Source organism: Cyclobacterium sediminis, assembly GCF_054781075.1.
Window position 1 is genome coordinate 57,672 of the sequence record NZ_BAAGVC010000019.1, and the last position, 57,671, is coordinate 115,342.

The 57,671-nt window shown below is 39.2% G+C and carries 40 protein-coding genes (2 of these 40 cut by a window edge); 18 read left to right on the plus strand and 22 right to left on the minus strand.

Features of this window, described 5'->3' with window-relative positions; translation table 11 throughout:
• From ACYVHJ_RS16940 to ACYVHJ_RS16980, 9 genes are all read right to left on the minus strand, one after another.
• Window positions 1-1,062, minus strand: the 5' portion of a protein-coding gene (locus ACYVHJ_RS16940) for a sulfatase family protein (protein WP_460517049.1). Its footprint begins 375 nt before the window's first position; 1,062 of the gene's 1,437 nt are visible here — the first part of the coding sequence; the start codon lies at window positions 1,060-1,062; its stop codon lies off the left edge, out of view.
• Between the two features lie 37 nt (window positions 1,063-1,099).
• Window positions 1,100-2,464 carry a sulfatase family protein gene (locus ACYVHJ_RS16945; RefSeq protein WP_460517052.1) on the minus strand — a complete coding sequence of 455 codons (1,365 nt, stop codon included), beginning with the start codon at window positions 2,462-2,464 and terminating at the stop codon, window positions 1,100-1,102.
• Between the two features lie 23 nt (window positions 2,465-2,487).
• Window positions 2,488-3,879 carry an alkaline phosphatase family protein gene (locus ACYVHJ_RS16950; protein WP_460517055.1) on the minus strand — a complete coding sequence of 464 codons (1,392 nt, stop codon included), beginning with the start codon at window positions 3,877-3,879 and terminating at the stop codon, window positions 2,488-2,490.
• Between the two features lie 33 nt (window positions 3,880-3,912).
• Complete coding sequence (locus ACYVHJ_RS16955) at window positions 3,913-5,241, minus strand: alkaline phosphatase family protein (RefSeq protein ID WP_460517058.1); 1,329 nt, start codon at window positions 5,239-5,241, stop codon at window positions 3,913-3,915.
• Window positions 5,242-5,331: 90 nt separating this feature from the next.
• Window positions 5,332-6,894 carry a RagB/SusD family nutrient uptake outer membrane protein gene (locus ACYVHJ_RS16960; protein WP_460517061.1) on the minus strand — a complete coding sequence of 521 codons (1,563 nt, stop codon included), beginning with the start codon at window positions 6,892-6,894 and terminating at the stop codon, window positions 5,332-5,334.
• Window positions 6,895-6,898: 4 nt separating this feature from the next.
• Window positions 6,899-10,075: a SusC/RagA family TonB-linked outer membrane protein gene (locus ACYVHJ_RS16965; RefSeq protein WP_460517064.1), complete on the minus strand. Its 3,177-nt coding sequence runs from the start codon at window positions 10,073-10,075 to the stop codon at window positions 6,899-6,901.
• A gap of 586 nt (window positions 10,076-10,661) precedes the next feature.
• Window positions 10,662-12,947, minus strand: coding sequence for a PSD1 and planctomycete cytochrome C domain-containing protein (locus tag ACYVHJ_RS16970; RefSeq protein ID WP_460517067.1), 2,286 nt, complete (start codon window positions 12,945-12,947; stop codon window positions 10,662-10,664).
• Window positions 12,948-13,212: 265 nt separating this feature from the next.
• Complete coding sequence (locus ACYVHJ_RS16975; RefSeq protein WP_460517070.1) at window positions 13,213-14,748, minus strand: arylsulfatase; 1,536 nt, start codon at window positions 14,746-14,748, stop codon at window positions 13,213-13,215.
• 66 nt (window positions 14,749-14,814) lie between these two features.
• The gene (locus ACYVHJ_RS16980) at window positions 14,815-17,424 is read right to left on the minus strand and encodes a metallophosphoesterase family protein (protein ID WP_460517073.1); all 2,610 of its coding nucleotides are present in this window, start codon (window positions 17,422-17,424) and stop codon (window positions 14,815-14,817) included.
• Between the two features lie 466 nt (window positions 17,425-17,890).
• On the opposite strand from ACYVHJ_RS16980, the gene ACYVHJ_RS16985 reads away from it, so the two are divergent.
• The 3 genes from ACYVHJ_RS16985 to ACYVHJ_RS16995 all read left to right on the plus strand — a co-directional run bounded on the left by ACYVHJ_RS16985 (window position 17,891) and on the right by ACYVHJ_RS16995 (window position 22,836).
• Window positions 17,891-19,303: a hypothetical protein gene (locus ACYVHJ_RS16985; protein ID WP_460517076.1), complete on the plus strand. Its 1,413-nt coding sequence runs from the start codon at window positions 17,891-17,893 to the stop codon at window positions 19,301-19,303.
• Between the two features lie 1,706 nt (window positions 19,304-21,009).
• Entirely contained in the window at window positions 21,010-21,810 is an 801-nt protein-coding gene (locus ACYVHJ_RS16990) for a ThuA domain-containing protein (protein WP_460517079.1), read from the plus strand.
• A gap of 21 nt (window positions 21,811-21,831) precedes the next feature.
• Window positions 21,832-22,836, plus strand: a complete 1,005-nt coding sequence (locus tag ACYVHJ_RS16995; RefSeq protein ID WP_460517082.1) for a Kelch repeat-containing protein — start codon at window positions 21,832-21,834, stop codon at window positions 22,834-22,836.
• Between the two features lie 268 nt (window positions 22,837-23,104).
• Here the strand turns inward: ACYVHJ_RS16995 and ACYVHJ_RS17000 are convergent, their stop codons facing one another.
• Window positions 23,105-23,317: a hypothetical protein gene (locus ACYVHJ_RS17000; protein WP_460517085.1), complete on the minus strand. Its 213-nt coding sequence runs from the start codon at window positions 23,315-23,317 to the stop codon at window positions 23,105-23,107.
• 500 nt (window positions 23,318-23,817) lie between these two features.
• Between ACYVHJ_RS17000 and ACYVHJ_RS17005 the strand changes: the two genes are divergently transcribed.
• The 15 genes from ACYVHJ_RS17005 (at window position 23,818) to ACYVHJ_RS17075 (ending at window position 35,677) form a co-directional block, all read left to right on the plus strand.
• Window positions 23,818-24,009 carry a hypothetical protein gene (locus ACYVHJ_RS17005; RefSeq protein WP_460517088.1) on the plus strand — a complete coding sequence of 64 codons (192 nt, stop codon included), beginning with the start codon at window positions 23,818-23,820 and terminating at the stop codon, window positions 24,007-24,009.
• A 110-nt stretch (window positions 24,010-24,119) separates the two neighbouring features.
• Window positions 24,120-25,172 (plus strand): 6-bladed beta-propeller, encoded by a 1,053-nt coding sequence (locus ACYVHJ_RS17010; RefSeq protein WP_460517091.1) that lies wholly within the window; start codon window positions 24,120-24,122, stop codon window positions 25,170-25,172.
• 211 nt (window positions 25,173-25,383) lie between these two features.
• Window positions 25,384-25,605 carry a hypothetical protein gene (locus ACYVHJ_RS17015; RefSeq protein ID WP_014021633.1) on the plus strand — a complete coding sequence of 74 codons (222 nt, stop codon included), beginning with the start codon at window positions 25,384-25,386 and terminating at the stop codon, window positions 25,603-25,605.
• Between the two features lie 171 nt (window positions 25,606-25,776).
• Window positions 25,777-26,844 carry a BF3164 family lipoprotein gene (locus ACYVHJ_RS17020; protein ID WP_014021632.1) on the plus strand — a complete coding sequence of 356 codons (1,068 nt, stop codon included), beginning with the start codon at window positions 25,777-25,779 and terminating at the stop codon, window positions 26,842-26,844.
• A gap of 7 nt (window positions 26,845-26,851) precedes the next feature.
• Window positions 26,852-27,649, plus strand: a complete 798-nt coding sequence (locus ACYVHJ_RS17025; protein ID WP_048643104.1) for a DUF3405 domain-containing protein — start codon at window positions 26,852-26,854, stop codon at window positions 27,647-27,649.
• Complete coding sequence (locus ACYVHJ_RS17030) at window positions 27,642-28,706, plus strand: lanthionine synthetase LanC family protein (RefSeq protein ID WP_339902880.1); 1,065 nt, start codon at window positions 27,642-27,644, stop codon at window positions 28,704-28,706. Before ACYVHJ_RS17025 ends, ACYVHJ_RS17030 begins: the two co-directional genes overlap by 8 nt.
• Window positions 28,699-29,481, plus strand: coding sequence for a galactosyltransferase-related protein (locus ACYVHJ_RS17035; RefSeq protein ID WP_339902881.1), 783 nt, complete (start codon window positions 28,699-28,701; stop codon window positions 29,479-29,481). The genes ACYVHJ_RS17030 and ACYVHJ_RS17035 overlap by 8 nt, the downstream gene beginning before the upstream one ends.
• A gap of 172 nt (window positions 29,482-29,653) precedes the next feature.
• Window positions 29,654-30,238 (plus strand): FkbM family methyltransferase, encoded by a 585-nt coding sequence (locus ACYVHJ_RS17040; protein ID WP_460517098.1) that lies wholly within the window; start codon window positions 29,654-29,656, stop codon window positions 30,236-30,238.
• Window positions 30,239-30,241: 3 nt separating this feature from the next.
• Window positions 30,242-30,934, plus strand: coding sequence for a glycosyltransferase family protein (locus ACYVHJ_RS17045; protein ID WP_460517101.1), 693 nt, complete (start codon window positions 30,242-30,244; stop codon window positions 30,932-30,934).
• Window positions 30,935-31,483, plus strand: a complete 549-nt coding sequence (locus ACYVHJ_RS17050) for a glycosyltransferase (protein ID WP_460517199.1) — start codon at window positions 30,935-30,937, stop codon at window positions 31,481-31,483.
• Window positions 31,484-31,700: 217 nt separating this feature from the next.
• Window positions 31,701-32,060, plus strand: coding sequence for a LytTR family transcriptional regulator DNA-binding domain-containing protein (locus ACYVHJ_RS17055; protein WP_460517104.1), 360 nt, complete (start codon window positions 31,701-31,703; stop codon window positions 32,058-32,060).
• The gene (locus tag ACYVHJ_RS17060; protein WP_339902884.1) at window positions 32,038-32,937 is read left to right on the plus strand and encodes a sulfotransferase domain-containing protein; all 900 of its coding nucleotides are present in this window, start codon (window positions 32,038-32,040) and stop codon (window positions 32,935-32,937) included. Before ACYVHJ_RS17055 ends, ACYVHJ_RS17060 begins: the two co-directional genes overlap by 23 nt.
• Window positions 32,938-33,136: 199 nt before the next feature.
• Window positions 33,137-33,370, plus strand: a complete 234-nt coding sequence (locus tag ACYVHJ_RS17065) for a hypothetical protein (protein ID WP_460517109.1) — start codon at window positions 33,137-33,139, stop codon at window positions 33,368-33,370.
• A 49-nt stretch (window positions 33,371-33,419) separates the two neighbouring features.
• Window positions 33,420-34,517: a DUF4221 family protein gene (locus ACYVHJ_RS17070; protein ID WP_460517112.1), complete on the plus strand. Its 1,098-nt coding sequence runs from the start codon at window positions 33,420-33,422 to the stop codon at window positions 34,515-34,517.
• A 131-nt stretch (window positions 34,518-34,648) separates the two neighbouring features.
• Window positions 34,649-35,677: an alpha/beta fold hydrolase gene (locus ACYVHJ_RS17075; RefSeq protein WP_460517115.1), complete on the plus strand. Its 1,029-nt coding sequence runs from the start codon at window positions 34,649-34,651 to the stop codon at window positions 35,675-35,677.
• Between the two features lie 1,019 nt (window positions 35,678-36,696).
• On the opposite strand, the gene ACYVHJ_RS17080 is transcribed toward ACYVHJ_RS17075, so the two are convergent.
• The 12 genes from ACYVHJ_RS17080 to ACYVHJ_RS17135 form a co-directional block, all read right to left on the minus strand.
• Window positions 36,697-38,601, minus strand: a complete 1,905-nt coding sequence (locus tag ACYVHJ_RS17080; RefSeq protein ID WP_460517118.1) for a hypothetical protein — start codon at window positions 38,599-38,601, stop codon at window positions 36,697-36,699.
• A gap of 1,143 nt (window positions 38,602-39,744) precedes the next feature.
• Entirely contained in the window at window positions 39,745-40,821 is a 1,077-nt protein-coding gene (locus tag ACYVHJ_RS17085) for a sialidase family protein (protein WP_460517121.1), read from the minus strand.
• Window positions 40,822-40,946: 125 nt separating this feature from the next.
• Entirely contained in the window at window positions 40,947-43,121 is a 2,175-nt protein-coding gene (locus ACYVHJ_RS17090) for a hypothetical protein (RefSeq protein WP_460517124.1), read from the minus strand.
• Window positions 43,122-43,268: 147 nt separating this feature from the next.
• Window positions 43,269-44,084: an alpha/beta hydrolase family protein gene (locus tag ACYVHJ_RS17095; RefSeq protein WP_460517127.1), complete on the minus strand. Its 816-nt coding sequence runs from the start codon at window positions 44,082-44,084 to the stop codon at window positions 43,269-43,271.
• A 128-nt stretch (window positions 44,085-44,212) separates the two neighbouring features.
• Window positions 44,213-45,520, minus strand: coding sequence for an exo-alpha-sialidase (locus ACYVHJ_RS17100; protein ID WP_460517130.1), 1,308 nt, complete (start codon window positions 45,518-45,520; stop codon window positions 44,213-44,215).
• Window positions 45,521-45,544: 24 nt separating this feature from the next.
• Window positions 45,545-46,327 carry an HpcH/HpaI aldolase family protein gene (locus ACYVHJ_RS17105; protein ID WP_339901504.1) on the minus strand — a complete coding sequence of 261 codons (783 nt, stop codon included), beginning with the start codon at window positions 46,325-46,327 and terminating at the stop codon, window positions 45,545-45,547.
• A 5-nt stretch (window positions 46,328-46,332) separates the two neighbouring features.
• Window positions 46,333-48,744 (minus strand): SLC5/6 family protein, encoded by a 2,412-nt coding sequence (locus tag ACYVHJ_RS17110; protein ID WP_460517134.1) that lies wholly within the window; start codon window positions 48,742-48,744, stop codon window positions 46,333-46,335.
• A 200-nt stretch (window positions 48,745-48,944) separates the two neighbouring features.
• Entirely contained in the window at window positions 48,945-50,426 is a 1,482-nt protein-coding gene (locus tag ACYVHJ_RS17115) for a RagB/SusD family nutrient uptake outer membrane protein (protein WP_460517137.1), read from the minus strand.
• Between the two features lie 12 nt (window positions 50,427-50,438).
• Entirely contained in the window at window positions 50,439-53,828 is a 3,390-nt protein-coding gene (locus ACYVHJ_RS17120; RefSeq protein WP_460517140.1) for a SusC/RagA family TonB-linked outer membrane protein, read from the minus strand.
• Between the two features lie 145 nt (window positions 53,829-53,973).
• Window positions 53,974-54,975: a FecR family protein gene (locus ACYVHJ_RS17125; protein WP_460517143.1), complete on the minus strand. Its 1,002-nt coding sequence runs from the start codon at window positions 54,973-54,975 to the stop codon at window positions 53,974-53,976.
• 126 nt (window positions 54,976-55,101) lie between these two features.
• Window positions 55,102-55,710, minus strand: coding sequence for an RNA polymerase sigma factor (locus tag ACYVHJ_RS17130; RefSeq protein WP_460517146.1), 609 nt, complete (start codon window positions 55,708-55,710; stop codon window positions 55,102-55,104).
• 151 nt (window positions 55,711-55,861) lie between these two features.
• Window positions 55,862-57,671, minus strand: partial view of a family 78 glycoside hydrolase catalytic domain gene (locus ACYVHJ_RS17135; protein ID WP_460517149.1) — the 3' portion only. The gene runs 908 nt beyond the window's last position; the window shows 1,810 of its 2,718 coding nt (coding positions 909-2,718); its start codon lies beyond the right edge, outside the window; the stop codon is at window positions 55,862-55,864.

Here is a 57,671-nt window from a genome sequence, read left to right on the forward strand (position 1 = left end):
AGCAGTACCTGATATGGCACAAAATGTAGGTAACAGATCCATCGTGGTTCCCATATCCATCACTACACCAGGTTTGATTTGAGCAGGCCACCAAAACACGGTTGGTTCTCTCATTCCTCCTTCAAAGGTACCACCTTTGGCTCCCCTTAACAGGCCGGCGGTTCCACCATGGGTTTTGAACACATGCCAAGGCCCATTGTCAGAAGTGAAGACCACCAAGGTGTTTTCTGCAATCCCTTCTTCCTTTAAGGTGGAAAGAATTTGACCCACAGACCAGTCAATCTCCTCAATTACATCTCCGTATATTCCTCCCAAAGACTGATCTTTAAATGCTGCAGACCTGAACAAGGGTATGTGTGGCAGGTTATGGGCCAGATAAATGAAAAACGGTTCGTCTTTAAAGGCTTTAATTTTAGAAACTGCCTCTTCTGTATACCTCTTGGTAAGGGTGCGTTGATCGGTTGGCCTTTCGGCAATTTCAGTGTCCCTCATCAAAGGAACATTATAGGCATCAAACTTTTCATTATCCGTCAAGGTAAAATGATCCGTTTTGTCAATTTTATCCATATCATTGGAGTACGGAATGCCAAAATAGCTATCAAAACCATGATCTGTAGGAAGGTAAGGTGACTTATGCCCCAAGTGCCATTTTCCAATTGCCGCAGTCTGGTAACCATTTCCCTTTAATGCTTTAGCTATTGTTATTTCTGATTGTGGTAGCCCACCATCAGAATCCGGAAAAAGCACCCTTCTTTTGTCACTGCTCATCCCTGATCGGATAGGCAACCTTCCGGTTAGAAGGCCTGCTCTACTAGGTGTACAAACCGGAGCAGCAACATAAAAATTGGTCCATTTCTGGCCCTCAAAGGCCATTTTATCCAAATTCGGGGTTTTAATAGACGGATGACCAAACACACCCAAGTCTCCATAACCCAAGTCATCTGCAAAAATCACAATTATATTGGGCTTTTCTGCTTCTTGCCTTGCCTCTGCAGGGGTAATAAAAAAACCTATACAACTGATTAACAGACTTAAGGCTATTCCGGGGATACTTGATTTCATTTTTCTTGATATTATAATTAATAAAAAACTTTTTGAGCTATTCAGGTTTTTGCCAAGGAACTTTGCCCCCTTCCTGAATATGAGACATTAAATAAGCATTTAATTTTTGAAAAACCTCTTTATTTTCCATTATAATATTATGCTCCTCGTAGGGGTCATCTTTGAGATTATACAGCTCCATAGGTTGGAAAGGGCTGTTTTGTAGTAGTTTCCAATCTCCTAATCGTAGGGCATGGTAGGCTTTTCCACCATACCTTGTCCCCCCTTCCCTTCTTACAAAATACAAAGGCCTGGCTTCTTCCTGCATGGTTTCTCCCAATAGTGTGGGTAAAAAACTTCTTCCATTGATATCATGATCCAAAGGAACACCTGCTATTTCGGTAAGTGTAGGGAAAATATCCATGGATAAGTTCACTTGTTCTGAATTACTTCCTGCCTTGATTTTAGCCGGCCAGGAGATGGCAGTAGGCACACGTAAACCTCCTTCATACATGCTTTGCTTTCCATCTCTCAATAAACCGTTATTTGCCAGATCAGGAAGGTGCCCCCCATTATCACTGGTGAAAATAATTAGGGTGTTTTCATATTGCCCGGTTTCTTTTAGTGCTTTGATTACCTGACCAATACCATCATCCAGATGTTCAATAAATGCAATTAGGTTGGTTCTTTTTTCAGGTAAACCCGGCTCTCTTTTTTTCACTTTATCAACCCATTCCTTTGGAGGTTGCACTGGAAAGTGAGGCGCATTGTAGGCCAAATACAGAAAAAAAGGATCCTCTTTCTTTTCTCTCTCTTGGATATAATTCACTGACCATTCAGTAAAAAGATCGGTGGCATGCCCTTTAGGATCAATAACTTCTTCATTCAACCGCATATAATTTTTTCCATGTCTTCTATGCGTCAAATAATCATCCATCATGTCTTCCAACCAACCATGAAAATAGTCAAATCCATGGTCATTGGGAAGGTTGGGATGCGTCAATCCCAAGTTCCACTTCCCTATATGTGCCGTATGGTAACCACCTTTTTTAAGCATGGCCGGAAGCAATACAGTTTGCGGATTTAAATACCCCCAATTGTTTTTAGGATGGGACCTCACCAAGCCGGGTACGCCTACATGATCCGGATATCGACCCGACATCAAAGAAGCCCTGGTGGGGGCACACACGGGTGAATTGGTATAGAAATAATCGAACTGCATCCCATCATTTCTAATGGCATCAATATGGGGTGTTTGAATATCTTCTGTGCCATAATATGAGACATCATGATACCCCTGATCATCAGTGAAAATAATTAAAATATTGGGTTTCTTGCTGTTCTTTAAGGTTTGAGCATGCACAATTCCTAAACCTAACATAAGACAGGTTAGCCCTAAGTGCTTCCATCCGGTAATTTTCATTTTTTATATTTTATTATTTGAATTTAATTATTGTCCCAAGAGAAACTTCTCCAGTCAATCGCTTCTTCCACAATTTCATCGTGCAACCGGATCATTTCTTTTTTCATGCTCTCGAATACTTCAGGATTGTCTGAGGACACATCTTTATTTTGTTTGGGATCATTTCTAAGGTTATACAGCCTAAAATTAACTAGCTTGGTCTCTTTGATCATCCCAATATACGCTTCTTGAAACATATTCCCTCTGGGAATGTCTATTTCAGGGTCGGCGATCAAATTCCAGGGGCCTTGCCTGATTACGGCAACAGGTCTGGATGGAGGATAAAACCAATACAAAGGCTTGCTTCGTTCAAATTTATCCGCTTGAAATAGAGGAAGCAAGCTGGAACCGTCAATTACAATTTCAGAATCAATTTCTCCTCCGACAATTTCTTTAATCGTGGGAAAAACATCTACCACTCCGGCAGGCTTGTTTTCTATGGTTCCTTCCGTAATTACTCCCGGCCAGCTAAATATCCCCGGCACTCGAATTCCACCTTCCCACAAGGTAGTTTTGCCTTTGGTCAGTTCACCGTTGCTGCCATGGGCCCCTCGGTAACTTCCATTATCTGACATAAAAACGATCAAGGTTTCTTCAGTTAACCCTTGATTGTCCAGCTCCTCCAAAATTCGTCCAATTGCCGCATCCATATTTTCTATGCTGCCATAGTAAGCAGGGAGATTAGTATCCTTGTGTTCGGATAGAAACTTTTCCGGTGCGGCCACTTTTTGATGAGGTTCGTGAAACCATAGATTTATAAAGAAGGGTTGGTCTTTTGGTCGGTTTTCAAGCCAGCCTATCGCTTCATTAGCGAGGATATGAGACGAAAAACCCTCTACCTCGCCCAAAGCCTGCCCATTACGGACAAAATTTACCGGATTTTGGTGAGAAGGAAGGGCATTGTTACCGGTTGCTATCCAATGGTCAAAGCCTTGATCTCCAGGATTTGGCCCGGGCCCCGAAGCTTCTTCCAGATCATACCCTAAATGCCACTTACCGATATGGGCAGTAGCATAGCCGGCCTTCTTCAATAATTCAGCCGTCGTAAATTCCGATTCAGCCAAATGCATTTTATGGGAAGTGTGGATCCAGCTGTAGATACCTGCCCTTACGGAAGATCGCCCGGTCATTAAAGCAGCCCTGGAGGGAGAGCAGACAGCAGATCCTGCATAGAAATCAGTAAATCTAATTCCCTTGGCAGCAAGTTTGTCTAAGTTAGGTGTTTTGACCTGAGTACTACCATAACAACTCAAGTCCCTATACCCCAAGTCATCTGCCAAAAGCAGCACAATATTGGGTGACTTTTCATTTTGTGCCAAGCTCCCTTGATAAGTAGTAAATGCGATTACAAGTAAGACTATTAAATTACGTAACATTGTAAATATTTTTCGATTTATGCAAATGGTATTTTAGATGGTCTTCATCTTTTCTATCGGCCCCATTTCTTTTTCCCAATCTCCCAGTTTGTCCAGAAGTTCCTTTAAAATACCCGGTTTTTCCTTGGCAAGATTATGTTTTTCCAATGGATCCTTTTTCAAATTCACCAATAAGGTATCCTTATCTGAAAGAAGAAGCTTCCATTCCTGATGCCTGGCCACTTTCTGATTTCTATACCTCCAAAACAAGCTCCTTTCCGGAAGGGCTTCTCCCGTGAAAAGGTGTTTGGAAAGATCAACCCCATCAAATTTAGTTTTTTCGGGTAAATTAGCTCCGCTCATTTCCAGTAAGGTTGGTAAAATATCCATGCTCATAATTGTTTCGGCCGATTCTCCAGGTTTAATCCTGCCCTTCCAATAGGCAATACCCGGTACTCTATGGCCTCCTTCCAGGAGGTTGCCTTTATTTCCACTTAACGCTCCATTGTTTCCAAATACTTCCGCCCCATTGTCTGAAATAAACAAAATCAGGGTGTTTTCTTCTAGTCCTGTTTCCCGCAAAGCATCCATGATTTCTCCCACTCCTTCATCCATTACCTCCACCATCTCATTGTATACTGCCAAAGTATCCTTTACCGGGCCATGATAGCTAAACTCCTTACCGGGGAACCTGTAAGCCGGATCATTTCTCCCCTGAAATGGAACATGTGGGGCTTCCTGAGAAACGTACAGAAAAAAGGGAGCTTCTTTATTATCTTTTATAAAATCCACTGCATGCTGCGTGATTAAATCGGTCACATACCCCTCTTCATAAATACTATCCAGGTTATGCCACCAATCATAGATTCCAGCATTGTCATAATGGCTGTGGTAATCGATATTCCCACTTATATACCCAAAAAAGGTATCAAAACCATGATGAACAGGGTTGTATTGCTTTTGGTATCCCAAGTGCCACTTTCCCATTATTCCGGTTTGATACCCTGCCGATTTCAGCAATTTGGCAACAGTCGTCTGAGCTGTATCAAGCCCCACCTTTCTTGTTTCTCCCCTAACATATATTACGCCTTCCATACCTGAGCGCTGCTGATAATTTCCGGTCATAAGGGCAGCTCGGGTAGGTGAACACACGGGGGCATTGGAATGAAAATCAGTGAAACGGATTCCGTTTTTAGCCAAATAATCAATATTAGGCGTCTTTAGCTTAATGTCTCCATAAACCCCAAGACCTCCATATCCTAAATCATCAGCTAAAATAACAATGAAATTTGGAGGAGGATCCAGCTTCGGTTCCTGACGATTGCAGGCACTCAGGTAAAGGGTTAAAACAAGGAGCGGGCAAAGTATTTTTGACACATTCATTTCACACTTATTTTATTCAGTTTCCCCAGGTTAATATTATCCGAGCCCTTCCCTGGTGTTACCAAGGAAGGGCCCGATAATACATGCTTATTACCAGCCCGGGTTTTGGGTCAAGTTTTCATTCAATGATATTTCACTATCAGGGATTGGAAGCAACTGATAAAAATCAAGGTATCCATCCGGAAACTTCGTTTCAATCACATTTCCATTGTGGTCTTTTACCTCGACAGGGTAAATTTCCGAACCAATACCCCACCTTTTGATGTCGGACCAATACAACCCTTCTAAGGCAAACTCTATTCTCCTTTCATGCCTAAGCTTTGCTCGTGCTTCTTCCTGAGAAAGCCCCATAGGCAATGGGCTGATCTTCACATCTTCCCTTTCCGTCCGGATTCTATTAATCAAATTGATGGCTTCATCAATATCCCCATTGGTCTCAATTATCGCTTCGGCTTTAGATAAAATCACATCCGCATACCTTAAGACAATATTATTTAGGCCGGACTGGCCGGAAGGAGGCAAATCTGCTTCAGGCTCTATGCGGTATTTTCTTGCACTTAGGTGCTTTAATCGGTTTCCAGGATGATTGAAAGCTCCTCCCGGGTATTCATAATTAGGAAACCTATAGCCCAATATATAGGCACCCGGTACCACGACAGTAAACTCGAGTCTGGGATCTCTCCCCTCATAAGGATTATTGGGATCAACCTCAGATCCATCAATCATCTCATAAGCATTGACCAAATCATCGGTTGGTACATAGCGACTTCCACGGGTCCAGCTACCGGTACCGGTTCCACAATACTGGTCATGCAAAGACCCTTGGGAGTTTTCTCCGGAAATGTATTGTATATCAAAGATCACTTCCAGGTTATTTTCATTTTCTAACCTGAACAATCCTTCATAGCTTGGGAAAAGACCATATTTATTCAAAGCATCGATTTCATTGATAACTTGCAATACTTCCTCATATTTACCTTGATAAAGTAAAGCCCTCATTTTCATTCCCAATGCAGCCCCTTTGGTTGCCCTACCTAGTTCAGGAGCTTCGGCCTGAAGATTATCAATTGCCATATTGTAATCAGCCATTACCTGATCCCAGGTTTCTTCTCTACTAGCTCTGGAAATATTCCTTGCTTCTTCTGTAGAGATGGCTGTCAAAATAATCGGTACACCTCCAAAGCCTTCTGCAAGAATAGAATATGCCAGTCCACGTAGAAATCTAGCTTCTGCACGGTAGATGGATTTATCCTCTTCGGGTATATCCACTTGATCCAAGGCCTGTAAAAGGTAATTGGCCCTAAAGATTATAGCATAGGACCTCGTCCATCTAAAATTGACAATGCTTCCATCACTAGAATTCAATTGACCGGTTCCTGCCCTTGCGATCGGTGTATTTCCCCAATTGAATGCATTGGGTGTTGCACCGTCTAGGACGCCAAAACCAAATAGTCCTTCATTGTAAATGGATCTTTCCCGCATCAAGGCATAAACACCGTTAAGTAATAGTTTGATGTCCTCTTCATTTTGAGGAAAATTGGCTGAAGTAATTTTATCTTCGGGATAAAACTCTAGAAAGTCGTCATCACAACTTGATAATGGTAATAATAAAACGGTCGTCAATAAGTATATAATGTATTTATTGGTCTTCATGTCCTTAGAAATTTAAATTGATACCAGCTGAAAGAATCCTAGGGGTTGGATACACTCGATAACCCGCATTGAAAGTATTTCTTTCCGGATCATAACCTTCGTACCCATCACTGGCTATAGAAAAAATATTTTGCCCATTGACATAAAGGTAAATTTTCTGTAAGCCCAATTTTTCTACCATTGGTGTAGGAAATGAGTAGCCCAATTGAACATTTTTCAATTTGATAAAATTCACCTCATTCACCCAATAAGATGATTGGTAGCTATCCCATGGATTATTGAATTTCAAGCTTGGGTTTTCAGCATCCGGATTTTCGGGAGACCAGGCATCTCTCCATCGGGTGGAGATCATCCTATTTTCCCAGTCCAGATCTGTAAAGTTATTTTGGGTGTACATGTTAACTCCCAAAATCCCTTGAAACAAAAGGTTAAGGTCAAATCCTTTGTATTTAAAGCTTGGTGAAATGCCAAAAGTATACTTTGGTAAGGTATTTCCCAATGCCATCTTATCTTCATAGTTCAACCTGCCATCATTGTTAAGGTCCTCATATTTTAAATTCCCGGCCTTAGGAGTAAATGGGTTGGCATGCATATGTTCCAAGGCCTCATCGTCTGACTGATAAATGCCGATAGCCTTGTATCCATAAAGAGTTCTAAAGGAGTAACCTTCTCTAAGTAGGTACAATTGGTCAGGAGAGTCTCCCCCTCTAAATTTGGTCACTTCATTCTGGATATAAGTCAGGTTAAATCCCATATTGAAACCCAATTGATCCCTACCAAATTTTAGGTTATTGTAATTCAGGATAAACTCAATGCCATTGTTTTCCATTTGACCCACATTCTCAAAAGGGGATGAAATTCCTCCCATCACCGATGGTATAGGAAGCTGCACAAGAATGTCTTTGGTCGTTTTCCTAAAATAATCCGCTTCCAAGGTAATCCTATCATCCAAAACGCCTACCTCTAAACCAATATCCAAAGATGAAGATGTTTCCCAAGTAATGTTTTCATCTACCAAGGCAGTAACAGCAGCACCAGGAGAAAAGCTTCCATTGTAACTATAACTTAGATTGTTATTTTGACCAATCACAGTCAGGTAAGGCCAATAACCTGAAATATTCTGATTCCCTAATTGCCCCCAAGAAGCCCTCAATTTAAGGTTAGAAATCGCAGAAACATTCTTAATAAAATCTTCTTCAGACAATCTCCAACCGGCAGAAAATCCAGGGAACACTCCCCATCGATTGGCTTTACTAAATCTGGAGGATGCATCTGCCCTTACATTGGCTTCAAATAAATATTTGCTCATCAAGGTATAATTCGCCCTTCCGAAATACGAAAATATGCGGAAGCCATTCATGTTTCCTTCACCTTGAATACCGGAAGTACCTGCATCCACCTGAGTTAATCCTTCTTTCGGTGGTTCAGAACGTCTTGAAAACATGTTCTTTACTTTAAAAGTCTCCACTTGTATGCCTCCTATGGCGGAAACACTATGGATTTCATTGTAATCCTTCTTAAAGTTAAAGGTGGAGAACAAATTGTTTTGCAGACTAGAAACCTGAGACCTATTGATTTCTAAACCTTCTCGGTTATAGTTCCTAGTAGTTGTTTCAATTCCCGTATCAGTATAACCAAACACACTGGTATTGTAGCGATCAACCAAATTCCAGTTGCCATTGGAAGAAACTGTGGTTTTAAAAGAAAGATAATCCGTAAGTTTTACATCTGCGCTTAAGTTTAGCGTCAGGATGTTCTGCTCTGTATTGGTTAAGCCATTGGCGGCATCAATCAAGGCATTCCTATTGTCGAACAGCAAATTCCCATCTTCACTGATGGCCTGAACGGAACCAAACCTTCCATCTCGGGTATATGGGGCGATGTAGGGAGCAGAACCACCCAACATTTCAAATACCCTCCCTAAGGAACCATAGGTTACATCGGCATAAGGTTCATTTGAATCTTTGTGAATATAATTGAAGCGACCACTGACTGTCAGCCAATCCTTTACATTGGAAGTAATATTTGCCCTCAACCCATAGCGCTCCGTATTTGTATTGGGCACCATACCATCCTGATTGAGGTAATTGAATGAGAGAAAGGAGGAGGATTGCTCTGAACCTCCACGGATAGATATATTGTGTTCCTGAATACTGGCTGAATTAAAGATTACCTTAAACCAATCTGTATTGGGATATTTGTAAGGGTCTGTTCCATTTCTAAATTCAGCAATCAGTTCATCTGAAAAAAGTGGCGTAGACCCCTCATTCATTAAAGCAGTATTGGTTAGTTCCATGTGCTCAGCACTGTTATTGATCACATCATACCTTCTGCCCAAAGATTGCACGCCAAAATAGGAGTTTACATTTATCTGCATTGCCTCATTCTTTTTACCCATTCTGGTGGTCACCAAGACCACTCCATTGGCAGCTTTGGAACCATAAATGGCAGCACTTGCAGCATCTTTCAATACAGAAATATTTTCAATATCATTGGGGTTCAATTGATTGAAAGAACCTTCAACACCATCGATAATGATCAGTGGATTGGAATTGTTGAGGGTTCCCCATCCTCTTACCCTAATTTGCGCACCATCGCTACCAGGTTTTCCTGAGTTTTGACTTACCCAAACACCGGATGCAGTTCCCCCCAAGGCTTGGGAGGCATTGGTCAAGGGGCGATTGGTTAATTCATCGTCAAAATCAACCGTGGAAATGGCTCCTGTAAGATTTACTTTTTCTTGAACACCATATCCCACTACCACCACTTCATCCAAAGAAGTAGCATCTTCCACCAAGGTAATGCTAAGGTTGGTTTGATTACCGGGGTTAATCCTTTGCGTTTCGTAACCAATAAAAGAAATCAGTAGCACTTCACCTTCAGGTACATCTAGGCTAAACTTTCCATCGATATCCGTTACAGTACCCGTAGTAGATCCTTCTATGACCACGGTTGCACCGGGAACAGGCTCACCCTGATTGTCAGTAACAGTTCCGGAAACATTTTTGAGATCTTCAATTGCTGTGTGCAAGTAGGAAAAGGTGGCTTTGTCAGGGCTTCTTTCTGCGATGCTTACTCCCTCTTCAGCTTGAAGATTTGGGGAGATTAAACATTGCAATAAGCCTCCTAAATACAGGGTTTTTGACACCTTCCCAGAAAGGTAGCGTATAGGTTTATTCATAATTATTTGGGTTTATTAAGTAATTGGTTTTGGTAAACTTTCGATTATCAGCATCCTTTCTAAGTAAATTTTAACTGAGATAGGATCCGAACAATTTAATCGGGCAATTTTTACATAATTATGCTCATTACAGACTAATTTATTAAAATATTAATTTAAAATTTTTGTACAACATAAAAATTAATTTGTTGTAATAAAAGATTTTTATGTATTTAACCCATATCATTTATTATAGATGGCATTTAATTTATAACTGATACTTTTATACTAAATGATTAATATTTATAGGTCTCAAGGAATTAAAGGTCAACTGCGAGCAGGAATTCCAAAAGCTGGTGATGCATCCGTACTTCTCCATCCTGAAAATGCCAGGAAAAGCAGGTTCCCTGATTTTATAATAAGAATTGTAATCAAAAGAAATCAAACCTTTTTGGAAGCTTAGGAATAACACAAAAAAATGGAAAAGGCCGGTAAATTTGGAAGCGAATAGATCTGCTAATCAATAACGAAAATCGACTTTACTACCTATTAATCAAAACTTTGGATCAATGGTCAGAAGCCATTAAATTGAATTAAAAAACTACGGTCAGGTTTTGGTGATGGCTTCTTCTAAATTATAAAGGGCTACGATGACTTGCATCAGCGCTGCTGTCCTAACCGCTTCTTTTTTTGAAGCCGGCGATTCGCCTATATCTAAAGAACCGGAGGCAATTTCGGGACTTTTTTCAAAGCGTAACAATTCCTCTGCATAAAAATCCATAAGCAATTGATCTTCTTCGACTTTAGGCAAGCGACCCAAGATCCTAACAAACGCCTCCCCAATTGCCGCTTTCTCGTCTTTCATTTGATCGACTAAATTTTCAGCTAGCACCCTTGATGCTTCCAAAACCAAAGGATCATTGAGCATGGCCAAAGCTTGCAAAGGGGTATTGGTACGGTTTCTATTGACTTGGCAAATGTCACGATTGCTGCCATCAAAAATTAAAAGCGAAGGAGGAGGCAAAGTGAGTTTAATAAAGGTATATATTCCTCTTCTATACAATTTGTCTCCCTTGTCTTGCCGGTAAATATTCAACTCTCCTCTTCCGGAACTGGAAGCTTCCCAAAGTCCTTCCGGTTGATATGGCTTAACACTTGGCCCACCCAATTCTTCAACCAGCAAACCACTACTGGCCAATACCATATCTCTGATTAATTCCGCGTGCAAGCGCAAGCGTGGGAAACGTGACAAGTAAGTATTGTCCGGGTCAATGGCCAACATTTCTTTGCTTACAGCTGAAGATTGCTGATAGGTGGAAGAGCTAACGATTAGTTTAATAAGTTTTTTGATGTCCCAACCGCTTTCACGAAATTCCACAGCCAACCAATCCAATAATTCAGGGTGAGTTGGGAGTTTGCCCTGCATGCCAAAGTCTCCGGATGAGGGCACCAGGCCCACACCAAAAATTTCCTGCCAAATAAGGTTGACAAAGACCCTTGATGTTAAAGGATGGTCCTCAGCAAAGGCCCATTCTACCAATCCTAGCCTATTTTTGGGCAAGTCTTTTGAAAATGGTTTGATGATGTCCGGTGTTTTGGGGCTTAGTGCTTCGCCCGTTGGCGCATCATATAAGCCCCTGTCCAGGATAAAAGTGGGACGAATCGAATCCTTTAAGTCTCGCATGATGGAAACGGCTACTTTATTGGTATCCGGATGATTGATAAAGTCAAGAATTCCTTCCGTATCCTCAGCATCAACCCACATCAGCGGTGATTTGGCGCGCACCGGAGAACCTGCTCCTCCTTCAAAACCCTTTTCGGGGGTGTTGTTAAAAAAAGCATAAAGGTTATAATAATCTTTCTGAGAAATTGGATCATACTTGTGGTCATGACATTGGGCACATTCCATGGTCATGCCCAAAATCACCTTGCTAAAGGTATTGGTTTTGTCCAAAACATATTCCACCCTGTACTCTTCATGAATTACTCCTTCCTCCTCAGTGATTTTATGGTTTCTATTAAAGGCTGTAGCTAAAAGTTGTTCCCTGTTATGCTCGGGAAGCAGGTCTCCTGCCAATTGCCATTTTAAAAATTGATCGTAAGGAAAATTTTGATTAAAGGCATGAATAACCCAATCCCGATAGGGCCATTGGGTCCTGATATTGTCATTCTGATAACCAAATGAATCCGCATACCTTGATATGTCTAACCATAACAAAGCCAATTTCTCTCCATAAGCAGGTTTGCTGAGGTACAGGTCAATCATTTGCTCCCAGGATTTTTCACCTGAATTGAAGCTCCGCACTTCTTCAGAAGTGGGCGGCAATCCGGTAAGGTCCAGACTTAACCTTTTTAACAAGAAATTCTTTTCTGCTTTTGGATTGGGTGTAAGCCCATTTTCTTTCATTTTTGCCAAAACAAAACCATCAATGGGATTGTGATTCCATTCCGATAGAGCCGATTCGGGAATATCTTTCTTCACAGGTGGCTCAAAAGCCCAATGCTTTTCATAAACGGCACCTTGGTCTACCCACTTCTTAATCAATTGCCTTTCCTGATCCGAAAGGCTTAAATTGGATTCAGGGGGAGGCATTTTTTCAGTATTCTCCTCAGAAAAAATTCTTGTAATTACTTCAGATTGATTGGATTTACCGGAGACAATCGCATGGCGATTTGGATTTTCTTTGAGAGCTGCATAGGCTCCATCTTCCGTATCCAGCCTTAACCCTGCTTCTCTTTTATTGGCATCAGGACCATGGCAGGCAAAGCAATTGTCAGATAATATAGGTCTAATATGGAAGTTATAACTAACTTGATCAGGAATTGAAGTTTCCTTGTAGGTATGCTCGTTTGAACAACTATTTAAAGCCACTGAAGCTATAAATAGCACCATAAATATTGATGTAAAAATTCCTTTGTTTTTCAATCCTACCGGGTTTATATTAATTACATTTCTAATTTAATGGTTATCAAGCAGATTGCCAACACATCTTCTGTTGCTGTCTTTAAAAAGACCTAATTTATAAGAATTTTTATTTGGTAAATTTTAAAGTTACACAAAAAAACCATTATCTACACCTTATAAGAATGTCGGCATAAGGGTAATAATGGTTTTAATTTATATTCAAAGTAAAAGGACAAAAAAGGCTTAACTGCAGTTAAACCCCATCCAATTCCTCAAACCTCCACCGCTCATTGGGTGAGGTAGTATGTTCTCTTGCTACAATTTCTTCTACTTTCTTGATTATCTCGGGATTTTCTTTAGCCACGTCATGCATCTCCAAAGGATCACTTTTTAAATCAAATAATAACCATGTGGCTCCACCTTTTTGAACATTCAATTTTAAGGCTTTCCAATCGCCCATTCTGATCGCGATTTGACCACCGTAGGAAGGAAATTCCCAATAAAGAAATTCAGGTTGAGGCTGAGAATGACCGATTAAAGTAGGATAAAAACTAGTGCCATCTGTTGCAGATTCTAAAGGTTTCCCGGCTACTTCAGCTAAGGTGGGCATGACATCATAAAAAACAGAGGCATGGTCACTAACCGTTCCTTCTTTGATTTTCCCGGGCCAAGAGGCAATCATGGGAACCCTAATACCGCCTTCATAAAGAAAGCCTTTACCAAAACCTCTCTCTTCCCGGAACGCTCCTCCACTATTAAACCAAGGAGAATCTGTTCCTCCATTAAAGGTAGGGCCGTTGTCGGAAGTGAAAATGATTAAGGTATTTTCATATAACCCTTTTTCCTTTAACTGGTCAACTAATTCCCCTACTTGTTCATCCAAATAACTGACCATGGCTGCATAAGTTGCCCTTGGGTATCGGGATGGAAAATAAGAACGTTCCCCCTGATAAGGCTCTTCATCTCCAAATTTCTCTACATAGTGATCAATCCATTTTTGGGGGGCTTGCAGTGGAACATGAGGAATAGGAGTAGCCCAGTACAAAAAGAAAGGCTTCTCGCTGCTTTGCTCGTTTACAAAACTGGCAATTCTATCGGACATTATCTCCGGCGCATAGTCTGTAAGAAAATAATCTCCATAATTTGCCAAATCATAGGGATCAACACCTTCCGGCAGTTTCTTATTGGGAGCAATCGTATCGTTGTTTAAATATACCCGTTGTTCATTTTCATAAAGATGAACCGGATAAAGGGTATGTGCCTGCCTTTGGCAATTGTAGCCAAAGAAATAATCAAAGCCTTGTTTGTTGGGGACGCCCTCAGTATGGGGAGCTCCTAAACCCCATTTACCAACTACAGCAGTGGTATAACCGGCTTCTTGAAGCATTGAACCAAGGGTATAAGTACCTGTTGCTATTGGCCTTTGGCCTTCAAGGGTAGAATCTGCTAACATGGCATGGTAATTCCAAACATCGCCTCTACTACCCCATTCGTCATTGCCCCTTACTTGCGAGTGTCCTGAATGTTGCCCTGTGAGCAATACTGCTCTTGCGGGTGCACATACAGGTGCACCTGAATAATGTTGCGTAAACATCATTCCTGAAGCTGCCAAAGCATCAATATTGGGTGTTTCAATTTTTTCCTGTCCATAACATCCCAAATCTCCATATCCCAAATCATCTGCAAGTATGTATACAATATTTGGAGGAACAGGCTCCTCTTTCTGACTTTGGCAAGCCGCCAAATAGAAGACAATTAGAGGTAGTATTAATAGTAATCTCTTTTTCATTCTTAATTTATATGGTTGAGGTAATTTAAATTTCCATTAGAATATGGCATTTTATTTTGGGATGTTTTATACTTTATTGGAATCAAAATCAACTTTGAGGGTGGCCATAGGATCAGAATTGGTATTCAGCTCATCAAAAACCATACTTTTTCCTCGCTTATCATCTGTAACTTTCACGAAGTAATTTCCCTCGCTGAAAACTTCCGGCCGGAAAACCTTATCATTGACCCTAAGAGAATACACCAATTCCCCTGATTGCGCTTCAAATACTTCTACTATCGGTTTGTTACAATTGCTTAAGTCCAAAGGAGGTAGACTTCCCTTGGCATTTCTTGCATAATTTTCCTTTTGGGAAACTGTTATCGGCCAACCTTCATATTGCCCATTTGGGTTGGATTTTGGATCGACGTATCTAGGCCAACATTCCATGGTCATTTGCTTACCTTTCTTGTCAAAGGTTACTATTCCATATCCTGTTGCCCGATCATAAATTCGCGCCGGTTCTATACCTGTTTTTCTTGGGTTTGCCACCGCATGCACCGTCATTTTATTGCCAAATCCATCATTAAAATTCCCTGTATACTTTGGTTTTCCGGGTAAAGGTTCATGTTTTTCCGGAACCGGCGGCCACCATCGTCTGGGAAATAAATTGTTCAATGCAGGCCCGGCAAAAGCATAGCCGGAATCTTTGAATTGATCTACTCCATACTGGACTACTGAGGCCAGATGCTGGTCTCCGGCAATATGCAAAGCAAAAGCCTTTCTAATTATTTTTATGGCTTCATCTCTGCCTTTTTGCGGCCAACCGTTGGAATCCATGTCGGATGTAGGTGCATCACCCGGCACATATTCGCCCAATTCAGGAATGGGTAATTTTGGCACAATACTGTCGATAATACTACCCTCAGGGAGAGTAGCTACAGTACAAAAGTTGGTTTGCGATAAAACGGCCTTCATTTCCGTACCTTTGCTCCAGTCTGTAGACCAATGCTTTAAAAATTTTAACTGGCGTTCGCCTAATAAGTCTGCCTCAATATCATAGTATTCTTTGATGTCAAATTCCCTGTTTTGAATAAAACCATTGGTAACCTTGGCTTCTTCAGGCAATACATTTTTTGGCGCAGATTTAAATTTTCTATCTTCAAGTATGGCAAAGCTAACTCCCCCATATACCCAATCGGTATAATAAGTACCTATTCCTTGCTTTACAGGTGTTGGGTCAAAGGCATCGGGCAGGTGACCTGTTTGTGTCAATTGCACCATATTTACCCACTCAGCAGGCATTTTATAGCCCCCTTGGTCTTGGGCTACATAGGTCCATCCTTCATCGGTTGGGGCCACCTTTCCTGCTTCTCCCCAAACATTGCCATGATAAACATCATGGTCATCAGGTATAAATGCAGATGGTATATGTCTAAATATTTCCCTGTAAGACCAGCCAAACATGTACCATTTGCGAAGGTAGTCCAGGCTTGATTTTTCTAAAGGTGAAGTTTGAATACCAAATCCACCGGTGCCTTCATAAAATTGATCCCCTAAAAAAACCGCCATATCCGGAGCATGTCTGAGGGTATGTAGACTTACCTCATTGTCCGGGAAGCCGTAATCTGCATTGCAACTAAAGACTGCCAGTTTTACCTTGTCTTTGTCAACTGGCTCTTCAGCGATAGTCCCTGAATAATAATGGCTTTCTACCCCACTTTTCAAAGGCAAGTCTACTTTCACTCGGTAAGGCACTGCACTTTCCTCCGCCCAGTCTTCCAATCGGAAGTGGGTAACTCTTCCCAATTCATCTATTGCTGCTTCCTGCACTGTGGTCCAGGCCGCTCCTTTTTTTAGTTGCAGACTGACCTTATTTCCTTTAATTTTTTCTATTGGTGCCAGTTGGGCACCTAGTTTTAGCACCCCATCGTGCAAGGTATAATGGGCAAAACATACAGGTCCAAAAGTTTGATTTTCTGCTGCCAATACCTTCTCCCCTGTTACAGTCCAATCTGAAAAAGCGACTGAATCTCGGAAGAGCGCCTCTTCCGGAAAATGGGATACCAGCGCAATATTTCCTACTAGGTCACCCCTGTAATTTTCAATTTTCAATACCTCCAGGAGTTGCTTACCTTGAGGAGCAAAAGCTTCTAAAATCAAAGCCCCATTCTCTCCTTTCAGCACCAGGTTGATTTCATTATCCAAGGGTAACTTCTCCCTACCTACCTGCTCACCAATAAATAAAACACCTTCCCCATTGATACCTACATCCAAGCCTTTACCAAAAACTGCAGCAGACCGATAATCTTCAAATTTTCCTTTGGCACCTATTCGCATGCCTACATAGGAGGCTGGGTTCCCAATATTATCTTCATTGAGCCAGTTTACCTTTACTTCAGCCTTGAATGCTTCGGTTTTAGGACTTAACTGATGGGTGAGGCTATGGAGTGTACGGTTCTTGGCGCTGAGGTTGCAAACCGCCTTACCACCTCTCAATTCCCAATCTTGCAGCCGATTTCCCCAATATTCAGGACCTACCCAAGCCATGTCCGGCCAGTTTTGCCATTTACTTTTAAGCGGACTTCCTTTTTTGAAGGATTTTAGGGGCATTGTTTCGGCCCAAGTATCCGTTAAAACCAAAGATGAACCTACTGTTCCTAAGGCGATTGATTTAATGGCTTTTCTTCTTTTCATATGAATTAGTCAGCTAGTTTTGGATTAATTGAAATTTCAGGTTTAGGCGTTTATCATTGATCTTATTACCAAATAGAGATAATTAGGTTACAATATAAACCATCAATACGCGAAGTCATAGGATTTTTGACAAATTTGAAAAAGTAACATGCCTTTATAAATTCCCTTCATATAAGGATTCCTATTCAGCTTACCTTCAAAAATAAGTTGGGCGCTACCTAGCTTGAATTCATCTGTGAATAAGTAAAATGAGTTGCTTTAAGCTACATATCCGACTTAAGTGTTATTTTTAAATTGATGTAAATTGTTTATCCCCCTATCCAATCAGGATTAATTTCTGATTAAAGCCTACTCTTTTTTACAAAAAGCAAAAAAAAATAAACAATAGAACCTATCTTTAATAGAGTACAATCAATTTTATATCAATCGATTGTGAATTAAATCCATTCAAAAAAACCACTGCAACATGAAAAATAACTTACTGATTCAAGTCGGCTATTTTATTGGCTTATGTCTATTAATCAGCTGCAGTACCAACCTAATGGTATTGGAAGACATGCTGCCAAGAGCCAAGCAAAAGTCCTTTGAAGTAAAATTTAATCAGGCCACACTAACTGATTTTTCGGTAAACTTTAACTTGGTTTATGAAATCAGCAATCCCTACAAAAAAGACCTTCCTATACCTGATCATGTCATGGGAATATTCGTCAACGGTAGAGACATTGGATTGGCAAAAACCCATCAAGAGGTAATGGTGACCTCAAAATCTTCCTCTTTGTTAAATTATTCCTTTACTTTAAGTTCAGCCCAGTTGAGGCAATTGATGGGGAAAGACAACAACCTCACCTTTAAAACGGCCATAGAACTGGACCTTACAGATTATACCAATATGTTGCCGAATTTTCAGTTGGCCGTGAGTGAGGATTTTGATTTGGAGTCTTCCGAATTAAAACCATATATCAACAAACTGCTCCAAAAAAAGATCGGCAAGTTTGATTTCTCCTATGAACACAGTGCCCGTGTAAAAATCCCAGCTCCTCCCTCCATCACAAAATCCAACGAACCTATAGAAATCAAACTCTTGGGTACAGGAAGCAACCTGATCAATCCCAATGCCATCAAAAATGCCTTAATTCCTTTTGGAGATTTATTGATCAATGGAGAACTGAATGGGCTAAAAAACCCATTTATAGATGCTGTCACCAGCCTTACCATCCCTGTTCCTGCTCCTACCATTACTCAGTGGGACAGAACCGTAAATGTGAAAATTGAAGACCATGTGTTGAATTTACTCAGTCCCTTTGACCCCAACATCAACAATAAATGGGCAGAGATAAAGAATTTAATGTACAGGACCAACAGCTTTAAAGCAACGGATTACTTTGTAGACAATTTCCTGGATCCCGCAGGCTTCCCTGATGCTTCAGAAAAATGGGACAGTTTTCAGACCTCTTATAATCAGCTAAAGTATACCGTATTTCCTGATCAGCTACCCGGACCACAGACTAGAGGCTTTGAAATTTTAATTCCCTTTACATTTAAGAATCAAAATGAATTCCCGATTAGCATTCCCATTTTTCGTTCCAGCGTTATCTTACCTGGAGGCCAACCCTTTTCCATGTATGTAAAGCCAAAAGACATGGGAGAAATTAATTTGGGAGAAGTTCCCTCCCAGCAAACTCAAATTGAAGCAAATAACGAACAAACTTTGTATGTGGTGTTTACTTTTGACATGAAGGCGTTTAATCAAGGCATTTACAGCCTGTTTATGCAAAACCAATTTGAGCCTAACCTGGGGGGCATCATGTCGTACGATTTTGGTTATGGACCCCTTTATATTGGGTATGATTTGAAAAATATGAGTTTGGATTATAAATAGGGAATGGGACTGAATAGACTAACACGTTATACACTTACGGATCAACCCCCTCATTCCCGGTGGCTGAGAGGAGCTAAAGCCATAGGGAAACGTGATGATCTGGTACTTGGCTTAGCCTATTAGAGAGGATAAAATTTTAATTTTCCTCATATGCTACAAAAATACTGTTCCTCTGGAGCACCTAAATTCTCGAGTAAATTATTAGATGGAATAATAAAGAAAATCACCCCTTTCCCGGTGGCTGAGCGGAGTCGAAGCCTTAGGGAGATATGATGATAGAGTATTTGGCCTAGCCCATTAGAGAGGTTAAAATTTTAATTCTCTTCTGCAAAGATATTTTTCACCTCTCCATTTCTTTTCCCCCTGAGTTACTTCGTTTCAGGGCAGGCCCTGACTTGCCTCGTTTCAGGGCAGGCCCTGACTTGCCTCGTTTCAGGGCAGGCCCTGACTTGCCTCGTTTCAGGGCAGGCTTAAATGAAAAGAAACGAAGCAAAGAAAAATCAAGCCAGCAGAAAACTCCTCCCCACATGGCCCGACGCCGCCTCGTTCTCTGGCATGCCCCCGCGCTTCTTGCGATAGCATAGTTTAAAAGGAGCCTTTATTGGAACGTTATAAATCAAAAAGGTGCCGCTCCTTTGGAGCTAATAATCGAATCTGACTTCATATGCTACAAAAATATTGCTCCTATGGAGCACCTTAATTCTCGAGTAAATTATTAGATGGAATAATAAAGAAAATCCCCCTTTCCCGGTGGCTGAGCGGAGTCGAAGCCTTAGGGAGATATGATGATAGAGTATTTGGCCTAGCCCATTAGAGAGGTTAAAATTTTAATTCTCTTCTGCAAAGATATTTTTCACCTCTTCATTTCTTTTCCCCCTGAGTTACTTCGTTTCAGGGCAGGCCCTGACTTGCCTCGTTTCAGGGCAGGCTTAAATGAAAAGAAACGAAGCAAAGAAAAATCCAGCCAGCAGAAAACTCCTCCCCACATGGCCCAACGCTGCCTCGTTCTCTGGCATGCCCCCGCGCTTCTTGCGATAGCATAGTTTAAAAGGAGCCTTTATTGGAACGTTATAAATCAAAAAGGTGCCGCTCCTTTGGAGCTAATAATCCAAACTTACCTCATATGCTACAAAAATACTGTTCCTCTGGAGCACCTAAATTCTCGAGTAAATTATTAGATGGAATAATAAAGAAAATCCCCCCTTCCCCGGTGGCTGAGAGGAGCTAAAGCCATAGGGAAACGTGATGATCTGGTACTTTGCTTAGCCTATTAGAGAGGATAAAATTTTAATTTTCCTCAGCAAAGAATCTTTTGACCTCTTCATTTCTTTTCCTTAAATGAAAAGAAACGAAGCAAAGAAAAATCAAGCCAGCAGAAAACTCCTCCCCAAATGGCCCGACGCCGCCTCGTTCTCTGGCATGCCCCCGCGCTTCTTGCGATAGCAAATTTTAAATGTTACCATAATTGGAAAAAACATGTTATGCCATTATTTGTATTTTATTCTGCCTTGAAAGGTTGACTCTTACCCCTTCACCCCCCTTAGGCTCCGTTTAAATCCATTACTTACTCCATATTTTATAAGATAATATTTCAATACTTAAAAAATTTAAACCATATTTAGGTAACGTAACCGTGCAAAATTTAAATTTGTCTATTTCACTATTTTAAATTCAAACACGCTTTCTCTTACCTATATACCCAACTAATGAAAAATCACAAATACCTTTTGGTCGCGCTTTTAATTTGTTGTGCTCTAGGCTTACCTAAAGCAATGTTTGCAACTGCTTTACCAACCAATGGACCAAAACATGTGGTGTTTCTAATCAGTGAGGATCCTTTAAACTATGAAGCCCACCTTACGGTCCCTCCTTTTGCGGAGATGTTGGATGAAAAATATGAAGACTTAAAAATAACTGTGCTAAAGGGTGAGGGCACACATGGCGCCTATCGCTTTCCTAACCTTGAGATACTTAAAGAGGCGGATTTACTGGTGGTCTTTTGTAGAAGATTGGCTCTGCCTTTTGACCAAATGACAAGCATCAAAAATTACCATAGGTCAGGCAAGCCATTGGTGGGTTTGCGAACAGCCAATCATGGGTTTTCGGTTAGAGATGAAGTGGAGCCCGGTTTTGAAGGATGGTGGGGTTTTGTACCGGACATATTGGGCTGTGAAAACAATGGTTATTTCCCCGAGAAATTAGGGACAATTGTGACTGCCTTCCCAAATGCAGAAGGTCATCCAATTTTAGCCGACATAGATTTAAAAAATTGGAAGAGCAAGGGGCAGGTATATAAAGTAAAGCCCATCATTGACCCAAATGCGGTAATTTTACTCAATGGTAAGCCAAGAGGGAAATCTGCCACCGAACCCATAGCATGGACAAGAAATACAGCTTATGGTGGAAAGGTTTTTTACACCTCATTGGGCTATCCAACGGATTTCAAACAAGCGCCCTTTATTCAATTGCTGATCAATAGTATTCATTGGGCTTTGGAAAAAGAGTAAATAAGTAAAATGCTTCCTAAAATGAACAAGAGAAATTACCTCCTCCCTTTAATTTTAATTAGTCTATTGGTGAATGGCCTGAAGGCCCAAAACCCATTGCCCAATTGGGAAAAGGTAAGCGAAAAGGTGGACTGGCAAGCCAGGGATTCACAAGGAGAACTGGTTTATAATAACAAGCTCTGGATTTTAGGTGGCTGGTTTGATTCCCACCATGCCCCACCTAGAGATGTATGGTCATCCGCCAATGGAAAGGATTGGAACAAAGTAGCATCCAATGCACCATGGATCCACAGTGACCTTCCTATGACTTTTGTTTTTAAGGACAAAATGTGGATCACAGGTGGCTGGTACAATGGCCGGCTTGAAGGACATTCTGCCAGCAATAGCATCTGGTCCTCCACAAATGGAGCAGACTGGAAATTGGAAAAGAAAGCAGCTTCCTGGACACCTAGAATTGCTTCAACCGTAGTGGAATTCAAAGGCAAGCTATGGTTAATGGGCGGAATAGAGAATTACTATTTTGGGGATGAAAAAAGCCTTAAAAACGATGTCTGGGTTTCCGAAAATGGGAAGGATTGGGAATTGGCCACTGTCGATGCCGGCTGGTCTCCAAGAGCTTACCATCAGTCCGCTGTGCTCAATGGCAAGATGTATGTTTTCGGCGGTGGCAATTATACACCTGAATACCATGCAAAAAATGACGTTTGGGTCACAGAAGACGGCATCAATTGGGAACAGGTAACCGAAGCTGCCCCATGGCATGAGCGGATATGGTTTTCATCTGTAGTATACAGGGATTGCATCTGGGTAATGGGCGGTTGGTCCAACAACCCTTACAAAAACTGGGGAGACGCCTGGTACAGCAGGGATGGCATAAACTGGACTGAATACAAACCGGGAATATTCTGGCCCGGCCGACACGAACATTCGGCTTTTGTATTTCAGGATAAAATATTTGTTGCCGGAGGCATGCTCCCTCCCCTAGTCAATGATGTTTGGTCCTTGGACTTGCCTGAAGACTGGTAAAAACCTTTTTGCCTTGGGTAGATAAATCCTAGCTAAACATAAAACAGAATATAAAGTCCTCAAAACCTAAAACCAGACCCCATCCCAGATCACAAAATCACAAGATCACCACATCACAAGATCACCACATCACTTTATCATCAATAAATTGATCCCTATTAACAAATAGAGGATATAAAAGATTAGAATGATTAATCATTCTCATTTAATATCAATATTGCTAAACCTCCATCATTAAAACCCAAGTCAAAAAAGAACAAACAATTATTTAAATACCCATGCGCTTCTCAATCCGGATGAGACCCTGTTCATGATCTGAAACGTGATTCCCGACAAAATGCATAAACTCATCCATCTCTTCCTGGAATTCTCCAAAGGAGTTTTTGAGTTGACCTGTAGCATCATGTAAATAGGAAATTTTGGCATCCAAGTTGCTCAAAGCCCGCTTTATACGATGTTCAAATTCTTCAAATTTTTCCATGCTGTTTGGTAGAATTAGCTCCTTTAAATATAGTGATTTTTTTTATAGTGGTTTTAATAAGTGTTTTTAACGTATATTTCAATCTAGTAGAGAGCTAACAAGGCCATTTTTATTATGCCCTGATTCCCAAAAAGATAATTCACCACTACAAGATGTCAAATTTTCATTCCTAACGGGTGCTAAAAAAGGTAAGGGCAAAAGAATGGCACACCACAGCCACCGATTCACTACATCACACTATCACCCCATCACTCAGTCACTCAATCTCTTCATCACAAATTATTGATCTTCTGCTTATTACAGTCTTCACACAGATTAATACCAAGGTAATAATGCCCATTCACGGGAAAAAGCAGCCAGTTCACAATAAATACAACTATCTCTTTATTAAAAATAAATTAAATTGGTTTAATTATAACTTCTTTTAACCATAAACCAAAAAATAGCATGAAAAAGAAAATAACTTTACAAAAGCTACAGTTGCTGCAGGAGTAGTAGCCATGAGTGTTGGACTATTTAACTCTTTTAATGTGGAAGCAGATGGAGGTTGTGGCTATTATAAAGAAAACGACTACTGCCAAAATTATTATCCCAATTGTACCTTTGTAGTAAAAAAATGCCGGGAAGAAGGAATTTTTACCTGCGATGTTTGGATGCAAAACCCATGTAGTCTCGCATGTGGAGGCTTTTAAGAAAAACAATGAATTCTTTCACTCAAACATTACCCGGAATTATCTTTAGTTTTTTATTTCTCTGCTCCTGCTCAAATACATCCAATAACAATAATTTGGGTTCCCAAAATATGGCAATTCCCATACCTGAAGAAAATATCGAAAGATTTTCAGAAGTTTTTAATAAAGTAAATTATATAACTGTCCAATTACCACTTGAATCATCCATTGGCCAGGCCGATAAAGTAATTATAACTGAAGATAATATATTCATTGGAGACTTTTACCAAAATCCCAAAGTAATTATCCTTGACAAGGAGGGTAATTTCCTAAGCTGTATCAACGCATTTGGGGAAGGACCGGGGGAGTACACTCAAATTAACGACTTTGTCATACATCATGAAGACCCAAAAGTACTTATTTTATCTACCAAAAAAATATTGGCATTCGATTTCAATGGAAATTTCGTTGAAGATTTAGACAGACCAATAAGTGGTGGATATAAATTCTTAGCTACCAAAAAGGACGAGTTGATATTTTACGTTCCTCCAAACATTTCGTCGGCTGACCCTAAGCATGGCGATAATATATTATTTTCATATGAAAACCAAAAAGTCCATCCTTTTTTTACCTCTAAATTTATGGAAGAAAAAATTCCGTTTTTTGCCGACAGGAATATCTTGGTCTACTTAGACAACAAAACTTTCTTTACAAAGCATTTTTCCGATACAATCTACGTATTTGAAGGTAAGGAATTGAAAGAAAAGATGTATTTGGATTTTGAGAATTCTAAAAAGCTAAAGTTAAATATATTTCAGGAACATGACTCAAATATTCTCAATAACTTGGAGTACATGCAAGACTATGTATACCACATGCCCAATTTACACCTATCCGGAAAATATTTGGTCACTTGTTTTAGGGAGAAAAATTACAGAAGTACACTACTCTATAATAGAACAAAAAAAACCTCTAAATCCATCTCCAATGCTACCAATGATTTAGATGGATTATTACCTTATTTAAATGTTAAATATTTATCCGATAAAACACTTATTAGCGTTCATTATCCCGATGAATTTATTACAATTGAACAGATGGAAAATTCAGACCATCCCCTGCTTGAGTCACTGCAACAAGAAACAGTGTCTTTTGTTTTTGCCATATATCAAATAAAGGATTAACCAATTCATTAAGAACTCACCTCCAGTAGATTACAAGGTCACTCTATCACCCAATCACTACATCACAAGATCACTACATCACCATATCCAATAAACATGCCCATTCACGGGAAAAAGCAACCAGTTCACGATAAATATAATTAATCGTTTATGAAAAATAATTTTAATTGGTTTAATTAATACATCTTTTAACCATAAACCAAAAAATAGCATGAAAAAGAAAATAACTTTACAAAAAGCTACGGTGGCCGCTGGGGTTGTGGCCATGAGTGTTGGATTATTTAATTCTTTTAATGTAGAAGCAGATGGAGGTTGTGGCTATATGTGTTGCCCAGGCACCTCATACTGTACTGATGAATCTGGAATAGTATGGTCAGAGGACAGACCGGTTGATAGAGATTTTCCAGGTGATACCTGTACGAATCATCAATAATCTATGGTAAATAGTAAATAAAAGGCTTCACGATAAGAGTTATTTTATATCTAGATTTATTTAGGTTAGTTAGAATCTTTCGGTTTATCGTGAAGCTTTTTAGCAAATTGTAAATTTAATACTGTTGTGAAATTAACTAAAAAATCAAATAAGGTTTTATTAAATGCGGCAATGTTAATCATTATACTATTGTCTTTATCGAATTGTTCAGAAGACAAATTGAAATCTGATAATGTAAAAAGCTTTACTGAAAAAACGATACCTAGAACAGTAAACCTGGCTGGCAAAAAATACTTTTTTGAGGAAATAAAAGTGCCGCTTAAAATTTTCATTAAAAACAATAAGTTGATCATTGGCGAAAGCAGAAGGGTACCTGAAGATTTTCCTCCAATTCATGTCCTCGATGCAAAAAAAATGAAATATTTGCGGCCATTCGGTAAAATAGGGTTTGGACCCGGTGAAGTTTCTGACGTCTCAGGAATTGATTTAGGTGCCAATGATAATACTTTCTGGGTTTATAGCGCAATGTCAAAGCATTTTTCAGAATTCGACCTTGATGATACCACATCATTGTCAAAAAATCAAATCAAACAAGAAGGAGACTTCTATATGGCCATGGCCATGGCTTGGTCCTCCGATAGTACAGTTATGTGCCGCATGGTAAATGATCCCCATCAATTTGTAGAATTTTCGATTGATGGAAGGCGCTTAGCGAATTATGGGAAATGGGAAGATCATTTAGTCAGAGAAGACCTAACCAATTATATGATGTCGGATTTACATATGGGATGGTTTAAAGGAAACCAGATAAATAATGTTTATGCATCTGCTGGTGTTTATAGAGATAGAATTGAAATTTTAAACAAAGAGAAAGGAAAAATTTTCATTACAGATGGCCCCTTCAATTACATTCCCAAATTTACAATTGCTAATTCCAGTGGCTCATCTAATAAATTAATCGTGGGTATAGCCGAACCCTTGGCCTATTTGGACATTGCTATATCCAAAAACTATATTTTTGGTTTATATTCTGATAAAACCGAAAAACAATTGAGGGAAAGTAATGAAATCGCCAATGATATCTATGCATTTGACCTGGAAGGTAAAATTAAATGTAATTTTATATTGGATATTTCTATCAGAGGATTGGCGGTAGACGAGGAATCCCAAAAATTATATGGCATCACCACAGATGAAGATCCAGGAATTGCTGTTTTTGACTTACCTGACCTAAAATAATACCTCAATGGGCAAAAATACTTCGCTAAAACAATCTTTTTTAATCCTCACCAATAAAACCTCACTCCCTTTAATTCAAAAATACCATAAGCTGTTTACAGCTACCCAAAATATGGGAGATACAGTGGTGTTGTACCATTTGCTAGGGGATAATTCTAATCCAAACTTAGAAGACGTGAATACGCACATCTTTGACGATGAAGTCTTAAGCTCCTTGAATTATTTCCCACTTGGCTTTACCCTGGTACCGGGTAGCAATCATTTCCCCTTGCTAAAATTCTACCTTTCTCATCCACATTACGATTACTATTGGTGCATTGAAGACGACGTGGAATTCTCGGGGGATTGGAAATCCTTTTTTGAAGATTTTTCCTCTATTGACACTGATTTTATCAGTAGTCATATCCGCCGCTATAAAGAAGAACCGGAATGGCCTTGGTGGCCTACCCTGGCCCATCCCTACACCGTTATCCCACAAGAGCAACGGATCCGGTCCTTTAACCCCATCTACCGAATTTCACGTCAAGCTTTAGAATTACTTCACAAAGCACTCTTAAGCAAGTGGTGTGGGCATCATGAAGTACTCATTCCTACCCTGCTTTATGAAAGTGGATTTTCCATCCAAGACTTTGGTGGGAAAGGGGAATTTGTACCCGAAGGCCTTGAAAACAAATTTTATTCGGAAAATACACCTAACAAAAGAGGTATACTTTCCGACGGCACCATGCGATGGAGACCCGTTTTCGAAAAAACAGGGAATTTGAAAAATAAACTTTACCACCCTGTAAAAATAACAGATGAATAAGGTTACACAACTTTTCCATACACGAGATGAGCTATTGTTGGGACATTACACCAGCCTCGAAAATCCTGGACTCTTTAAAGGCAAGTTTGGCCTTTGCCTTTACTTCTTTGAAGCCTTTCAACAGTGCGAAGAACTAAAATACCAGCATGCAGCGGAACATTTACTACAAGAGGGGTACAATTTTATTCACCAAAACCCGATGCCGACCTCATTTGACAATGGACTAGCCGGAATTGCCTGGGGAATTAACCAATTAATCAAAAGAGGTTATTTGGAGGGTAATGCCGATGAATTGCTAATGGAAATAGACACAATCCTTTTCAAGGTTATTTCTGAAAAAACGAACGAGCTTGAATTTGGCTTAAAACGTGGAATATTAGGCTACCTGATCTATATCCTCGACCGTGTTTCAGTCCAGCCTAAAAATGCGCCAGAGAAGGTAAACAGTGAAATATTCACTTCTCTTGCAGTTTTACTGATAAACCGCATCCACATAATGGCCGAAGAAAACAGTGGAAATTTTACTGAGCCAAAAGAATTTAACCTTTTCTGGGACCTACCCAATTACTTGTATGTATTGGGTGAAATCAACCGCCTAAACATAATGCCCAACAAAACCCGACAAATGATTCGCAACATTTCTTCTCTGCTGCTTTCCTTAATTCCCCAAAATCTAGGTAACTGTCTCAGTTTACTTTACGGAATGAGCAAGGTGGCACATGAGGATTGGTCAGCACACACCCGACTTCTGCAAGAAAAATTAAATAGTGCTTCAATCACTTCTTTTAGGCTTGGAAATAAAAGCCTGTATGTAGAAAACGGTCTTTCTGGTTTGATTTTATTAGACAAGCAAGTAGGGTTGGAAATAGATGATTGGAAGGGCTTGTTTAATGATGAAAAAAACGTACAACTAGCGATGCAACATCTGGAGAAATCCGAGTATTGGAGAGCCACCGAAAAAAATCCAGAAAACGAAATGGGGTTTATTTACGGAATTACAGGAATTCATTACGCTCTCCTTTTTTTGAAACAAATTAAAGATCCTCAACATGAATAAAGCGTCTCTGCAAGATATCAGCTTTCTTATTCCTGTCCGGTTGGATTCTGTCATTCGGCTGGAAAACCTAATGGTGGTGATAGACTTTCTACACCATCACTTACGCTCTCCTATTTTAGTCCTCGAAGCTTCCGCTTATAAAACCGGGATTATTCCTGCTTTTGCAGGGAACAAAATAAATTATTGGTTTGAAGAAGATAGGGACGATATCTTCCACCGGACAAAATACATCAATACATTGGTAGGGTTTTCTAAGACACCATTTGTAGCAATTTGGGACTGTGATGTTATCATTCCACCAAAACAAATCATAGCAGCCCTAAAATGCATAAAAGATGGCGAATCAAGTTTCGTTTTTCCCTATGCCAAAGAATTTTTAGATACGGGTATGATCCTTAGGGAAATTTTTATAAAAAATCGGGATCATACCGTATTTACTTCACACAAAGCTAAAATGATGTCAATGTATGGACCTGACCCCATAGGTGGTGCTTTTCTTGCAAACCTTCAGGATTACAAGGCAACGGGGATTGAAAACCCGAACTTTTACGGGTGGGGAAGGGAAGATGGAGAGCGAATACACCGATGGAAAGGGCTAGGTTACAACCATAACCGCATAGACGGGCCATTGTTCCATCTATCTCATCCCCGTGGAATCAATAGTAGTTTCCATAGTAATCGTGAAGACCAGGGAAAATGGAACGACATTCTTTATATTAAATCACTGGGGAAAAAGGAGTTAAACAACAAAATCCAAGAATGGTCTCAATCTTAAATTATTTTACAAATTTAACTAAAAAATTGAATCCTAAATTGAAGATTAAATCCCAGGTTGAGTACTGGATTCATATTACTGGGAATAAGAAAAACTGGACGGTAGTACAAATTGGAGCCAATGACGGCAAAACCAAAGACCCACTTCATAAGTCTATTTTAAAAAATGGAAAATGCTTTTCGTAGAGCCCGTTCCCTACCTATTTGAAAAACTAAAGACCCATTACCCCGATTCAACTAGGTTTTTATTCGAAAACACCGCCATCAATAATGGCACAAGGCAGGAATTTTATTGGGTAGACCAAAAGGCCAAATACATCCTAGGCAATCTTCCGGACTGGTATGACCAATTGGGCTCCTTTGACAAAAACCATATCAGTAAACATCTGAACGGTATTTTAACCCCCTTTATTGTTTCCACAAGCATAAAGGGAATTACCCTGAAAACTTTGCTTCAAAAGCATGGAATTCAACAAATCGATCTATTGCGGATAGATTGTGAAGGCCACGACTGGAAAATACTTAGACAATTGGATTTGACCAGATTTAAACCCTCTCTTATATTATTTGAAATGAAACACTTGAACCGGGAAGAATTAAAAGCAGCACTTTTATTTCTTTACAATGACTATCAGGTTTATCAGTTTGAGGGGGACTTTTTGTGCTTTTCAAAAGTCGAATATAACGAATTATCTAAAAAAGACATAAAATACCTTCTTGACTTTCATTCCATCGAGTCACTTAAAAACAAGCTTTAGAAAATGAATGAAACTTCAAAAAAATTAAAAATTGCGTTCTTAGTTGAGCGTTTCCCCAAATTATCCGAAACATTTATACTCAACCAAATTAGTTATTTGATTGAGGCAGGCCATAAGGTGGATATTTTTCCGGCAGGCAAGTCTGAAGAAACTAAAGTACATGATGAGATTCACCGATTAGGATTACTCCAGCATACTTTTTATCCACCTAAAGTACCCCAAAACAAAATATGGGCTTGGCTAAAATTCTTTGTGTTGGTAAATATTAAGCCGGCTGTTCGAAAATTGGTTAAGTTACTTGATTCTCAGGATTTTTACCGCAATCAGGATATGATACGTCGGTTATATTTGATTTCCCTTTTCTATCCATTTATATCAAAAAATAAATATGATATTATTCATTGTCATTTTGGCCCTACCGGCTTGAGAGCAGTTTTTGTGAGATCACTAGGACTTTTAGATGGTAAAATGCTCACCACCTTTTATGGCTATGATATCACTCATCGAGCAATGGGTGAAAACTATTATCAAAACCTGTTTTCCAATAGCGATATATTTATTGTCATTTCTAATTTTATCAGGGAAAAAGCAATTTCAGCTGGATTTGACAAGAATAAAATTGTGGTTTTGCCCATTGGTGTGAATCCTGGAGAATTTATACCTCATAAGCAGAAAACAGACAAAGATTGCATTTGACTGTTAAGCGTTGCGCGATTAGTAGAGAAAAAAGGATTGTACTACTCCATCTCAGCTTTTCACCAGCTTGTAGAACTTCACCCAAATACCTTTTATGACATCGTGGGCGATGGTGAATTGATGAAACCTTTAATGGAACTGGTAACCTTTCTTGGATTGGAGGAAAAGGTTTTCTTTCATGGAGAGAAAAAAAAGGTTGACATTATCAATTTTTACAGAAATTCCGACATTTTTGTACTTCCAAGCATTACTGGGAGTGATGGCAATTCCGAAGGACAGGGTCTGGTACTTCAGGAAGCCCAAGCCATGCAATTACCGGTAATTGCTACCTTACACAATGGGATACCTGAAGGAGTAATGGATGGCATCACTGGATACCTAGTTCCCGAAAAAGATATCAATGCCCTTCAAATAAAAATGAAATACCTTATTGAACATCCAAGGGTTAGAAAGGATATGGGAAATAGTGGTAGAAAATTTATAGAACACAAGTTTGACAACTTCCATTTAGGTAAAAAACTGGAAAAAACATATACTGATCTGCTATAAGTCATTTAGGACTCAAATATTTTTGTTTAAAAGCACTGATTAAACAAAAAATATATACAAATAAATTTTAATCGGTAATAGAAAATAGATCGTCTATTACATAATTCTGAGATTAAAAATGTAATTCCAATACAAATGTCAAATTAACACCTATTATTTTGTTAAATTCTATTTTTTTTTTACTTTAACAATATAGTTATACTACTAAATATTTTTTATGGAAACCTCCTATTTAATTCTCAAATGCAGCCAAACCATACTAAAACTAGAGTTGAAAAAAATAACGCATTTTTTAGTAAATGATTACCTTCTCACGGTCTTTTGTTTGAATGGAAATAGCCATTCTTGCTGCTCTTCTCTTAAAAGTATGGAAGATAAGTTGCCGGAAAACTTTTTCAAAATAAACCGAAACTGCATAGTAAATGTAAATTTAATCAATTCTCTTCAAGTAAAAAAAAGGGAAATAATTATGCAAAACGATTTTCGCCTTAAGGTGGCCAAATCAAAATGGACTGAAATAAAAAAGAAAATGATTCTACTAAACCAACTAAATAATGGCTTGGAAAATACAAATTAATCCTATCTCTTGTTTATTTAAAGATAAAACTGGAAATAATAGCAGGAAGTCAAAACCCAAAGAAAGCATTGAGGTAGAAACAATTTTTATCCTAAGTGCAGGTAGAACAGGCACGCGTTTTTTCCAGGATTTTTTTAATACCTGTTTCAGTCAGGTATATGCAGTTCATGAGCCCCAACCTGATTTTTTTGACATGGGTATGCAAAAAATTAGGACAGATTTGCTTTTTGATGTCAGCCGCCAAAATATATGTGAATTCAGAAAACCATTACTAAAGCAAGTGCTTTCCACTCCAGAGACCACCTATATAGAATCAAATCCACACGCTGCATACCTTATTCCGGAACTAATGGCTACATTTTCATCTATCAAGTTTTTGTATGTGGTTAGAAATCCAATAGACTCCGTCAGGTCATTTTATGCTAAATCTCCAAAAGATAGTGGTGGGGAAATGTTGTTTTATGGGGAAAACGATCACAGGAAAAGGATCTGCCCCAAGGACTTTCCAGGCGATGGATGGGAAAAAGAATGGCCCGATTTCAACCGGGTTCACAAAATAGCTTGGTACTGGAATAAAGTCAATAGCATTATTCAGGAATCATTAAAAAACAGTGTGAATTCGATACAAATTAAGTACGAAGATTTCTTTTCAAAAAATCAGTCCATCAGGGAAAAAACAATTTTACGGGTTGTAGATTTTATGAAATTAACTGAAAAAAGGAATGCAGATTGGAACAAAATAAACCGTATCATGAATCAAAGGTCGAATGCAACCAAGGTAGAGTACCTCCCACCCTTTGAACAGTGGCCCATAAGGGAAAAAGAAATGTTTAAGATGTTAACAAAGGAAATGAGGATCAAGCTAAATTACAAATAATTCCTAAAACCCAGTCTCTTTCACTAATCTTCAATCACCACATCACTACATAACCCCTTCACCAACTCACCAAATCCGATAAAACCGCTAGTTCACAGGAAAAAGAACCCAGTTTACGGAAAATACAATTTATCTTATATTAAAAATAATTAAAATTTGCTTATTTGAGATATCTTTTAACCGTAAAACAAAAAATAGCATGAAAAAGAAAATGACTTTACAAAAAGCTACAGTTGCCGTGGGAGTAGTAACCATGAGTGTTGGATTATTTAACTCCTTTAATGCTGAAGCAAATGAAGGAAGTTGTTCTGTCGACATAGCAGGAGTGGAGTTTCCATGCACGAGGATCTGGTGCCAAAGTACATGGAGTTTAAGTGCATGTGGGCTTGGAGAAGTCACTAGTCAGGAGTGTAATGAATTCAAAAATTGTTAAAAATAAAAAAGGTTGGCTTAGGCTGACCCTTTTACTTAGGTTCATTTTTATGAAAAATTCCATACAATTAATTTTGGTTTTTGTGTTTTTTTCTTGTTCTTCCACAACGAATAATGGAAATCTATCAATCATTGTAGAAAAAATTCAAATCCCAATTGATGAAAAATTCTTAAATACTTATCAAATCTGGGATTCCTATTATGAAAATGAGGAATCCAAACTTCTTGCCTATAACGAAACAAGGCATTCATTTGATGTGTTTAGCTTGGATAAACAATCTACTTTAAGCCAAATACCACTTGAACGTGAAGGGCCTGATGGTATAGATAAAGTTGATGGGCTAGATTACTATAATGAAGATTCAATTTTTTTGTACTCGAGAGGCAAACTATACATCTCTACGATAGAGGGGAAAATTAGTAAAGTTCATTCACTTTATGAGTTGTTTAATTTTGATGGTGGAGGAGAACCATCTATAAATTTCTATTTTAAGCTTCGGTATAACCCTGTGTCAAAAAGTGTAGCTTTCTTTATAGTCTACCACAATACAGATCAAAAATCAAAAGGAAATCTTCCTCTGATAGGCTTACTTAATCTTGAAACATTAAAAACGAATTATTTACCAATATACCATAGCGATTTTTTCAAAAGAAACGAAGGTAATGTAGGGTTTGTCACGTACCTGGGATTCAATGATTTTTTAGATGGTAGTATGATCTATAATTTTCAATATCAATCCAATATTTATTGTTTAAGTACTGAAGGAAATTTGAACAAAGGAAAAGAGGTTAAGCATATATTGCCTTTAATCAACCTAGATAATATTGATTCACATGCCATAAACAATACGCATTTTCTTTCCCCAATACCTGACCCTTGGCGGAAACTTATTTATAGATTCAATTGGGAAGCGCCAATTAAAGGGAAAGAAAATTCATTTTTACAAAAGAAAACCTCACTTACCGTTTTTGATTCCAAATTGAAAAAACTTCAGCACTATTCATTACCTGATTATACTTACCAGATCAATAATTGGTTTGTAACTAAAAAGGGTTTATTTTTAAACCTAGCACATCCTGCAAATCCTACATTGAAGGAAAATACCCTAGAGTTCCATGTTGTAAAATTAAGGAATGACGAATTTTGATAGCTTTTCTACTGTTTCTAAGTGCAATCACAGGTTTTTACCTTCCTCCCTTTGATACAACTCACTTCCTATTAGTACCGCTGGATCATCATTTAAAGAATGCTAGGAAAATAGAAATTAGCTATACCATAATGCATCCCTACGATAAGCAAAAGGAAACCATTCTGCTAATTGAGGATCCCTTGGACAAGTATTTTCAGAAAAGCATAGACCTGCAGCCACTGCGGGATGAATTTAATATCGTTCATATCAAAGGTCGGAATGAGGCTGATGCCATTTTGAAAATTATCAATTCTTCAGGGGAAATTGATTGGGCAAAAGCTTATCAATTGCTAAATATGGACCAACAAGCAAGAGACATAGAGTCGGTCCGTAAAGACTTATCAGGAGATCGGCCAGTACATTTATTGGGTTTTTCCGGTGCGGCTGCCTACCTGCATTATTACCTTGGACTTTTCCCTGAAAACGTCAAATCCTTGATCTCCTTCAACCCCCTACTCTTTGACCTTCAAAAAAACTTGAATCTTATCAACCCCTCACAGTGCCTGGAATCAATACCACTTGAAAATGCTTCCTACCTTGATTTTTTATGGTACAACAATTCCGAGAACCTTTGTAAGGAACAAACGGGGACTGAAGACATTGACCTGGTCTTTTATACTTATTTAAAATGGGGGTTTCTGTTGCCGTCTTTAGTAGAAGCAGATAAAGCCGATATCGCTCTGAAAATTAGGCTTTTTGAGCACAGTTATGGATTGACCTATAATGAAGCTTCCAATTTACTAGAATCTAAAATAGCGAAGTGGATGATGCTGGAAAGTCATGAAATATGGAAGCAGTTTGAACGCCATCCTTTCTCTGTTTTTGGGGTGAATTATGATCGGGGATTAAATTTTACTGGTAAGGTATTGATTGTAGGTGCAGTACATGACAAATTGCTTTCCAGGTTTTGTTATGATGTGTTGGCAGAGTTTTATTTAAATTCCACCTTACTGCTTATTCGGGATCGGCATTCCTTTGGGAAATTAGGTGGTTCTATGTTGCATAATAACCTAATTCGCTCCTTTATCAACAATGATATCAAGGAGAAAGTCAGTGTTTATCAAATGCTTCGGGAAAAAGGATTACTTTATAACAAAAAAGATCGGGTAAGGTATTGAAAAGGTTGGTGTTATTTCTGAAGATTAGTCTTGGCTAGATTTTTATTTGGTTCGTTTCTTTTCATCAATGTTTACCCTGTCTTATTCAGGGCCTGTCCTGATTCGTAGAAAGTCAGGGGAAAAGAAATGAACGGATTAATTTTAGTTAGGCCTTTACCTTTGTCAAAAACTTTAATAGGTCCATGATGCGTTTTACATTAATATACCTTGTATATATTTACCATGTTATTTATCATGACCATTTTTACTTTTTTGCTACAGGTCAAAAAAGTAAACAACCTGTCCTGAAGCAGAGCTAGTCAGGGAAAACCCCACCACTGAGTATCTTATCAGCTAAAATTTAAGGCTTCCCGCGCACAGGCAAACTCCTTAGTTTTTGGTTTTCACATATTTCGTTATTTATTGGGTATTCCCCTAACCAAAAACTTCGTCAAACAGTGCCTGTGCCTTTGCCAACCCTGCTTAAATTTCTTAACGCCGAAAAGCTACAAGGCGGAAATAAATTTTCGTCATTCCGAGACTTTGCAGGGGCCTTGCGTAGAGAAAGTCGAAGGAATCTCCAACGTAATGAGGTTGCCACACCCTTTCCCTACGCAACACCTCCCCAAAAAAGGGTTCGCAATGACGAAATGGTATATGGCTAATTCGGTACACTTCGACAAGCTCAGTGACCAAAAAACGTCATTCCGAGACTTTGCAGGGGCTTTGCGTAGTGGAAGTCGAAGGAATCTCCAACGTAATGAGATTGCCACACCCTTTTCCTACGCAACACCTCCCCATAAAAGGGTTCGCAATGACGAAATGGTATATCATTAATTCGGTACACTTCGACAAGCTCAGTGACCGGCCCAAAACCCCATGGGGGTGCTATTTTTGTAGCCAAAGCTGTTAAGCCTTGGTTAAGGCAAGAAGCACAAACTGATTTTGGCGGTATTGTTGCTTTTTTTCTGCAACAATACTGACAAAATCTCTCAGGCAAGCGTCATTTCCTTACATTTTTTTCTATATTCAAATCCAAACTAATAATTAATCTCTCTTTCCGGTATGTTTTCTCCATGCCATGGAAAGGCATATGTCGGAGGATTTTGAAACCGGGTCATTTCAATTTCCAATTTCACAACCGATCCCGATGATATCTCAGCTTGAAAAAATTTGTGATCGATTGTATCAAATTGGTAAGGGTATTTATCGATCATATTTACCCGCTTGATATGGTGTTCTCCAAACATCCCTCCTTGAACAATTACTTTTCTTGTTTCGGTAGGATGAAGATTAACCAATGTAAGAGAAATACCGGCATCGGTGATTTGTTCAACCAGTGCGGCCATATCCGGAGGAATTCCGGTTCTTCTATTTTCTGGATCAAAATAGCGCACTGAAGTATGCAATAGTCCTCCATGGTAGATATGGTTGGGAGCACCAAGCATGGTCTGAACAATTCCTTCTAATACAACCGGATTCAGGTTCAGCCAATGATGAACATCCTGGAAATCAGGTGTGGTAGTATCTTTTCTTATACGGTCCAGTCTGGAAAGCATTTCATTGTACGTGGCCTTTAAAATATCTACCGGATAAGTGGGAACCTTCCCTTCTAAATACCCTAACCATGTTGCCGTATTAATTTCATCTCCTTTGCCCTTTCTATAAGTCAATTTTTCCATTTCCTCAGGATCCAACAAGTCTAATACCCTTTCCCAATCCTTATTTTCCCGGGACATGTACCATAAATGCGTAGGATACATGGGCTGCATCGGCCGGTAGTCGTACCAGCCCCTTTGATCATATCGGTGAGGTACCAATTTTTTACCATTTTCTTCCTTTGCCTCATTTGAAACGGATGCGATTACGGCATTGGGTAAATTCAGGTATTTATCATCTCCGGAAATCAGGTATGCATTGGAAGCGCCAATTGTTGTCGCTTCCAACTTATTTTTGACCCCATGTGGCCATTTCCACCCATAATATCCTCCCCACCAATTCCCATCCATATGTTCTCCAATCTCCCCCGAAAGGCCTACATTATCCGGGATTATCCCATTGTTTTTTTCTGTTCTTTCCATCCAAGCATTGACATAAGAGGTTACCCATTCTTTGTATTCCTCCTCCCCATTGTACATATAGGCGTTCAGCATCATGCTTGTTGAAGCCAAATTTAAGGGCACATCTCCTTTCATCATGCGGTTATTTAAAGCCTCCAAAATAAATTGGAATTTGTTGTCGTTGTTCCAATCTTTTCCAGAAGTGACATTGGGTATGTCATCATATGGTAGGGGGTAATTGCTTAAAATGGGTCTATGGGTAACCCAGTCTTCAGCAGTATTGATAAATCTTGGGCCAAGGCTACCTGTAAGTGGGGAACGAATAAGTTTCAGTTTACTGTCAAAATTGGAATTTTCGGTACCATCATCAAAATACAATTTTGCAAATTTCATGGCCCTGTCCCGCATCTTTTTATCAGTAGGGTCTGCCAGGCCGAAAAAGTAAAAATAGGTATAGGACTCTCCATGATGCATCCAGTCATAGCCTGCATCAAATTCATCCACTATCTGACCATAGTCGGTAAACTGTCGAGTAACTCCTTCCCATAATTTCCTGGAAAGCAGGTCTATTTCTTTTGGTCCGCCTAGCGCATAATACAAGGGGAAATTATAAAAGCTCTCATAGCCGTCATCTGATCCATCCATCCCGGGCCATTCATCTCTCCAGATTAAGGTACCGTCGGGATTGGTGTATTTTTCAACAAACTCCATGGCAGCAGGATAGAGTGCTTCCATCATTTGCCTTTGTAACAAAGCCCATTCCGGAGGCGGAGAGGGTGAGTGATAGGGTATGGATTTGAGGTTGGGAATTGAATCCAATTCCTGACTTACAGCAGGAGGAATAATTACTGTAACAAAAAATATTACTACTATAATATATTTCATAATGTTGTTATTTCAGAATTAAATTTTAACCCCAAATTAATTTACGCTTATTTTATAAATTTATAAAAATATAACACAATATCTTTATATTGTGTATGATTTGACCATGAAATGAAAGGTTAAAGGATTGAATAGGAGTCTTGTAATTATTTTAGAAGATATTTTATCCTTTATTGTCACTTTATTCTGCAGGCTCCTCCTTAAACGCAACAACTCAGGGGAAAAGAAATGAACGTTTAACAGCCAGTTAATTGTATAATCTTAAAAAGCAGTTCTAGGTAATAAAGCATTTCTGTTTCTACTATACCAAGTAATTGATTATGACCATTTTTACTTTTTTGCTACAGGCCTGCCCTGATGCGCAGCGGTCAGTGGCCTGCCCTGAAACGTAGTAACTCAGTGGCCTGTCCTGACCCTAGTCAGTGGCCCAAAAAGTAAACAACCTGTCCTGAGACGTCAGGGAAAAGCCCGCCGCTGAGTATCTTTTCAGCTAAAATTTAAGGCCTCCCGCACACAGGCAAACTCCTTGTTTTTGGTATTCTGGTTTGCCTTGCTTTTTGGATGTTAACTAGACCAAAAACTTCGACAAACAGTGCCTGTGCCTTTGCCAACCCTGCTTAAATTTCTTAACGCCGAAAATCTACAAGGCGGAAATAAATTTTCGTCATTCCCAGACGTTGCAGGGGCTTTGCGTAGTGGAAGTCGAAGGAATCTCCAACGTAATGAGATTGCCACAACCTTTTCCTACGCTACACCTCCCCATAAAAGGGTTCGCAATGACGAAATGGTATATCATTATTTCGGTACACTTCGACAAGCTCAGTGACCGAAAAAACGTCATTCCGAGGCATTGCTAGGGCTTGTTATTGAAAAAAATCGAACAAATCCCCAGCGTTATAAGATTGCTACACCCTTTCCCTAAGCATCACCTCTCCAACAAAGGGTTCGCAATGACGATATAGAGAATTTTTAACAAAATCGTAAATATTAGGGCGCGGTGGCCGGGCCAAAACTACGAGGCGGCGTTGGGTTTTATGAGGGAAAGATTAGTTTTAGCTACACTTTTCACTACATCACGACATCACCAAATCACACCATCACAGATCACAGATCACTACATCACCCCATCATAACCCCTCCACTCTACTTAATCTCATCCCAAAAAAATTCATACCGCTCAATACTAGGGAAAGTCTTATTAGCTCCTTTGTAGTTGATCAAATTAAAATAGGTCTTGCCTTCTTTTTCCTGAAAATAAGGAACCGCATAGTAGCCATCTGTGATGTGGGCACGTTCGCTATTGTCCAATATAAACCATTTTTCTACGGCTAAAGATTTCGGGTTGATCTTGAACAGACCCAACTCCATCCTTCTCCCCTCTCCTTCCATGGTTCTCCAATTCCTACCCAATAAATACAGATTGCCATCTCTTGAAAAAAGACGTGGTCGACCAATATGAGATTCTATAAACCCATAGGATGAACTTAAATTGTTCTCCTTGATTACCTTAAATTCAGCATCTGTAAAATATATTCTTTGATTTTGCCCATATTCTCTGGTGGTCACCATAAATCCATCTTCCCATGGAATAAATGCACTTTCATTGATTTTATGCCCACCAAATTCTTCGGTTAAGTTGCGAACCAAAGTCCATGATTTACCATTATTCTTGGACTGAATCACATCCACAGACCATTTACCTCCAGGCCTATAACCAAAACCCATCACCAACATATAAGTAATTTTGTCCTTAACGATAAAGTCAAATGCATAGCCATATTCCCGCCCGTCTACCATTGGCGCCAATTCGGTTTTTGAAGCCTCAAAACCATCCTTTGTCTTCCTTACACTTACCTGTCTCAACCCAGTTCGGTAATTGTCATTGTCATGCCCGGAATGTTGAGAGTCGATATAGAGCTTTATAGATCCATTCGGAAATTCAACCCATTCCCCCATTTGGAGAATCAATCCGGGGTCACTCGCCAGGTTTTTTCTTTCTATGATGACATTATTTTTGGTATCGAAATGCATCATATCCAACCGAGCTTCCTTCCCTCCGCCATGTTGTGTTCCTCTTTTAAACGACACCAATACTTCGTCCGGATTCAGTCTTAAAATAGCTGGGAAAGCCAAATAATTGTCTTTTTCATATTCATTGGAAGAAACCAAAATTTGCGTTGTCTTGTATTTTGGGATTATAGCATCTTGTCCATTTGCCATAAAAATGGCTATAAAAAAAACAGCTAGGCAATTGGTTAAAATTTTAAGATTTATCATTATTTCTTATAAGGTTTGATCAAAACACAACAAGCATGTTGGTTTTGAGGTTATTGGTTTTTCTTATTTTATTCAATACTAATGTTATCGACATGAATGGTTCCTGTGGCCAATGCACGTATAATGAGTTTTGTTTTCAATTGATTAGGTAGTTCAGAAATAGGGATTTGAAAGGCTTCCCAATTTTCAGAAAGGCGAACTCTTTTGGAAATTCCCTCTCCAATTAACAACAAAACATCCATCCCTTCTTTTTCAGGCGTTCTCAGAGACACCTTCAAATAATCCGCCTTGCCTTTTTTCAATAGAAATTCTTTCGAGGTTATTTCATAACCTTTTTGGCTATTAAAACTTGCAAAGTGGGTTCCCTCAACCGCATCCTGACTTGACACAATAGTAAAATGCTCTTTACCGAAGGTCCCTTGATCATCCTCAATGCGAAAAGCATCAAACCAAAGCCTACCATGGCTTTCAACTTCAGCTGAAATTTCCATTGCTAAGACTACTTCCATAAAATGCGATTGGGCAGGTATTTGGTAAGGCAATTTCAGTTCCCTCCATTTAAATGTTCCTCTAACTTTTTGATTTTTTTGAACACTATCAATGATGTTACCTTTGGAGTCCTTAAAAGTGATTTGCATACCTGCTTTTTCAATTCCAGCCAATTCTTCCCCATGCATCCAAACTGAAAAAACAGATGGGGTCTCCAAGATTATGGGAATTTCAGAATGGGACTTCCAGGATATTTTCCTTCCAGCACCTCTCCCTGCATCCCTGTCTGCATAAAGTAACATGGAGGATCTTCCGGAATAAGATCTACCCGAATAATCAGAATTGGCCATTACCTTCCAGTCGTATGCTGCATGTAAATGATCGTAGCCCTGATTATCAGACACCCAAAACTTCTCAAAATCATCCGCATTCAAGCCTATAGGACTATTTCTTTCCGGAAGCCAATCTTCCCTACCTGACCATGCCGGTAAAATGTCCCATAACCAATGGCTGTTTGCTTCTTCAAAACCTCCGTGTGGCATTTTCTGGTGAAAAATATACTCCAAAATACCTCCTTCAGGTTTCGGAATAGTAAGCGCTTGTTTTTTATCCTGTTCTACTAGCCTCCAATTCCCTAAGGCTTCCCAAATGTCGGGTTGATAAACTTCATGTATCAGAATACCATCAGCCCCTAACTGTTGAAAATAGTGCATTTGCTTTGGGATGTATTCCAAAAGGTGACTCAAAGAATGCTCATCCCTAACCTTCCAAAACACAGTAGAAAGCATGTAGGCATAAAATTTCATCCCATTATTTGAAGTTTCCTGTCTAATTTCCCGAAACTTCTCTATTGCACCGTCTTCAAACCAGGCAAAAGTTTCGCCTCTAGTATTGGACATCACCAAGCCATCAGCTACCTTATTATCAACCATGGACTTCCAATCCAAAATGATGTTTTTACCGGAAGGTTGTAAGTACCCGCTAAGTGTCGCTCCTGCAATGGAAGATATATTGTAGGCATCCAAGGTTTTATTGGCTTCCTTTAGAAAATCAATGATGAAATCACCATGAATTTTAGCTACCTTTTCTCTATCCGGTGCAGTTGACAAAATATCAACCCCGTAATTTTCCTCGTATTTTTCTACAATTGGTGAATTATAAGCAGCATAGGTATTTCGGGGAACCTCAGTCATGTTTCTTGGGGTATGACTGGATTTTGTACAAAAAAACATTTGATCAACTTCATATTCAGCAAGATCCCTAACCCTACCAAGCATGTAATCCCGAACTTCCTTGTGTGCGTAACTTGGAAAAGCATTGTAAATAATGGTATCCTTTTGAGATTGTGGGGTGAATTCCGGATGACGAATGAAAAATTGGTCATAACTTGATTCAAACAAATCGAAATGAACACCAACCCTTAATCCGGCCTTATGACCTTCCTCTACCAGCACCCTTAAAGGGTCAAAGTCTTCACCAAATGCATCGAGCCTTTCCCGATACACGGTTCCATGATCGATTCGTGCATTGATTACTCCCTTATTGTTTATTCTTAAATTAATTTGATCAATATTCTTTTCCTTAGCCAACTGCACAAATTGCTTTATTTCAGCTGGCCCCATGACATAAATATTATAATCCCAGGTTAAAACTATAGGGAATGGGTCCTCCTTTTCGGAATAGTTCAGTCCACCAAAATCTCCCACATCCAAAGCTTTTACCAAAGGAGAAATGAATAGCACAATTGATATCATAATCAAGATTGTTTTTACCAAGCCAAAACAATTTCTAAATTTCATTTTTTAATTATTTGAATAAGGATTGAAAATGATGTTATCCGGGATGATAAATATTTAACCGCATAATTTATAACAAACAATCTATTACTTAATAATATCCTTTCATTCTGCCAAGAAAGCCTTAATTATAGGGTTTTTGTAAACCTTCCAATTTGAAGTACTGTGCCCACCCTTGACCAGCTTTAGCTTTATAGCTCCGCCCAGTGCATTGACCTCTCTTATTAATTTCAGCGAATGATTCTTATAAGGTACTGCCTGATCTTTCCTACCATGAAAAATCAACATAGGCACATTTTTTAATTTTTCAGGGAAATTTGCAGGATTGATATCTTCAAAATCTTCTTTTGATTGCCAAATAAAATTTGAAGACTTTCTTTGCGAATAAGCCTGTTCTAAATCATAGACAGGAAAAGTGCCAATAACCCGGTCAATTTTCTCCGGGTATTCAGCTATCATTCTAAACATTTGAAGCCCTCCGGCTGAAGTGCCCCATAAAACCCATTTTTCTTTAACCCTATAATTTGAGCTTATGTACCGGTATACCTTCATCAAATTTTCCAGCCCTTGGTCTGTTCCCCAAGTATCATTTCCATTAGAGATGACAACAAATAAGTAGCCATTATCGATGGCCATATTTCTTTGGTGCACATAAAAGGGCACGCTTTGATCATTTTCAGGAGCATAACTCATCGCATTCCTACCGTTTCCATGGATTGCCATTAAAACCGATAATGGGGCTTCAACCATTTTTTCATTTCTATCAGGCAAGGCGATGTAAACCTTTCGATTAGAAATCTCGATTACAGTATCTTTCGGAAATGATATTGCATAGGAATTGGTATAATTTATAAAAATTAGAAAGCAGATCACCCAGTGCAATGCCCGAGACAATTGAAGCAAGTTTCTGATTACCAACATTGATCTTTTTGATTTAGGCTATTATTTTCCTCTTTTCTATCCATTTTTAGAAATGGTAGTATTTAAACATACAAATAGCCTCCATAATGGACGAGTTTTAATTATTGCATTAAGGGCTAAGAGAAATTTCATAAGATTTTAAAATACTTATTAGACTGATTCCAATGAATTTTAGCTACCCAAACACTGCCATCGCTTCCATAATTTTCCACCTCGAGATTTGAGCTAGGAGTTTTTATCTTTCCTGAAAACTGCATCCACTCCGCCACTGTCACCCAGGTTTCGTTAGGGCTAACATTTGTCACACCAAAATTCCCTAACCTGGCTCCTCTTTCTTCAACAATAACCCGCTCTGTATCCCGGATAACACAAAGCTTTTCCGGATCTACCTGAGCCATAAATAAGGGGGCACGGTGGCGAAAGACATGGTCATTGTCTGCCCCCTTTCTGGTATAAACGAGAAACAAGCCTTCACTGTGAGTAACCCAATGTTGTTGGGTATTGTAATTGCCCAAGTTTGTTCCATCGTCAAATTTCCAGGAAACAATCGGTTCGAAATTCAAACCATCCTGACTTTTGCCTACATATCCATTGTGATCGTTACGCATGGTTAGGTAATACTTGCCCTTGAACTTTGTCAAGGAGGGCTCCTGTAAACCTCGGGAATTGTCTTCAATACTAATTTCCTGACCATGGCTTTGGTAATTGAGGTTTTCTCCATCAAAACTACACCGCAAAACAGCTATACGGTCAGATCGCCTGCTCCCATTCGGATGAGGATTAAAATAGATAGGCAATAAAATGCTCCCATCGCTTTCATCATACCTTTGTACTGAACCTGCTCCTGCAAAATAAAACCGCTCCCCACCAGGCATTTGGAGCTTCTTCCAATTGCCCCATTTGTCCTTTTTCTCATCGTATACAGCATAGGAGGTATGTCTTGGACGAGGAACCATAACCTTCCATTCAGGAGTGTAAACCACCGTGTGGCCTATGCCTAATAGTTTTCTAGAGGAAGAATGAAAAGCGGGCCAAAAATCGCTGGCTGCTACAGGATGTTCTTTTCCCTCAATTGTTTCGAAGCGAGGGTTTAACGGAGGTAATGCTTTTGGCTCAGCATAGGACTTTCCTAAATCATCCGTTTGAAACCCGTACATACCCTTGAATACATCACTTCCTGAAATATCATGGGTATTCATCGTAAACAAGACCTTTGGTTTGCCTTTTTTCCCTGCACCAGGAATTATCCCTGCGCGAGGATGAACCCAGCAGTTATTACCATCATATAATTTGGTCGGTATATCATGTTTAAGCTGGTATTTCAATTTTCTTCTATTTCTGAAAGTTTGAAAATTCAGTCCTCCAAGTCCAGGAATAACCATCAGAGAAATACCCTTTGAAACAGAAGATTTTAAGAATTGCCTACGCCTTATCATAACATTCAATTAACTCTAAATTCTTTATGAAACATTGATTCCCAAAGGTTTAAATTCATCTTTAATTTCAGTCAATCGCTTACGAAATAAACTTAAATCACTCGAATAGGTAATTAGCATTGCTCCCATGTCCAATAATTTCTTGGCATGTTCAGATGAAAAGGCAGGTGTACCCCACAATTTACCGGCACTCTTGGCTGAGTCAGCAACTTTTCCCACCGCATCCCAATATCTTGAATCATTGAACTTCCCAGGGAATCCACCTTGAAGACTAAAGTCTCCCGGGCCAAAGAAAAGCAAGTCGACTCCTTCTACTTCTGCGATATCCTGTGCAGCAACAAGTCCTTCCTGATCCTCAATTTGAATCACCAAAAAGGTTCCTTTATTGGAGGATACCAGGTATTCTGACAATGGTGTTAAACCATAATGGGCATCCGGACCTGCGGCATCCAATCCTCTCTCTCCCATCGGAGGAAATTTAATGCTTTTCACTGCAAGCTTTGCCTCCTTTACCGTACGGCATCTCGGATACATGATCCCATTGGCTCCTGCTTCCATCAACCTGGCCATTTGGTTGTACTCACCATTTCCTGGTCTTATCATAAGATCGGACGAACCAACTCTTGCAGCCCTCATCAAGCCATTAACCGTTTCTATAGAATGAGAGTGGTGCTCCATGTCAACCCAAATAACATCCATCCCCATTAAACTGGTAAGTTCGAAAACGGAAGGGTCCGTTAAATGAAGCGTTATCCCCAAAACCGGTTGACCTGCTTCCCACTTCGTTAAACATTTGCTACTATTCATATCTTTTATTCTTTTTTATTAATCAAACTAATAGCACAGGCGACAATAGCTCCTGCAAAAAAGGAGAAGGGTAAAACCCAGAGCACCGTAATTCCCAACACACCATAAAATGAAATTGCTACAGCAACAATAATGGCCACTATGCCCCCCAGAAATGTCCCTCTTTCAGTGGCAAAAGGAACAAACAGCGCCATAAAAAACAATACAAACAAAGGTGCCACAAAAAGGTGGGTCACCTTAATCACAATATCAAACAAGTTCCCTTGTACACTGCCTACAAAAAAGCTCAATCCAATTACAATTAATCCAGTTAAGTAGGAAAGGATTTTAATCTGTTGCAATGAGCCTTTGAAGGAAACTTCTTTTTTTCTTTTAAAAAATCGATTGAAAATATCTTCAGAAATCACCGTTGAGACGGAGTTTAAGCCCGAGGAAAGGCTTGACATGGCTGCAGCAAGCAGACCTGCAATCACCAAACCAGATATCCCTACCGGTAACCCTAACAATATAAACCTTGGAAATAAGGTGTCTGATTGTTCACTAAAGGATTGTCCATCGGCTAAAAAATGTTGGTTCTTAGAGAAAAAGGCAAACATTGCGAGCCCCAAAAGACCTAGTAGACATTTAGCCAATAAATTGGTGTACAAGGAAACTTTTAAAGATTTCCTGGCTGCCTTAATGTCTCTGGTGGACAAGTACCTTTGAATGGCCATTTGGTCGGAGCCTGTGGTACAAATATACCAGGCAAATAACATCACAACTGCATTCCCTATGGTGGTCCTTTCCTGGGTATCAAAACCAAATTGAATAGGCTTCCAGTAGGCCGGCCATTCCGTAGGTATCCATGAACTTACCGATCCAAAATGTATACTTACAATCAAAATACTCAGAAAAGCTCCTCCCAAAAACACTACCGTTTGAACTACATCGGTTACCACAACTGCTTTTAAGCCACCCATTGAAGTATAAACAATGGTTATAACCATTAATAAGATACTGACTAAAGGGATATAACTTGGGTCTATAGGAACAACCGTAAGAAAAGTTATATCAATGGTGACATAAATAATAGTAGCCATCCAAAGGAACCGTAAGGAAAGGAACATAAAGATGGCCAACATCCTGATGCTTAAACCCAGTTTCAATTCCAATATTTCATAGGCACTCGTCACTTTCATTGCCATTATTCTAGGGATCAACCACCAGCCGGCAACAAAATAAACGATTGGAAAGCCTAACATTCCAGCGAAAATTACCGGCCCATATTTGATCATTTCTCCCGGGTAGGACAAATAACTCACGGTACTAAGTAAAGTGGCAAAGAGTGATATGCCAATAGACACGGAATTCATCTTCCTTCCTCCCAATAAATAGTCCTCTTTGGTCTTATTGACCTTTGAGTAGAAATATCCTATGCCCAACATCAAGGCCCCATACAAGGAAATGACGAGCCAGTCAATCCATGAAAGTGTAGCCTCCACCCTTCGTTCAATCCGCAGCAAGGCATAGGCAGCCGTAACTTTTAAATCAATAAGTTGATTATAGGAGGGGTTATCCTTGTCAGGGTTTAAATTGGCCATTTTCTCCAGTAAATCCAGATCAAGATTACTACCTTTCTCGCCCAAGGTATAGGCATATTCTCTTTGATAAATTAGATTGTCCTTGCCCCCATTTGACAAAAGATTCTTTAGCTTTTCCATCCTAGGAACTGATAATGAATCCTTCGGAGCAGTAATCCAACTTAAAGAAGTCAAATAAACCTGAAAATCAGAAATTTCAGGTTGACTTAATGCCAAATCAGTTAATTGATCCCAATCTGAGGTACTGATCCCTTTTATCTTTCTTAATGCATAAGCAGCTAACTTTCTAGCCCTCTCAGAATGTTCCTCCCCTTTTAAAATTTCCATCAAATCCGCTATGCTTTGCTTTTTTCTGGATTCGGATGAATAGGCATGAGCCCATGTGCTAAATACATATAAAATTTCATCATTTGTCTGTATCTCGATATTGGGAGATATTTCAAGCTTCGCCAGTGCTTCCACCGCATGAATCCTATCTTGTGAAAGGCTGTCCTGATAGACTTCCCTAATTTTATCTATCCAAACCTTTTTAAAATCATCGTTCCCACCAGATTGAGCCAACACCCTCCATATTCCAATTCTATAATAGGGTTCATTGCCAAATTTTAATTCTTCTTTTTTAAAAACACTATCTACGCCTGTCTGATAGTCAAGTGCCAATAGGTACTCTGCTGCATGAATTTTTTCCCACTTCAAATCACTGTACAAAACCGAATGGAGTTGTTCGATGGCATGTTCTCTTAATACTGAAGAAAGCTCCCCTTGGGAATTTGTCTGGTCACTACATGAAATAAGAGGTGAAACCAAAAAAATAAATCCGTAAAGTAAGTTTCTCATATTCTTTATTTTATGGGGCAATCGTAGTTGGGGTTTACCTGTAATAAACTAGGTGGTGAAATCACTAAACAGAAAGTATTCAATGCCATCTGGAGATTACAATTTAGCCCTGCTAATTTGAAACCTCCAAATGGCCTGATGAATTATCCTTTAAACCTCTCAAAACAAAAACTGGGACAGGTATCAAGTATGCTTCTGCTTTATTGAAAACCAGGATTTTGAGTAATAATTGGGTTGGTTTGGATTACTCTTGAAGGAATTGGGTAAAGGTATTTCTCCTTGGTTACATTACCATCAAGTCCATATTCCATCAAAAAATTCTTCATTACGGATAAACCCTGATCAGTTCTAACCAAATCGTGCCATCTCTGGTGTTCAAAGGCAAATTCAAATCTTCTCTCATTTAATATCCAGTTTCTAAATGACGCTTGATCAGGTACATCATTGGTTCCTTTGGGATCCAAACCAGCTCTTTCTCGAACTTGATTTAAAATTTCAAAAGCTTTTCCATTTGGCGTATAAGCAATCTCATTTAGTACCTCTGCGTACATCATCAGTACATCTGTGTACCGAATGACAGGCCAATTTATATCCCAGTTATTCTGTGGACCGGAATTCCCTGAAACAAACTTTTTAGAAAAGGGAGTATAAAACATCACCCCATCGTTTTGAAGCCACTGCATTTGAACGGTGTGGGCAAGCCTTACATCACCCTCTTCAAAACTATTTATGAAATCCTGAGAGACAATTGGGCTTAGCGGAGATCCTCCTGAGGAAACGCCTAAAACAGGGTCATTTCGGTCAATATTATTGGCCGCTTGAATTCTAGGAATAGGATTACCTTCTCCTTGAGCAACTGAATTAAATTGAACCCAAAAAACGTACTGTTTTCCATTGTCATTGGCAATATCAAACACATCTGAATATTTAGAGAAAAATTCAAATTGCCCTGAATTAATGACTTCCTCTAACAAAACCTTTGCCTTTTCCCATTCACCAGAATTCAAAGGATACCCACTCTTGGTTAAATACACTTTACCCAAAAGGGCTTTCGCAGCCAAAGAAGTAATTCTTCCTTCATCTTGTGGAGCATAGGTTTGAGGTAAGTCCGCTGCTGCCTCTTCTAAATCCGATATGATGGTTGCATAAACCTCTTCTATGGAATTTCGGTCATACTGAAGTGATTCTGTAATAGATAAAGGTTTAGTAACAATCGGAACCCCTCCAAAATACCTTACCAAGTCAAAATAATACAAGGACCTAATCACTTTGGTTTCTGCTTTCATCTGCTCTTTTACCTGATCATTTTCGAAGCTTACTCCTTCAATCTTTTCCAGAAAAACATTACAGTGGTAAATGGATTCATACAAGCCTGACCAAGCAGGGTAAAGCTGCGTATTCTCTGCTGATTCGTTAAAATGGATTATGGAGTGAAAGTTATACAAGAGGGATTGCTGAAAGGTGTTGTCTGAACGTTGCTCTTTCATCAACATTGCATACACACTTGTTTGAGTAGATTGAAGCCCATCGTAGACTCCCATTAAGGCTTGGTTTAATTCCTCCTGATTATTATAAAACCCTTCCACGCTTCTATTAGAAATAGGCGCCAGATTGAGATAATCTTCTGAACATGAGAAAAGAATCCCAAGGGAAATGAATGCATATTTATATATAAATTTCATTTTTCTTAATTATTAAAATGTAATGTTTAAACCCAAAACAAGTGATTTGGCCAAAGGGTAAGTATTTGTTGCGTCAATACCGGGTACCAAAAGGCTGTTGTTCCTTACTCCGGTTTGCGGGTTACCAAAATAATTGTCTTTGGTAAATACATTTTCAGCACTTAAATAAACTCTTAATCCTGATACTGCTCCTTTAAAATTCCCTAAGAAGGACTCGGGAGCATTATAGCCTAAAGAAACATTTCTGATTCTCCAGAAACTACCATCAAACATCCAAAAGGTTGAAGGAGTGGTCAAATTAGAAGTAACAGCAGCCCTTGGCGTGTTTCCATCTCCGGGGTTTTCTGCTGAAACATACCTGTCTCTCCAATAACCTAATACATTTCCTACATGGGAACGACCTGCTCCACCTTGGCTTTCATTAATCAAATTGTTTCCTGATTCTCCATAAGCCATTACACTTAAATCAAAATTTTTGTATTGAATAGTTTGAGATAAGCCCCAGGTAAAATCAGGCTGATTTTTCCCAACGATCTGTTTATCATCATCAGTTATTACACCGTCTTCATTGGTATCTACATATTTTAAGTCACCCACATTTTGTGTTTTTGACTTGGGGCTAGCATTTAACTCTTCTTCACTCATGAAAACTCCGGCTACTGGAATAAGAAAATAACTACCAATTGGAGAGCCTATCTGAGTGATCGTTACAGAAGTTCCCCTTGCAAATCCCGGAATTGAGGCTCCTTCTGGACCTAATTCCAAAACCTTGTTCCTATTAAAAGATAAATTCCCATCAATTCTCCACGAAAAATCACTGGTACTGACTACTCTTGCTCCTAATTCAAATTCCACTCCTTTATTTTCTACTTTACCTATATTTTGCAAAGTGCTACTAAATCCTGAAATGACAGGAATTGGGACGTTGAGGAGTAGATCACGAGTTATACTTCTGTATAAGTCTACACCTAATGTGAATCTGTTTTCGAGAAAGCCCATATCTACACCAATATTCAAAGTGTTGTTTTTTTCCCAGCTTAGCTCAGGGTTACTAAAAGAGGAAGGACTCAAACCTCCCATTAAATTCCCTGTTCCATCACCCAACACGTAATTTGTTTGCGATAGAGTTCCTATATATCCATAGTTGGGGATATTATAATTTCCGGTGGCACCATAACTCGCCCTCAATTTTAAATTATTCAGTGCATTAATGTTATTCATAAAACTTTCTTCCGAGATCCTCCAGCCCATAGATACTGATGGAAACCAACCCCATTTGTTATTGCCTCCAAATCTGGAAGAACCGTCCCTTCTGATACTTGCAGTAACCAGATAGCGATCATTTAAGCTGTAGGTCGCACGTGAAAAATAAGACAAAAGACTGTGTTCACTAGCTGTAGATTGGGCAGCAATTAACTCTGTTCCGGCATTTAACGTTTTGACCAAATCATCCGGAAATCCCCTTACTTCACTAAAAGTATTTTCATTTCGGAATTTCTGAGCGGAAAAACCAGCTATTGCCGTAAAATCATAGTTGTCATTACCGATGGAATAACTCAATAATGTCTCATTCAACAAATTGGTGTTCAATAAAGTAGCAGCTTGTGCGTAGCTCCCATTGTTTCTATTTACATTATTGGTCTTGTAAAAACTATTGCTACCACTCGAGTAATCAGCGGAAGTAGCATTTCTTAAACTTAAATTTTTTATAATTTCTAAATCCACATAAAAGCTTCCGATAGTTCTAAACCGTTTGGTTTTATCATCCGTTTCTTCCAGCCAAACCAATGGATTAACAAGAATATCTGTTCTCGTATATGGCTCTCCACCGGTATTAATTGTTCCCAAATGAGGTTCAACTATCGGGGCTAAAAATTTAGCCCTTGATATAGGCCCTCCCACATTTTCTGCGTCAGCCTCATTTTGGATGGAATAACTTGGACTTATATTTAAACCAATTTTCACTTTCTCATGAATTTTGGTTTCTACATTTACTTTAAATGAATACCGATTATAATCTGTATGCTTTATAACTCCCTCCTGTTGGAAGACATCTGCATAAACACTATAGGTAGTATTTTCAGTACCGCCAGAAATTGATAATTGCGAATTGTGTATGGGGGCAGTTCTTGAAATCAAAGCTTGCCAATCTGTATCCGGAAAACTTTCGGGATTGGAAATCCATTCTGGGTTTATTCTGCTCCCTCCAGGTCTTTCATCATAGGGAACATTAGGGTCTCCTCCATTCAATAAATACGTATTGTTCCTTTCCTCAACAGCAAAATCTATCCACTCATCCCTATTTAATACATCATAAGTTTTTGCAACTTGTTGAAAGCCATATCTGGTTTTAAATGATACAACAGGGGCTCCGGAAGCCCCTCTCTCGGTAGTAATGATTACAACACCATTGGCACCTCTTGATCCATAGATGGCTGATGCAGCAGCATCTTTCAATACTTCTATACTTTCTATATTGCCTACAGCAATATTATTTAAATCCCCTGAAATGGGCACACCATCCACAACATACAATGGTTCTGATCCTGCAGTTATAGAGCCAGTGCCTCTCACTTTTATACTCAATGCTCGGCCTGGTTGACCTGAAACCTCCTGAACCCTCACTCCCGCCAATGCACCTATTAATGCCTGGTCAACCCGAGTTATCGTTCCTGTTCTGTCTTCAAGCTTTTCTCCGGAAAGTTTGGCTACAGCCGTAGTCAGATCCCTGCTTTTCTGGGTTCCGTAACCCACGACCACCACTTCATCCAAAGAGGATTGATCCTCTGACATTGTTATGGTAAGCTTGCTTTGGTTTCCTATTACCACCTTTTGAGGCTCAAAACCGATAAAAGAAATCAATATCTCTGCACCTTCTTCCACATCTAAGCTAAAGTTCCCGTCTATGTCAGTAGCTGTACCTGTATTGGTACCAACGATCAGAACGGTAGCACCAGGTATTGCCTCTCCATTTTCATCCTTCACCGTACCTGTGATAGGTTTTCTTTCTGCTATTTTAGGACTAATGGACTCGAGATCAATACGTTTGATCACATCAATGGTATTGTTTATCTGACGGAAACTCAGTTTTAGCTGTTTGCCTGCAACGATCAGGCTCTCTTCCACAGTTCCTTTCTGTTGATCGAAACGTATAATCTGAGATCTGTCAAGCCTTTGATTATCAAATGCAAACTTAAAAGGAGTTTTTCTTTCTACTTCTTTAAAAAATTGCCCTATACTTAATGAAGGGGCCGATAGCCGAATGGTAACTTCTTCTATGCTTTTATACTGGCCTTTTGCTTGTATAACACTGGTAAAATTTACCACCATCATCTGGAATATTAATCCATACAAGAAGCCTTTGGACAACATCATAATTGTCTTAAGTAATATTTTTTTCATATTTTTAAGGGTTTATTGGATTTTATTCAATATGCAGGGTCTTTAGATGGTCCCATTCCCCAATGTTTTCCATCTTTAGACCTCCCACTGCCGGTTGGATTTATCCAACCGGTTTTATTAAGGTGGTATTCTGAGAATCCTATTTTTAAAATTTGATTGTGACATTTTTTCCTTTTAGTTCATATTCAAAATTCTGTACGTAGGCCATACTCTTCAATACATTGGCAAGGCTTTGCTTATGGTATTCACCCGAAAATTCCCAAGAGGCATTTGTAGAATTTTCAACCTCAATCTTTACCCCATACCAATTTTCCAGTATTGCAACCACCTCTTTAAGATTTGATTTCTCAAATAAAATAGTCCCTTCTTTCCATGATGAAATAGTATGCCTATCAAACTTCCGAATGCTTTTTTCACCGGTAATAGGGTCTCTATGCAATTGTTCTCCCGGACTAAGAAAGAAATCTTCACTTTTGGCAACATTCTCAACCTTAACTTTACCAGTTACCAATGAAATACTAATTTCTGCTTCTCCTTTTTCCTTAATATTGAAGGAAGTACCCAAAGCGGTGGTCACTAATCCCTGTGCAACAACCCTAAAAGGTCTTATGCTATCCTTCTCCACTTCTATAAATGCCTCCCCTTCTAAAAAGACTTTCCGCTCTTTGTTTCCAAATTTTTCAGGAAAGGAAAATTCACTATTACTGTTCAACCAAACCCTTGTACCATCAGATAGGGTTAGCTGTAATTTTTCCCCTGAAACAGTTCTCTTATGATGCATTACCAGATTTTCAACAGGATTATCTACTAGATCCTTGTTAAAAACTCCTGAGATCCATGCCAAGGCAAATCCAATCAAAAGCACAGCTGCTAAGTTAATTACCGACCGGTAATTCTTCTTTTCTCTTGGAGCATCTGCAGGTTTTATGGTTAAAAGCTTTTGTCTAATGTCCTCTTTCATCCCCGTTGGAGCCTTGTATTCAGGATAATTAGTACGCAATAAAATCTCTCGGGCCAGCTTAAGTTCCCTTAAATCATCCGGATTTGCATTCATCCATTTAGACCAATAATCATTCAAATGATCATGTGGATGCTTTACCCAGGCAATAAACTCCGGGTTAGTTAAAAAATCCTCTTTGGTCTTCATCTAATTTATACTGGCTTTATAGGTAAATACAAAGCACCCGCAAAAGAACACCTAAAATTTTTACATTTTTTTGAAATAGCTTAAACTTTAGAAGAAATGGCTTTTAAATTAAACAGCCCTAGTGCCCTATTTAAGCGTCTCTCGTAAAAATCCCAAGGCTTTGTACATTAGGTTTCGAGTAGTTTTGACACTGTCCAATCCCATTATTTCCTGAATTTGGACATAGCTAAAACCTTCATAAAAAAAATAATAAATGATTTCTTTTTTTCTGGGACTAAGTTTGGCAATAGCACTATTTAACTCCTCAATTTTCTCCATACTCATTTGTTGATCAATCAATTGCTGTTCATGAGAAATTGTAAAATCAAAATCCTGACTTGAGTCAAGGCTTTCCCTTCTTTGTTCCCATTTGGAAAACTGACGCTGAAGCTTACGTTTAAGGCATTTGAGTAAATAAAACTTAATATTGTCAGTAGGGCCTATTTTGTGACGTAGGCGCTTGAGATCAAAGAATACTTCCTGAATCCCGTCCTTGGTCTGAGATTCATCCTGAGATAAGCGCATCCCATAATTATACAGACTATCAAAAAATTGTTCATATATCTGAATAAAGGCAGCATCGCTACCTTTTCTGAACTCATCCCATAAAACCCCATGCACTACAATTTTTGTAGCATCTGCTTCTTGAGTTTCAGAAATTTCATTTATAAAAGGATCAAGTTTAAATTGGGGCATTTTTGGGTTTATTATTGCTTAACACCTAAATATAGAGATATTTTAAATAGACACTATCTTAAATTAAAATTATTACATATAAAATAGTACAATTACATTTTAACATAAGCATAAATTCTCCGAAAACCCCTACCAACACAACATTATACTTTTAACTATCCAACACCACTACATAAACTCCTCCCGGTAATTGCGAAGAATAAACAAATACTCCATTATCAACATTTTTTTCAAAACTTTTCCCTTTTAGGTTTAAAAAATAGGGAGCCTTCTTTCCTATTGCCGGCAATCTTAATTCTGCCGTGGAATTGGCTGGGACGGTGATGGTCCATTCTACTCCTTCCGAGGTTCGTTTCCAATGACTTTTTACCATTCCATAGGGAGAGGAATATCCTGATTCTACCCATTCCAAATCGGAAGGAAAAGAAGGGGCAACAATAAACTTTTTGAACCCCGGACTTTCACAAGTTGGACGGATACCTCCCAAACCTTTGTAGAAATAATCCCCTATTGTACCAAACATGATATGGTTCCGAGATTGACTGCCATCCCAGTTTTGGAACATGGTGTTGGCATTCAGTTCATCTACCCAATAGCCCCAGCCCGGAAAGGTTCTTTTATTGGCCATTTCAAACAATACATCCCCCTGATGGTAATCCATTAACACATGAAGAATGGCTTTGGTCCCCACTACACCCGCATCAATATGACCGTCTTTAGCTGCAATGGCCTTTAACAAAGCGGCTAACACCAACTCTTCCTTCTCCTCGGGTACCAAACCTGTAAATAATGGCACGGCTTGAGCGGCTTGTCCTCCATGGTCATATTGGCCGGTTTCGGGATTTAAATAGGCCTGATTAAATGCATCAGCAATGTTTGCTGCCAATGCCTCATAAGTTTTCCTGTCTTGCTCTTCACCCAAAACATCAGCCATCTTAGCCAGTAAATTGCTGAAATAATGAAAAAAAGCAGTGGATAAAAAGGGTCCTTGGGTAAGGTTTTCTAATTGTTTGTGATCATCAATTCCAAAATTTAAAAGGTAATTTTCACCGTGATCCTCTAGATAGTCTACATATCTTTTCATATTTGGATAATACTTGGCCAGCAATAAGCTGTCACCTGAAAATCGGTACATCTGCCAGGCTACTTCTAGAAAGGCCCCTTCCCAATGAGGACCATAGCCTCTTTCCCGATCCAGTCCTTGATTGAAAGTATAGCCCCAACCGCTGGTTGGAATTATGCCGGGAAGATCTCCACTTTCTTGCTGCTCATCCACAAAGTCATCCAACCATTTACTGTATGCCGGCACCATATCAAAATTGTAATTCCCCATCTCTGCTACCAAAAGCGCATCACCGGTCCATCCCATTTTTTCCCGGTGAGGGCAGTCGGTGGGATACCCATGGTAATTGCCCAAAAAAGACCAGCGCATGTTTTCCTGCAATTGGTTAAACATGGCATTTGAGCTTCTGAAATATCCTTTTTCGGACAAGTCTGTATGGACTACATCCGCCTTAATTTCCAATAAATCAATATCCGGTTCACTTAGGGTAAGCTCCAAATATTGGAAACCTTGGTAGGTGAAAACGGGGTGCCAAGACTCCTCTCCCTCACCTTTAAGGTAATACCTGTCTGTTTGGGTATCTCCTGACCAAATAAATCGGCTAAGCTCCTCGACATCCAAAGTACTGTCAGGATAAACTCGTTCACCATATCTGATTTTCACCCTTGAATTGGCCGGTCCTTTTATCCTAAAATTTGCCCATCCGGTGATATTTTGCCCTAAATCATACATCAGGGTACTGTCGTTGATTGACCAGTGATTCTTTGGTTCAAGGGATTGAATAACCCTTATCGGAGGCATAACCTGTGCTACCATTTTTCCCTTTGGCCCGCTTACTGAATGGGCTGTTTTCCAATTATGCGCTTCAAAACCCGGCATGGTCCAATCCTTCATTTCT

Coding starts and splice junctions, on each gene's coding strand:
- ACYVHJ_RS17020 (WP_014021632.1), top strand. CDS start 25,777: ATGTTAATCATTATACTATTGTCTTTATCGAATTGTTCAGAAGACAAA.
- ACYVHJ_RS16945 (WP_460517052.1), bottom strand. CDS start 2,464: ATGAAAATTACCGGATGGAAGCACTTAGGGCTAACCTGTCTTATGTTA.
- ACYVHJ_RS17005 (WP_460517088.1), top strand. CDS start 23,818: ATGAGTGTTGGACTATTTAACTCTTTTAATGTGGAAGCAGATGGAGGT.
- ACYVHJ_RS16990 (WP_460517079.1), top strand. CDS start 21,010: ATGAAAAATCACAAATACCTTTTGGTCGCGCTTTTAATTTGTTGTGCT.
- ACYVHJ_RS17110 (WP_460517134.1), bottom strand. CDS start 48,744: ATGAGAAACTTACTTTACGGATTTATTTTTTTGGTTTCACCTCTTATT.
- ACYVHJ_RS17130 (WP_460517146.1), bottom strand. CDS start 55,710: ATGCCCCAATTTAAACTTGATCCTTTTATAAATGAAATTTCTGAAACT.
- ACYVHJ_RS17060 (WP_339902884.1), top strand. CDS start 32,038: ATGGCTTGGAAAATACAAATTAATCCTATCTCTTGTTTATTTAAAGAT.
- ACYVHJ_RS17065 (WP_460517109.1), top strand. CDS start 33,137: ATGAAAAAGAAAATGACTTTACAAAAAGCTACAGTTGCCGTGGGAGTA.
- ACYVHJ_RS17120 (WP_460517140.1), bottom strand. CDS start 53,828: ATGAAAAAAATATTACTTAAGACAATTATGATGTTGTCCAAAGGCTTC.
- ACYVHJ_RS17000 (WP_460517085.1), bottom strand. CDS start 23,317: ATGGAAAAATTTGAAGAATTTGAACATCGTATAAAGCGGGCTTTGAGC.
- ACYVHJ_RS17085 (WP_460517121.1), bottom strand. CDS start 40,821: ATGGCAAATGGACAAGATGCTATAATCCCAAAATACAAGACAACGCAA.
- ACYVHJ_RS16995 (WP_460517082.1), top strand. CDS start 21,832: ATGAACAAGAGAAATTACCTCCTCCCTTTAATTTTAATTAGTCTATTG.
- ACYVHJ_RS17095 (WP_460517127.1), bottom strand. CDS start 44,084: ATGTTGGTAATCAGAAACTTGCTTCAATTGTCTCGGGCATTGCACTGG.
- ACYVHJ_RS16975 (WP_460517070.1), bottom strand. CDS start 14,748: ATGAAAAAGAGATTACTATTAATACTACCTCTAATTGTCTTCTATTTG.
- ACYVHJ_RS17070 (WP_460517112.1), top strand. CDS start 33,420: ATGAAAAATTCCATACAATTAATTTTGGTTTTTGTGTTTTTTTCTTGT.
- ACYVHJ_RS16965 (WP_460517064.1), bottom strand. CDS start 10,075: ATGAATAAACCTATACGCTACCTTTCTGGGAAGGTGTCAAAAACCCTG.
- ACYVHJ_RS17105 (WP_339901504.1), bottom strand. CDS start 46,327: ATGAATAGTAGCAAATGTTTAACGAAGTGGGAAGCAGGTCAACCGGTT.
- ACYVHJ_RS17100 (WP_460517130.1), bottom strand. CDS start 45,520: ATGATAAGGCGTAGGCAATTCTTAAAATCTTCTGTTTCAAAGGGTATT.
- ACYVHJ_RS17075 (WP_460517115.1), top strand. CDS start 34,649: ATGCATCCCTACGATAAGCAAAAGGAAACCATTCTGCTAATTGAGGAT.
- ACYVHJ_RS17040 (WP_460517098.1), top strand. CDS start 29,654: ATGCTTTTCGTAGAGCCCGTTCCCTACCTATTTGAAAAACTAAAGACC.
- ACYVHJ_RS17115 (WP_460517137.1), bottom strand. CDS start 50,426: ATGAAATTTATATATAAATATGCATTCATTTCCCTTGGGATTCTTTTC.
- ACYVHJ_RS17010 (WP_460517091.1), top strand. CDS start 24,120: ATGGCAATTCCCATACCTGAAGAAAATATCGAAAGATTTTCAGAAGTT.
- ACYVHJ_RS16955 (WP_460517058.1), bottom strand. CDS start 5,241: ATGAATGTGTCAAAAATACTTTGCCCGCTCCTTGTTTTAACCCTTTAC.
- ACYVHJ_RS17045 (WP_460517101.1), top strand. CDS start 30,242: ATGAATGAAACTTCAAAAAAATTAAAAATTGCGTTCTTAGTTGAGCGT.
- ACYVHJ_RS16980 (WP_460517073.1), bottom strand. CDS start 17,424: ATGAAAAGAAGAAAAGCCATTAAATCAATCGCCTTAGGAACAGTAGGT.
- ACYVHJ_RS17015 (WP_014021633.1), top strand. CDS start 25,384: ATGAAAAAGAAAATAACTTTACAAAAAGCTACGGTGGCCGCTGGGGTT.
- ACYVHJ_RS17025 (WP_048643104.1), top strand. CDS start 26,852: ATGGGCAAAAATACTTCGCTAAAACAATCTTTTTTAATCCTCACCAAT.
- ACYVHJ_RS17035 (WP_339902881.1), top strand. CDS start 28,699: ATGAATAAAGCGTCTCTGCAAGATATCAGCTTTCTTATTCCTGTCCGG.
- ACYVHJ_RS17030 (WP_339902880.1), top strand. CDS start 27,642: ATGAATAAGGTTACACAACTTTTCCATACACGAGATGAGCTATTGTTG.
- ACYVHJ_RS17090 (WP_460517124.1), bottom strand. CDS start 43,121: ATGATATCAATTGTGCTATTCATTTCTCCTTTGGTAAAAGCTTTGGAT.
- ACYVHJ_RS16950 (WP_460517055.1), bottom strand. CDS start 3,879: ATGTTACGTAATTTAATAGTCTTACTTGTAATCGCATTTACTACTTAT.
- ACYVHJ_RS16985 (WP_460517076.1), top strand. CDS start 17,891: ATGAAAAATAACTTACTGATTCAAGTCGGCTATTTTATTGGCTTATGT.
- ACYVHJ_RS16970 (WP_460517067.1), bottom strand. CDS start 12,947: ATGGTGCTATTTATAGCTTCAGTGGCTTTAAATAGTTGTTCAAACGAG.
- ACYVHJ_RS16960 (WP_460517061.1), bottom strand. CDS start 6,894: ATGAAGACCAATAAATACATTATATACTTATTGACGACCGTTTTATTA.
- ACYVHJ_RS17055 (WP_460517104.1), top strand. CDS start 31,701: ATGGAAACCTCCTATTTAATTCTCAAATGCAGCCAAACCATACTAAAA.
- ACYVHJ_RS17125 (WP_460517143.1), bottom strand. CDS start 54,975: ATGAAGACCAAAGAGGATTTTTTAACTAACCCGGAGTTTATTGCCTGG.
- ACYVHJ_RS17080 (WP_460517118.1), bottom strand. CDS start 38,601: ATGAAATATATTATAGTAGTAATATTTTTTGTTACAGTAATTATTCCT.